The organism is Marinococcus sp. LNSP9103-4 (assembly GCF_056034345.1).
This window is the reverse complement of the sequence record NZ_JBQLIA010000007.1, coordinates 1-57,069: the sequence shown is the minus strand read 5'-3', so window position 1 is coordinate 57,069 and position 57,069 is coordinate 1. Positions and strand designations below refer to the sequence as shown.

The following is a 57,069-nucleotide window of genomic DNA, read 5'->3' as shown; positions in this document are numbered from 1 at the left end:
TTCAAACCATCTCCGAGGCCGGTGCTGAGGCCGTCGGGAAGGGCTGTCCATTCCTGTTTAAATGCTGTAACCACAGCATTTAGGACAAAACCAAGCCACAGACTGTGTATCCAGAGGCGCTTCCATGATTTTATATGGGACGCGGCTTCTGTAAACATGCTCCGGCGTCCAAAATAAAAGCCGATGAGAAATAATCCAAGAATGAAAGGCACAGAAAACGGAAGCTGCAGCAGGACGAATACGACTTCATTACTCAGCCGGTAGGATAAAATATCGCTGTAGGAGCCGTTTCTCATTACAGAAATCCCCGAAGCAACTGACTGCTCGGCGGAGGCTCCGGGATTCATTGAGGCAGTACCCGCGGAGGCTGCAGTTAAAAGAAGCGTCATAAAGAATCCGGAAGCAAGGATAAGCCCGAGAGCCCATGCTAAAACTGCTTTACTGCTTCTATAAATAAACATAAGCAGAAAGAAGCCAGTCACCGCGTATAAATGAAGGATGTCGCCTGACCATAAAAATACGAGGTGAATCATGCCGATAAACAGCAAAAAAAGAAGCCGGCGCTGAAAGATACGGTCAGCGGAAAGGTTTTTTTCTACCAGACGCTTGTGGAACATATAAAATCCGAGCCCGAATAAAAAAGAAAACAGAGGATAAAATTTTCCGATCACAAAAAAGTCCAGCAGCGTATTAATAGTTTGATCGGCTGCTGTGGTCTCCGTGAGGCTGGTATTTACCATGTCTGCGTACTGGCTGAAGCCTAAAGCCTTAAAGGCAGCCATATTTGCCAGTATAATGCCGAGCAGGGCAAAGCCTCTCAGCATGTCGATCGTATGTATACGTTCTTTTAGAGATACCGCCTGGGTCATCTGATTTCCTCCTTCTTAGGAACTGGATCCAGTATACCAAAACTACGTACAGAGAAAGAAAAGGTTGCGGTAATTCTTTAAAGAAAGATTACACGGGAAAAAATGAGGGTAGTAAAGAAGTATGGAAAATATGTTATTTCTCTACAGCTCTGTATAACGTTAAAACATTCATAAATAACTATCAGTCGAAATAAAGAAAGAAAAGGAGAGATACATTGAGAACAATAGAAATTAATATTTTGGAAGATGAAATGCACGGCACGATTGATGAAACGCACAAGTTCATGTTCAGGAAAACGGAAGACCGGTCCAAAAAGACATTCCCTTTTGGTTTATTTAAAGGACATGCAAAGGAAAACTCGAATGCTGCTTACCTTGAGATCTATCAGGAAGAACAGCGGGTGCTTTACTGGGAGCTTGAAGATTTTCAGGATAAGGATTCCCTTGTGTTTACCCGGGAAGGGCTGCTTGAGGAAGGAGAATGGAAGCCAGAGGAACTTACGCTTGAAGGGCTTCGCGTAGAATTTTACGAACCTGAATTATAACGCTTTGTACATAACAGGAATCAGCTTCTAAGACTAATACCTCTACGTCCTTGTTATGGTAATTTTAATATTTTACCACCATATGGGAGGGGTTTGATGCTTAGTTTTTTGATTGGACTGCTGATCGGAGCTGTTTTTTCCGCCGTGATTTTTTTCATAAAAGCCCAGCGTACTGTACGTGTACAAAGCCAGCAGGAAATTGTCCACCGGCTGCTCGCCAGTGAACGCAGGAACCGTTTCGATGTACGGAGTATGAAATGAATACAGAAAAAGGACCGGTGCTTGAAAAAAGTGTCCGGTTTTTTATGTTGGTTTATTTTAATAAAAACGCAGGTTAAACGCAGATTATTGAAATTAAATGATTGAATGAAGCGCATGGGCGGGAAAGAGATAATAGAATATCATTTATCAAGGTGATATTTGTGGGCACAATGGCCGGCCTTCCCGGGGAGGTAGGCCTTTATTTTTCAATTAATACATAGATCTTTTTCCGGGATCTTTGAATATAATCGGTATACATCAAGAGGAGGAGAGGACAATGGCGGAAAACCAATCAAATGAAGATCTCAAAGAACAGCAGAAGCAGTTGGGAAGCTACCTCGGAAAGCTATTACGGGACCACTTTGGGAAGGGGCCTGAATCGGTTTACGTCAGCATTGATCCTCATTGTATCGTAATGCATATCCGCAAATTTCTGTCCCCGATGGAGCAGGTAATCATGGGACAGAGGAATCAGGAAGCCGTGGAAGAGCTCCGTGAGACGATGATGGAGCAGATTCTTCCTGAAGTGAAGCATCACCTGGCGAGAATCGCAGATATAGAAGGCTGGGAGTTTTATTTTGACTGGAATATTGAAAACCGGTCGGGTATGATTACTGCCTTGAACTCGCAGGAATTGAAAGTCAAACAAGAGCAAAAAAGACCGGAATACGAAGAAAATATTAAAAGAAAAGTGAATGACGTCAGTGCTAGAACAGAAAAAATTCCTGATGATATCGCAATGTACCAGATTAATGAACGAACATTAATAGCGGCACGGACAGGTATTTTAATCCTGATCGAAAAGGAGTTAATCAACCTGGGCCATGGAGCAAATCTGAAAACGGCGAAGCGCCACCTGGAAAAACAGCTGCTAAACGAAATACGCTTCGATCGTCTGTTCGGAGCGAAGGTACATGATATTTTCGTAGACTGGGATTTTGATAATGACACAAGCGTTGTCGTATTTGTTACGGATCCTGTGCCGGAAGCGAAATAACTGTATGATATATGTAAGGTCATGCCGGAGGTGCGGCATGACCTTCTTTGTGTCCACTGCAGGATTAACGCACGACGGCTTCACTTTGAATTGTCTGGGCGAGACGTTTAACAGTACCGAGCATCAGCAGGCCGCTGCCTTCTGCGCTCAATGGATAGCCGAGAGGAACAGTGCGGCGGAGCAGCTGGGCATACATCTCCGGCTCGGAAATTCGCCGGCCAAAGCCTGCTTCCGCCCAGTTGGTTACAAGGGCAAGGGCACCGGAAACATGAGGGGCTGCCATAGAAGTGCCGCTCAGCCTGGTGTAGGAGCTCCCCACATACGTAGATAAAATCGAAGCCCCCGGCGCTGTGAGGTCAATTTCATCGTTGGTATTTGTAAACGGGGTCAATTCGTTGGAAAAGTTGACAGCCCCGACCTGAATAACTTCATTATAGGCGCCGGGATAGGCAAACTCTTCAGTATCAACGTCCCCGTCTCCTTCATTTCCAGCGGCGCAGACAACAGCAATATCGGCCGCAACTGCTTCTTTAATGGCCTCATGGAGCTCAGGAACGTCCTGTGGACCGCCGAGAGACATACTGATCACACGCACCCGTTCCCCGTTGCTGCCGCGCCAGGAGACAGCGTAGCGGACGGAGTCGATAATTCCCTGCATGCTCCCGCTTCCTGATCCGTTCAGTGCTTTCAAAATCAGCAGTCTGGCCTTAGGAGCAACTCCGGCTATACCGAAGCCGTTGTCGGCAGCGGCGATAGTGCCGGCCACATGAGTGCCGTGCCCGTTATTGTCTTCAATAATCGCTGGATTCCCCCGGTAGTCGCTGGTGAAATTGCGCCCGCCGATAATTTGCTGCTGCAGATCAGGGTGATCCGTCTGGCAGCCGGTATCAATAACTGCGATAACATTGCCCGCTCCCTGAGACGTTTCCTCCCATTGCGGCGGTGCTTCGATCATTTCCACTCCCCCCGGCACGTAGGATGCGGCAGAGATACCGCTCTCTTTTCGGAACGGAACTAAAGATACATAGCTCATAATAATGCCTCCTCATCAGGATGTATTAGCGTTTCCTGTTATGAAAAGGCATGATCAAAAGAAAAAGTAAACCAAAATAGAATAAATTGAATTTAAGAAATAACATTCGAATATATCAAAAAGGATGTAAGGTTCTCTCCCATAAATACAATCTTAGTGGTTTTTATATGGTTTCATATAACATATAAAAAGAAAATAGGAGTGGGGCAATGAAAGAACCAAAAGATTTACAGGAGTCTATGTTATTAGACAGTGCAGAAAAGGCCTCTATAACTTGGGGAGAAAAATTGAAGGCTCTCGGCCCAGCTGCTATTGTAGCTGCTTGCATTTTAGGACCGGGGACAATTACTACTGTCTCTGTGGCGGGGGCGAGCTATGGTTTTCAAGTAATGTGGATCCTGGTTATAGCTTCTTTAGCAGCTTATTTTTTTCAGCGGCCAGTAGTGAAATTTACGGTGCAAACCCGAATGGCAGCAATGGAGGGTATTCGCGAATATATGGGAAAGGGATGGGCAATAACGCTTTACATAGCACTTCTTTTAGGTGCAATCGCATTTCAGGCGGGGAATTTTACTGGTGCTGCTCTCGCCTTAAATTTTTTTCTTCCCTCCATATCTGTAGTGGCCTGGGTTAGTATATTAGCCTTAATGGCTTTAGCTATTTCTTGGATTGGCGTTTATAAACTGTTAGAAAATATAAATAGAGTTTTCATCGGGCTGATGGTAGGAGCATTTGTATTGACCGTTTTTGTTTCAGGTCCAAGTATCACTGAGATATTTACTACCGGATTTTCATTTCAAATACCGGAGAGTAATTATTGGTTAATTTTAGCTTTAATTGCGACCACTCTGCCCCCAAATACTGCTTTAGGGCTTTCAGCTTTTATCAAGAAAAAATATGAAAATGATTTTAGAACGCCCCGGGCGAAGCAGATGGCTCTTTCTTATTTCGATCTTCGTACAAATGTAGCAATAACTGCAATAGTAGCTATTTCTATATTAATTTGTGCCGGAGGAGTAATATACGGAACAGGTGCTGTAATTGAAGGTGCTGGAGACATGGCTTATCAGTTAACGCCCCTGCTTGGTCAATATGCGGGTGTATTATTTGCAGTTGGACTCTGGGCAGCTGGTTTTTCTTCAGGGTTATTTAATATTTCTGTACAGCCGGCGCTTCTTGGGCAGGCATTGGGTCATTCAGAAGAACCTAAAGCTATTGCAAATCGGCTTATGATGTTAATCGCAGGTGTTACACCGATTTTGATCGTTTATGCTTTTGGAGAGACACCTATCCAACTGATTATGACAGCTCAAGCTTTGAATGGGTTATTGCTTCCAGCTATTGTTGGTTCTATATGGGTTTTGTGTAATAAACGCAGATATTTAGGTGAATTAGCTAATAATAAACCACAAAATATTATTTATGGTTTAGTAATGTTAATGGTTTGCTTTTTAGCTATTCGCGTATTCTTAAATATCTTTGGTGTTATTTAAGTAAATTAGCCTGTATCGCAAAGCGGTGCAGGCTTTAAATTGCCCGAAAAACACTTTTGCGACGCCCGCACCGCATGCACTTATAAATAAATTTGGAATTGATATCCGGGTCCCGGCCAACGGCCTGATATTTATGCAGTTGAATGCGGCAAAGTAAGCTTCTTTCTTTGTTCTTTTTACTGGAAGTGAATAAAAGCAGCAGCGAGCCACTGATAAATATCGGGAGAGCAAAAATATAACCATCTCCGTGCTGCATAAATAAATATCCATAAAGCACGAGGCTGATAATAATCAGCGAAACACCTAGAGAATGCAGTCTTTGAATCATAAATATCACCCCCAAAATTAAAATATATTTAATATGAATTATCTTCCTTTAAAAACAGTATGCAGTAAAAAATCAGGACTGGGCTTCCCCAGTCCTGAAGGATGTTACATTATTACTCTGCTTGAGCCTGATCGATGCATTCCTTTGCCGGCTCTGCTGCAGCAGGAACTTCTACATCTTTGCCGTTTTTATACTTTTGAAGTACAGAAATCAGCTGACCGCGGTTAAAGCCGGAGTCATTTTTGTTTGGATTGCCGTTTGGCACCAGTTCATGCACTTCATCGATAATACATTCTTTTGTGACATTCTCAACGGGAGCTTCCGGTTCTTCAGCGGCCGGTTCCCCGACTTCAAGGCTGATCCGCCCCTCTGTTTCATAATCCACGGCACCTTCTGTTTCCATTAAGAATTCAGCATAGGTGATCATGCTGTTGGTCACAAGTCCGGCATCAGGCTGGATAATTTCCCCTTCGAAATTATAGCCGTCCCCGCCGTCCGCGAGGAAGTTTGGCAGCGCGACCGAGTAGGTTTCCGTGCTTTCGACCGGTTCTCCGTCAATAGTGAGCTCGGCTCCGTTAAATGCACCGTCTTCGGTCGTATAAATGGTATAGTTCAGTCCGGAGGTCTGCAGGTCCACCTGCTCACTGCGGTTGTAGGACTGCTCAATTACATTCTCAAGAGCTTCCCCGGTCATATTCATTTCAACGATATTATTTCCAAATGGTTCAATGGAGTAAATATCTCTTGCAGTAATATCTCCAGGATCGATGCCAGCCCGCAGGCCTCCGTTATTATAAACGGCAACGTCTGTATCTGTTGTGTAGCGCATGGAATCAGTCCAGAAGTTACCAAGCGGAGCGTCTTCCTCATAGCGGCTGTCTCGCGACAGGCCAGTATTTGTTTCCCCAATGACTTCTCCGAGCAGTTCATCTGCTTCTGCTATATAATCATCCGCCTTCGCCTGAACATCTTCATTCACCGCTTCTATGCTTTCAATGTCGTGCAACTGCCCTTCAGTATTTGTTACTTCTCCGGTTTCATCATCAATGGTAAAGGTCATTTCTCCGATAAAGTCGAGGCTGGAGCCTGCCTGGGCAATAGGCGTGCCATTCACAACGGCTGGCTCTTCAAGGACGGTATGCGTATGGCCGCCAATAATGGCGTCAAAAAAGTCCACGTCCTCTGCGAGCTGCTCATCCTCGCTGTAGCCTATGTGGGTGAGGGCAAGAAAAAGGTCTGCATCTTCTCCAAGACCTTCGTATGTCTCTGCCACCCCTGCATAATCATTGTCAAAGCCGAGGCCCTCGATGCCGTCAGGTGCTGTGGCAGGTGGTGCCTGAGTCAGTCCAAGAAGAGCGATATCGATGCCGTTAACGTTAATTTCATCATAGGCTGCGGGTTCTTCAATAGGAATCGAGCTGTCTTCAATGGATGTATTGGCACTGATCCAGGTGAAATCACTGTTTGATTCATTCTGAGCGAAGACTTCCTGGCCGTAATCGAATTCGTGATTGCCGATCGTCATCGTTTCAAGTCCGACATCGTTCATTAAGTCGACCATCGGAGCGCCGTCCTGCAGATCAACTACAGGGTCACCGCTGAAAATGTCTCCGGGGCTGACAAACACGACGTGATCTGATTCTGCTTTTTTCTCATCAATGTAGCCAGCAAGCTTTCCCATATCCTCAATGGATGAATGGATGTCATTGGCATGGATGACTGTGACCTCCGTTTCCCCCTCTGCTGCCCCGGCACTGGCTGCGGGCAGTACGAAAGCAGCGGCAGAAGCGCCGGCGGCAATCCCCCATCGTAAATATGAATTGTTCATGCAATCCCCCCTGATATGTATAAAAGAACTATTTAAAATGTAAGAAAATTTTGATCTTTTGCCAATAAGCAGGAGTTACTGCTTGTAAACAATGAAAAAAAGAGAGAGCATGTACCCAGGGGCTGACAGACTTATACTGCAGCATTTGAAAAAATTCATAACCATGCCCTCTATTTTTTCACATCCAAAGTCGTGATTCTTTTAGATTATCAAGCCGGCTTTTCCGTCGGTCTGCCTCGTTTAGCCATGAATACGTATGTTGCGAGAGCTAACGCACTCATCAAAAAGATGGTGAGTCCCATGGGAACGGCTGTCTCTTCGCCCGCAATGCCAACCATAGGAGCCGTTACGGCGCCGAGTACAAAGGGCAGAAGACCTAAAAGCGCTGAGGCGCTGCCGGCGATATGACTCTGGGTTTCCATCGCAAGGGAAAACGACGAAGTAGCGACAAAGCCGATAGAGGTAACAAAAAACAGAATAGGCAGTACAATGCCCCAGAGCGGGCCTTCAAAAATAACGACCACAAGCAGAGCAAGACCGGCGACAAACGCCATCACAAGTCCGGATTCAAGAAATATTTTTTCAGGAATAACTGAGGCAAAGCGGCCGACCATAAATGTTCCCAGCAGAAGGCCGAGTCCGTTTAACCCAAACAGAATACTAAACACCTGAGGGGACACGCCGTATATATTTTGATAAATAAACGGGGTGCCGGCCACGTAGGCAAAAATACCACCGATCATAAAGCCCTGGGACAGAGCGTATCCCGAAAACTGCCTGTCTTTAAGAAGGGATAGAAAATTGCTGAAGGTAGCTCCGAGATTGCTCGGCACCCGGTCGTCTGCAGGAAGGGTCTCGCCTAAACGGAAAGCCGTAATCAGCAGCAGGATGGTACCTAGTATAGAAAGCGTTAAAAAGATTCCGGGCCAGCTGGTGAAAAGGAGAACCCCGCTCCCGATAGAAGGGGCGAGCAGCGGCACAAGGTTGTTAACGAGCATCAACAGGGCAAACAGCTTCGTGAGTTCGGCCCCGCTGCTGACGTCCCGGACGATTGCCCGGGAAATAACGAGTCCGGCTGACGCAGCAAAGCCCTGTATAAAACGCCCGGCGATCAGGATGAAAATATTCGGCGCAAAAATACAGGCAGCTGACGCAGCAATATAAACGATAAGTGCGACAATCAGCGGCCGGCGCCGGCCATACACGTCACTGAGGGCCCCGGCGACAAGCTGGCCAACGCCGAGCCCGAGCAGACAGGCCGTTAAACTCAGCTGTACGATAGAGGCACTGGTTTCGTAGGAAGCAGTAATATCAGGAAGGGCGGGAAGGTACATATCAATAGTCAAAGGAATCAGTGCTGCAAGTGCTCCGAGCAGGACAACAAAACGGGCCCGTCTGAAGCCGGTTAATTGGTTCATATATGTAAGCCGCCTTTCTAAGCGAAAATATAAATAAATGAAAAAGCTTAAACCTGCTTCAGCTTACCTAAAAAAAGAAGAGATGGAAAGTTTTTTGCCCGTTCTCATAAAAAGAGACCGGTTCTACAAGCATATTTTTTGGGAAAATAAGGCGTATGAAGCCGCTTCTCCGTTATAATAAAGATAGATATTGAGGAGGAAGGCGTCATGAAAACAAAATTAAAACACTACGCTCTGCGGATGACATTTACGGTGAGTGCCGCTATTTTGATTCTGCTGCTTTCGCGTTTTTATCTTCATCTCGACCCTGAGGATGTGAAAGGGTGGATGGAAGGCATCGGTTTTTTAGGCCCCGTGGTGGTGCTTCTGCTATTTGCCGCCCGACCGTATCTGCTTGTTCCTTTACCAGTATTCGCTGTGGCTGTCGGCTTCTTTTTCGGACACTGGCTGGGAGCGCTCCTGATTTTTCTTGGAGCCGTTCTGGGCGCGTCCATTTCTTTTTTTACGAAAAGACGCAAGGCGGGAGATTTAAATTTAGATGATAAAAACATGGAAGAACTTGATAAAATCAAGGAAGAGCTAGAGGAGCACGGCTTCAAATTTTTATTAATGCTCCGGCTCATCCCGGTGCTTCATTATGATTTATTAACGTCCCTCAGCGCCCGTCTGGACGTAGGCTGGCGGCAGTATCTGGGTGCAACCCTGGTCGGTACTATACCAAGGGCTGTCCTGCTTGGCTTTTTTGGCTCGAGTATTCTTTCTTTTGAGCCGATGAAAATGATTATCCTTGGAGTGATTGCGGTAGTGATAGCTGTGCTCGGCTATATACTTAAACGAAGGGTAGAGGACGAATTTGACACCGAAGAACTAAAGGAAGAAACGAAACAGCTGCAGCCGCCGGTATGAATGCATCCGGGCCGCAGCAAGAAGGGGAGAAAAATATGGATCTGCAGCTTGCAGGGAAAACGGTACTTGTACTGGCATCAAGCCGGGGGCTTGGAAAAGCAACGGCTGCCGCATTTGCAAAAGAAGGCGCTGATATCATGATTACGGGCCGCTCGGAGGAGAGCCTGAAAGAGGCGGAAAAAGAGCTTCAGTCTCTAAGCGGGCGCGGCCGGGTTGGCTATTATGTATGCGACATTACGAAAGAGGCACAAATTAAAGCGCTTGTGGAATACATCGTGGAAGCATTCGGTCCGGTCGATGTGCTCGTTAATAACGCCGGCGGTCCTCCTGCGGGCACGTTTGATGACTTTGATGACGATGACTGGCGGAAGGCGTTTGACTTAAACCTGATGAGCTTCGTACGTGCAACACGTGCAGTGCTGCCGTCAATGAAGGAGAGCGGTGGCGGACGGATTGTCAACATTACGTCTTCTTCGATGAAACAGACGCTGGATAATTTAATTTTATCGAATACATTCCGGGCCGGCCTGATGGGTCTTGCCAAAAGTCTTTCCCAGGAGCTCGCCCCGCACGGCATTCTCATTAATTCCCTGGGTCCTGGAAAAATAGCTACAGACCGTGTGGCAGAGATTGATGAAAAAAAAGCCGGACAGATGAATAAGAGCGCGGAGGAGGTGCGCAGGGAGTCGGAAGCATCGATCCCGCTCGGCCGATACGGGCAGCCGGAGGAGTTTGCGGCGCAGGTCGTTTTTTACGGCTCCTTCGCCAATACCTACGTGACCGGCCAGACACTGCTCGTGGACGGCGGGCTGATAAAGGCGCTGTAAAGCTTATACCCTGCGCTGCCGGATAACATTTAAGCCATTTTTCATCAGAAGAAGCCCTAAAGATAAAATGGGAGGAAAGCCAGGGGCGGTGTTCCGGCCTTTACTCAGCCGGGCAAGCTGCTGGTTATACCACGCAAGCTCCATAATCCCGAGGTTATCAATAAACGGCAGGCCGGTTTTGACAGGAGCAATCCGTGGGACAGGAGCTTTTGAAAGAAGCCTGGTTGGATAGTCCGGGCACGCAGCCATTGGCCTTGCCAGACCGATGAAATCGGCTGCTCCTGACTGGAGCGCGCTGTCCATCGCCGGCCGGGTGCGGAAGCCTCCGGTTAAAATTACCGGAACCTCTGTGGTCTGCTTCAGGCTTTCGGCATATTCGAGGAAATAAGCTTCACGCCGAAGCGTAGAGGCAGACGCATTTTTTCCGAATAACTCCGGACGTTCGTAAGTGCCTCCGGAAATTTCAATCATATCCACTCCAAGGTGTTCGAGCTCTTTAATTACATACTGGGACTCCTCCTCCGAGAAGCCGGCTTTCATAAAGTCCGCACTGTTAATTTTTACTCCAACAGGAAACTCAGGTCCCGTGGCCTGGCGGACAGCGTTAAAAATTTTACGCAAAAAGCGGAAACGGTTTTTAATCGAACCTCCCCATTCGTCGGCACGCTGATTATGGCGGGGCGAGAGAAACTGGCTGATCAAGTAGCCATGGGCGGCGTGAATCTGAACGCCGGTAAAGCCGGCACGTTTGGCCAGAGAGGCGGTATGGGCAAACTGCCGGATGATTGTTTCTATCTCTGGATGGGTTAAAGCCCGGGCTTCGGGAAAGAAGCGCTGGATCCCTGATTCAAATGGTAAAGCCGAAGGGGCTACAACTTCACGGGCAACACCTTTTGGCACCTGTTTGCCCGGGTGGTTGATCTGCATCCATAAATGGGTGTCATTATATGTGCCGGCACTGGCCCAGGCGCGGAACAGGCCAAGCTGCTTTTCGCTCTCAAGCACGACGTTTCCCGGCTCCCCAAGCGCCTGCTGATTGATCATCACGTTCCCGGTAAGGAGTAACCCCGCGCCTCCTTTGGCCCAGGTGTGGTACAGCCGGAAAATGTCAGCGCCCGGCAGGTGGGCTCTTGTAGCGAGTCCTTCGCTCATGGCTGATTTAACGAAGCGGTTTTTAAATGTCACATTTTTATTATGTAATGTAAACGGGGAAGCGGCGGTGACGTCCGTCAACATGATCCTCTCCTTACTGCTTCGAATGGGTTGGGAAAAATTAAGCGGAGCGCGCATGTTACGCGCTCCGCTTGTTTTATTACTGGTCGTGGGAAATCACAATTTTGCCGAAAAAGTTTTGGCTCTTCATATGGCGGTAGGCCTCCTGGGCCTGTTCAAATGGATAGACCGTATCAATGACCGGCGTCAGCTGATGGGCAGCGATGGCGCGGTTCATGGATTCAAACATGTCCCGGCTGCCGACACCAATTGTTCTTGTGGAAGCTTTTCCGAACAGATCGTAGTAATCGATTTTGTCCCCGGTTCTTGTGAGCACGCCGATTAAAGCTACTTCTTCGCCAGGGGCGACTGCTTCAATGGATTGATGAAATGAAGCAGGACCAACCACTTCGACGACACGGTTTACCCCGCCGTTGGAAAGCTCTTCTGCACGCTTGCCCCAGTCCGGGGTGTCATTGTAGTTGATGATGTTGTTAGAGCCGAGCTCCTCGAGCTTTTCCTCTTTCCAGCTGCTCGAGGTGGTGGAAATAACGCGAAGTCCCAGAATTTTTGCCAGCTGTACGGCGAACACGGAAACGCCACCGGTGCCAAGCGTCAGAACAGTATCTCCGGGACCGGTTGGAGAAGGACCGTGAAGAGCGTTCCAGGCAGTGACAGCGGCGCATGGAAGCGTGGCTCCCTGCTCGTACGTAAGATGATCAGGCAGGCGCACAAGCTCCTCCGGATTGATGACTTTATAATCCGTCAGCCAGCCGTTACTGTGTGTGCCATACGGCTCCATATAGGAAGGGCGCTTTCCGCCGAACCATTCCCGTGTGAAGTTTCCGGCGACCCGGTCTCCGACGCGGAAGCGGCGCACGTCTTCGCCTGCTTCAACAATTTCCCCGGCGCCGTCCGACAGCTGCACGAGATTTTCCCGCAGCTCGCCCGGATAGTTGCCTTCGATCATCGCGAGGTCACGGTAGTTTAAGGAAGTAGCTTTCACCCGGACAAGCACCTCTCCCCGCTGCACCTGCGGCATGGCTTCTTCTGTCATCTCCAGATTTTCTATGCTTCTCGGCTCCCGAAGCCGAAAAGCCCGGTTTTGTACTGATGCCATTGTATAGCCTCCTTGGATGTTTGGACTCCTTACTGTTCATTCCCCGGGGAACGATTTTTTAAAAGAGACGGGCGTGATTTTATGCAAAAAGTTATACTGAAAGCATGACCGGATATTTTTCTGTAAAAAAACAGAAATTTTATTACGTTTAATAAAAAAGGGGGCCCGGGGTGCGGAAAAACACAGCTATGACCGAAGTAGAAAATGTGATTGTCCACAAGGCAGCAGAGTTCGAGGGATATACTGTTTTATTCTCGATCCACGGCCAGCGCTTTCAATTTTTGATAGCCGACGGAAAGCCGTTATTTCCGTTAAATGTACTTCATACGTTTCCTGAGAAAGATGTATGCAGCCAGTGTGGGAAAAAGGTGCTGCAGGTGCCAGTGGGCCAGCAGGTGTGCAGAGCTCTTCAGCACCGGAAGAAAGAACTGCTCGCCTATATGGAGGAGCATTTCCTGTGGGGACCGGCAGGGCATATTTAAATACAGCAGGAGGATCGGTATGTACAAACTAATAGCCGTAGATATGGATGGGACCATGCTGAATGATCAGCACGCACTGACGCCGGAGGTTATTCAGGCGGTCCGGGAAGCGAAAGCAGCCGGCATCAAAATCGTACTTTGTACCGGTCGGCCGCTCCCGGGTGTTCAGCGTTATGTTGATCAGCTGTCACTTCGGGAGGAGGGGGACTATATTGCTGTATTTAACGGCGCGCTTGTCCAGGAGACATTCGCAAGCCGGGTCGTCAGCCAGCTCGATATGCTGTATGAAGACGTTATGGAGCTTGAGCATCTGAGCCGGGAGCTCCCCATAGCTATGCAGTACTTTAGTGAAAAGCATATTTACACGCCGCAAAAGGATATTGATAAATACACGGTGCTTGACGCTTATCTGAATAGTATACCTTTGCGCGTGCGCACACTTGAAGAGGTCGGGCCGTCTGTGGCTCTGCCGAAGGTGATGTTTGTCGGCGATAAAGAAGACATTGACCAAACAGAGCTTTTACTGCCGGAGAAAATTAAAGCGAGAAATGAAATTATGCGCAGTACGCCGCATTTCCTGGAATTTCTTCATCCAAAAGCAAGTAAGGGCAACGCAGTGATGGATCTGGCAGTCCGGCTCGGTATCGCCCGGGAGGAAGTGATGTGCATCGGGGATAACGGCAACGATTTATCTATGATAGAGGCAGCAGGGTGCGGGGTGGCGATGGGAAATGCCATTCCGGAAATCAAGGCAGCCGCTGATATTATTACGTTGACAAACAATGAAAACGGAGTGGCAGAGGCCATTAACAATGTCCTGCTGCAGTCCCGTTAAGTAAAAAAAGCCTTTATTCCGCGCGGAATAAAGGCTTTGCCTGTATTTCCCGGGAAATCCCGGCTATTCGAATGGATAGCGGAAATTCCACTGCCGCCGGGATTCATCCATGAGTGCCATCACATCAGAGGAGTACTGCAGGATGGAGCCATAGTCCCGGCTGGAGACGGACCGTTCCATTTCCCGGATTTCATAATGCAGGGCTTTTGACGTCTCGCCCTGAGTAACGCGCTCGCTTTCTCCGCTTGTATACTCGATGACTGCTTCGTCGGCCCGGGGAAAGTTGTCGACAGTAATTGAGCCTTTATCACCGGCAATAATCCCTCTTTTGGGGAGCCTGGAGCTGAAGGAAAGCTGGACTGTCGCGATCTGGCCCCGGCTGTTTTTTAAAACGATGCCCGACTGGTCATCGACACCGCTCCCGGCCATTTCGCCAATGGCTGTTACCTCCTGTGGCTGCTCCTGCAGGAAAAAACGGGCAAACGACAGGGCGTAAACGCCGATATCAAGCATCGCGCCCCCGGCAAGGTCCGGGTTAAAGAAGCGGTTGGTGGTGTCATACTCTTTAATAGTGCCAAACGTGACGTTAATAGAGCGCACGCTGCCGATTACCCCGTCTGCGATCATTTGCTGCAGCTTCCGGTGGAGCGGATGATAATACAGCGTCATCGCTTCAAGCAGCACCAGGCCCCGGTCGGAAGCAAGCGCAGCCAGTTCATCGAGCTGCTGCTTGTTAACGGTAATGGCCTTCTCGCAAAACACGTGCTTCCCGTTTTCGAGGCACTGTCTGGCAATCTCATAGTGATTCGTGTGGGGAGTGGCGATATAGACGATATCAAGCGCTTCGTCCTCAAGGAATGTCTCCAGCGAATCAAACGGGTGCCCGGTGTTAAAATCACCTGCAAAGCTTTCAGCTTTATCCATGGTTCGGGAGCAGACGGAATGAATACCGCCATGCTCATCGTTTAATGCTTCTGCAAATTTTCCGGCGATATTGCCGGTGCCGATGATGCCCCAGTTAAAGCTCATATGCGTCACACCTTTTCATTTAGTTGTTTACCCGGCTATTATAACGCAGTCGAAGAATGATAAGGGGATAATTTCCAGTTAAACAGTGCAGAAGAAATTTATTTGGCCTGCTTCCGGCTGATTTTATCGTACGTATCTTCGTGGCAGATAACGAAAAGCTGTGCGTCCTCCGGAATACGTTCGTCGAGCTTATGGTTAATATTTAAATCATCGTGGTCAGATACAAGGGTCGCCCCCTCCTCCAGCAAATCCATATAAGCTTCCCGGTACGTCCCCCAGGAGGGGCGTTTAGGTATTTCATACAAATCCTCTCCGTGTCTCTTGGATAGCAACTGAGACACGATCCTTGAGGTGCCCCGGCTGAAGGCGGAACGAACGGCCAGCTGTGAGATCATTTCTGAGCTGACGATAAATTCATCCACGTCCACATGGGTGAAGTTATGAATATTATTTCGCTCCTTCACCTCTACGATGGTATAAATGTCTTTAAAGTGACGCTGGATATTGGTGGCAATTAATAATGATTTTCCGTCGATGTAGGAAGGGTCGTGGATATATTCCCCGCTGATGGTGATTTCATTGGGGAAAATAAATACTGCCCGGGCTTCACTGATATTTGCCTGCTCGAGTACTTCTTTTTCGGCCGGATTGCCGCGGACGTAAAACAGGCGGTCATGATGATACGGTGTTTCTTCATACTGATCGATAAGTACGATTTCAATATTTTTTTCCGTGTTTAAAATTTCCTGGATCGCGATTTTCGCATGCTTGCTCCAATCAGCAATGACGATATGATTTTTGCCGTTGTAATCCAATTTTCCCCGCTCCTTTCTGCGGTTGTACACATATATAAAATCAATAATCTTGCTGATTACAATAGAAATCAGGCCGATGCCGATCAGGTACAAAAAAATGCCGTACAGCTTTCCGGGCACCGTCTCCGGCACGTAATCCCCGAACCCGACAGTGGTGACAGAAGTCATGACCCACCAGAAGCCGTTGAACGGGCTGCCGAATTCTTCAGGCTCTATGTAATAGATCGCAAAGGAACTTCCCCCAATCACAAGGGCAGTAATCATAAAAATAACCGCTGTATTCACATTAACCAGACGTTCAAACAACTTATTAAAAAACACCCGGGCCGCCTCCTTCCTGCTAAAAGTACTATTACCCCCATTGAAGCTGCTAAAATCTAAAACTTTAAAGTAAAAATTTTAGTAAAATATTTATTTCAGCTTAGCTTTCCGTTATACTGATAAAAAGAATGAAGGAGGCTATTTCATGGATGCAGCGGTATTGAAAGAATTTGAACAACAGTTTTCCTGCCGGGCGGAACGGCTGTTTTTTGCTCCCGGCCGTATCAATGTCATTGGCGAGCATACCGATTATAACGGGGGATTTGTGTTCCCGTGTGCAATTACAAACGGCACATATGCAGCAGCGGCCGGCCGGAGTGACCGAAAGCTGAGGCTGTTGAGCGGCAATTTTTTAGACGATGGAATGATAACGCTCTCATTGGATGAGCTTTCATTACAGGAGAAAGACGGCTGGGCAAACTACCCGAAAGGGGTATTTGCCATTTTGGCAGCGGAGGGCTATCAATGTGAAACCGGCTATGATATTTATTTTTCCGGCAATATCCCAAATGGGGCCGGCCTGTCCTCGTCAGCGTCGATTGAGCTGGTTACAGCCGTACTGCTGAATGAATGGGAAGGCTGGGGGCTCCCCATAAAAACCCTTGTGCAGTACGCCCAGCGGGTGGAAAACGAGTATATCGGCGTTCAGACCGGTATTATGGATCAGTTTGCGATCGGATTTGGCAAAGACGGGCACGCCATGCTGCTTGACTGTGGAACGCTCGAATATGAATACGCTCCGCTTCCGACAGATAAATATACTATTTTGATTATGAACACGAATAAGTCCAGAGAGCTTGCAGATTCAGCGTATAATGAGCGGCGGGCCGAATGTGAAGAAGCATTGGCAGAAATGCAGCAGCACCGGAATATTACGAGCCTTTGTGAGCTATCGGTGGAGGATTGGAACCAGCTCAGCCGGGAGGTCAAAAATGAAACAGTCCGAAAAAGAGCCCGGCACGTTATTTACGAGCACGACCGCACGAAGCAGGCACCAGCCATGCTGAAGGCGGAGAATTATGAAGCGTTTGGCCGGCTGCTCAATGAGTCACACCGCTCGTTAAAGGAGGATTATGAGGTAACCGGCCCCGAGCTCGACACGCTGGCCGAAGCAGCCCAGAAGCAGCCCGGCGTGATTGGCGCCCGGATGACCGGAGCGGGATTTGGCGGCTGTGCGATCGCTTTTGTAGAGCATGGTCAGGCCGGAGAGGCGGAGAAAAGGGTTGCAGCAGCCTATGAAAAAGAGACAGGCTTCAAGCCTTCGTTCTACAAAGCTACCGCCGGCGGGGGAGCCCGGGAGCTGGCACGGGCCGGGCAGAAGTAAGCGAAAGGAGAGGTTCTATGGCCATGGAGGTGGATTCAGCTGTCATGTCGCTCGTCGACTGGGCAGAAGAACATAAATTAATTCATGCAGAGGATAAGGTGTATGCACGTAATCAGCTGCTGCGGGAGCTTCACCTCGAAGCGATTGATGAAAATGCAGCTGGCGGGCCAAAGCCGTTTGAGGAACTGCTCGGGCAGCTCACCTCCTACATGGTGGAGGCAGGGATCGTGGAGGATTTGCTCGACAGGCGGGAGCAGGCCAAAGCAGACATCATGAATATTTTTCTTCCCCGGCCTTCTGACATTCAGCGGACCTTTGAAGAAAAGTACCGCCGGGACCCGGTCGAAGCAACCGATTATTTTTACTGGCTGAGCCGGTCCTCCAACTACATTCAGATGGACCGGGTAGCCAAAAACGTTCATTTCCCGTATGCATCCTCCTATGGGACGGTCGATATTACGATCAATTTGTCCAAGCCGGAAAAAGATCCGCGTGATATTGAAGCGGAAAAGCAGAAGAGTGCGCCGGTGTCGTACCCGAAATGCGTGCTGTGTAAAGAAAATGAAGGATACCCGGGGCGGCTCGGCCATCCGGCCCGGTCGAACCACCGGTTGGTCCGGACAGAGCTTGAAGGGGAGATGTGGTATCTGCAGTATTCCCCGTATATTTATTACCCGGAGCATTCCATTCTTCTCAGCGAATACCACCGGGATATGAAAATTAACCGGGAAACCTTTACCCGCCTGCTTGGATTTGTAGAGCAGTTTCCGCATTATTTCATGGGCTCAAACGCCGATCTTCCGGTAGTGGGCGGATCGATTTTATCCCATGATCACTACCAGGGCGGAAGGTACACCTTTGCTCTGGAAAAGGCAGAGCCGGAAACTGTTTTTGACGTGCCGGATTATCCGGGTTTAACTGTGGAAATTGTTCACTGGCCGATGAGCGTCCTGCGGCTTCGCTCGGAGGAGCAGACAGGCGTGATTGAGGCTGCGGAAGCTGTAAGGAAAACGTGGCAGGATTATAATGATACGGAGCTTGAGATAGAAGCTTACTCCGGTTTAGAACCGCACAATACGGTAACACCGATTGCAAGGAAAAACGGTACGGCCTGGGAAATGGATATAGTGCTGCGCAACAACCGGAAGACCAATCAGCATCCGTACGGCCTGTTTCATCCACACGAGGAAGTGCATCATATCAAAAAAGAAAACATCGGACTGATCGAAGTCATGGGATTGGCTGTTCTTCCGGCAAGACTTCTCGGTGAGCTCGATCAGATCGCTGAGTTTGCTGCAGGACTTGGGGAGACTGTGCCCCGGCAGCACGAGATGTGGGCTGAAGAGCTTCGCGGTAAGCTGGAGGGACGGCCGAAGGCTGAAGTACGGCAGGAGGTCGAACAGGGCGTCGGCAAAAAATTTATGGAGGTGCTGCATCACGCAGGCGTTTTCAAGCAGGATGCCGCCGGACGCCGAGGATTTCTTCAGTTTTTATATGCTCTGCCCTTAGAGCTCAAAGAAAAATAAAAGGAAGCTGATGACATGGCAACGATAAAGGATATCGCAAAAGAAGCCGGCGTGTCGATAGCGACCGTTTCCCGGGTGCTGAATTATGATGACACGCTCTCTGTAGCGGAAAGCACGAAGCAGCGTATTTTCCAGACCGCCGAAGCGCTGAACTACACAAAGCACGCAAAACGCAAACAGGCCGTTCAGTCCCTTACTATCGTTTACTGGTACACCGAACAGGAAGAGCTTGAAGACCTGTATTACCTGTCGATCCGCCTGGGCATTGAAAAGCGCTGCGATGAGCTGGGTATCCGGGCACGGCGCCTGCTGCTTGAAGAATTCCTGGACCAGGAAGCGGCCGAAAGCGAGCCGGTCATTGCTGTAGGCAAATTCAGCCCGGCGCAGGCGGCACGCCTGCAGCATGTGAGCACGCAGCTCGTCTTTGTGGATTCGACTCCGGATGAAGAGACATTCGACTCCGTTATTGCCGATTTTCAGCGTGTGACGGAAAAAGTTCTTTCGTATCTCCGGGAGCTTGGTCATAGCCGTATCGGCTATCTGGGCGGGCGGGAGTCCTACCCGTCAGAAACCGCAATGATTCCGGAGCCAAGGGAAGAGACCTTCCGCCGGCTGATGACCGAAAAAGACCGCCATACGGCGCCCTGGATGCGAACGGGCCGCTTCACGGTTCAGGATGGTTATGATTTAACAAAAAACGAACTGGCCGCTGAGGCCGCAGAAACGAGACCGACAGCTCTGTTTGTGGCCAATGACACGATGGCAGTAGGATGCCTGCGTGCGCTCCATGAAGCGCAGATCAGAGTACCGGAAGACATCAGTGTGGCCAGCGTCAATGACGTCAGCGTGGCGAAATTTGTTTATCCGCCGCTTACGTCCGTGAAGGTTTACACAGAGGTGATGGGGGAGACGGCGGTGGATCTTCTGCTTGAAAGGCTCGATGGACGGAGAACGGTTCCCAAAACGGTGCTTGTGGCCACCGAGCTGCAGAAAAGAGAAAGCTGCGGCCGGTATTTACCATGATTATCCTTCGTTTTGCGAGGAACCGAGCGCTTTCATGAAATAGGCGGTGGGGAGAAGAAGCCCCAGAGCTGCTTCCAACAGAGCAAATACTCTGGCGGTACCGACAGGGACAAAGTCACCGTAGCCGACAGATAAAATAGTGACGCCGCTGAAATACAGACAGTTTAGGAAATTGGATTCAGCGGTAGTGTCGGTAGGATCATTGATCTTAAAGACAGTTTCATAAAAAGAAAGAAAGTAGTACAGCAAAGCAAAGGCAAACGTTAGGCTCAACATGACCACAAACAGCTTGTAAAACATAGCCGGACTGAACTTTGTCTGTTTATATGTTTTGTTTGTGAAAAAATAATACAGATTAATCAGTACAAAAATAACTGTGAGACCGAGCAAAAGACCGGGCAGCATATGGTATCCCCCTTCTATGGAACAAAGCTAAATTTCCGTACCCGTTTTATTTGTTTCAGAAAACATATTTCTATTACATCAAAAGGGGTATAAAATAAAAGTAAGCTTTCCATCAATCAAAAAAGGAGCGTGTACGATGAGTGCGAAAAGAGTATTGATCGTGGCCGGTGATGCCGTGGAAGCGCTGGAGGTGTATTACCCGTATTTTCGGTGCATGGAGGAAGGATTTCATGTGGATCTGGCAGCAGCCAGTGTCAAAAAGCTGCATACGGTAATTCACGACTTTGAGGACTGGGAAACGTATACGGAAAAGCCGGGGTATGGCATCGAAGCGAATATCGCTTTTGAAGACGTAAACGTCTCTGATTACGACGCGCTGATTATCCCGGGAGGAAGGGCACCGGAGCACATCCGGATGAACAAGGACCTTCTTGAAATCGTGAAGCATTTCTTTGAAAAGGATAAGCCAATTGCGATTATGTGCCATGGAAGCCTTGTGCTGACACCAATTGCAGAGGTGGCAAAAGGAAGAAAATTGACCGCTTATCAGGCGTGCAAGCCGGAAGTGGAAAGCATGGGCGCAGAGTATATCAATGAAATGGATTACGTGGACAAAAACCTGGTTTCCGGGCACGCATGGCCGGATCTGCCTGCCATTATGCGGGAGTTTGTGAAACAGGTGAACGATGCCCCGGTAACAACGTAGGACGAAACTCGGGCGGGCCGGCTGGATAAGCCGGCTTTTTTTGATGGCTGTTCATGCTAAAATGGAGCTGAATTACATAGAAGAAAAGAGGACAAGGAAATGATGGAAGCTGTTTTACTGCTGCTCACAGGCATATTTGCCGCTGCCTGCGGTTCGCTGGTCGGACTCGGCGGAGCGTTTATTATTGTACCGATACTTGCACTGTTCTTTCCGATGCCGGCCTCGGATATTGCCGGCACCTCGATGGCAGTTCTTTTGTTTACTGCCATTTCAAGCACTTGGACGTATTCGAAGCAAAAAAGGATTGATTATAAAAGCGGTGTCTATTTTGCGCTTGCCATGATGCCGGGCGCAGTCTTTGGCGCGTGGCTGACTCAGTTTTTTGATACAGATACGTTTTATACTGCGTTTGGCATCTTTTTGTTCTGTATGGCCCTGTTTTTGCTGTTCCGTCCGAAAAACAAACAGCGGAGCGCCGGCAGGCCGACGACAAGCCGGACGTTTACAGACCTTACCGGACATACATATGAATACTCATACAATCGATGGATTGGTCTGTCGATTGCGCTGGCTGTCGGCGTTATTTCAACGTCGTTTGGTGTCGGGGGAGGCTCTGTTATGGTGCCTACCATGGTGATGCTTCTAGCTTTTCCGCCCCATATTGCGACGGCGACCTCGATGTTTTTGATGGTGCTTTCGGCGGCAGTAGGAACGGCGGCGCATGCCTGGTTCGGCCACGTGCAGTGGGAGAGTGTGCTCTGGCTGGCGATTGGGGCTGTAGTCGGCGGCCAGATTGGTTCTGCGCTTGCAGCAAAGCTGCCGGGGGCTATTATTCTGCGCGTGCTGGCCATCAGTCTCATCTTTGTTTCGTTAAGGCTGATTTTCGGAAGCTCATAAAAAAAGATCCCCGCTCGCATCGAGCCGGGATCTTTTTAGCGTTTAGTTGTTTTCCGTTTGGAAATGGGAAACGATGGTATTTAATTCTTTGGACATCATATTCAGTGCTTCCGCGAGAGCGTCGATCTCTTCTACCGCCTGAAGCTGCGTTTCCGAGGCTGAGGCCACGCTTTGGGAGGTACCGGCATTGTGTTCAGAAATTGCCGAGATTTCGTCAAAGGAAGCGGTGATTTCCTGAGAGCTTGCCGCCATTTGCTCCGAAGTGGCTGCCACACTTTCAAGGCGCACGCTGACTTCGTTCGTATAATCCGAAATTTCCTGAAAAGCCGCCTTTGCCTGCTCGGTCATCTGCAGACCATCCTGAACCTCGCCGGTGACCTGCTCCATGGAGACGGCGGAATCCTGGATTTCCGTTTGAATCGTTGAAATAATCGAAGCAATCTGGGAGGAAGAGTCCCGGGACTGCTCGGCGAGCTTTCGTACCTCTTCAGCGACGACAGCAAACCCTTTGCCGTGCTCTCCGGCCCTGGCTGCTTCAATAGCAGCGTTTAAGGCAAGCAGGTTAGTCTGCTCTGAAATGGCAGTGATGACATTTAAAATGTTTTCAATTTCCCGGGAGCGGGCACTCAGCGTCTGGTTTACTTCATTGGAACGTTCGACAGAGGCATGAATGGAGCGCATTTTTTCCAGGGCGTCGCTCACCGTAACGAGGCCGCCGTTCGCTTTTTCTGTCGTCGAGGCCGCATGCTCGGAAATGGAGGTCGTGCTGCCCGCTACCTCCTGGACACCCTTGGAGACTTCCTCCATGGCCCCGGCGCTTTCTTTAATACTTACAGACTGCTGCTCCGAGCCTGAGGCTACCTGCTGCAGGGAGGCATTGACTTCGGTAATGGCCTGGCTGGATTTGCTGGAATTTGACAAAAGCTGTTCTGATGAGTCCTGAAGAAGACGGGAGCTCATATCAAACTGTCCAATCAGCTCCTTCAGCCTCGTGCTCATGCGGTTAAAATGCATGGCAAGCTGGCCGATTTCATCCCGCTGGTTCAGCTCAATATCATCACCGGTTAAATCATCATCGGCTACCTGCTTCACCCGATCGGTAATTAAACGGATCGGCTTTGTAATACGGCCGGCGATCAGAACGGCAGCACCAATAATGAGCAGAGCTGCCACGCCGATAATCGTAAGCACTGTCCACTTGAGGGCGTTTGTGGCTGCGAGGATCTCCTCCATTGGCGTCAGAAAGAAAATTTTATAGCCTGCTTCCTGAACCGGGGCAGCGGATACGAGTAATTGTTCATTGCCGTTTTCTATTGTCGTGGAGGATGCTTCCTCCTGATCCTGGGCAAGCAGCGACTGCCATTCACCGCTGATATCAGCCTGGCCGACCGGCTGGCCGATAAGGTCTTCCTGCGGATGAAGCTGAATGACGTTTTGATTATCCACGAGAATAGGCATAGCGCTGTTTTCCTTTTCGCTGCCTGTATAACGCTCCATTAAAGCATCAAAATTAACAGAGGCAGACATGACGCCGGCAATCTCCCCATTAGAGGCGGTTACCGGTGAAGCCACAACCACAATGCGGTTTCCGGTGGCATTGGAGTTAAGGACGTCGGAGATCGTAGTCTCCCCGTTCATCCCATTCTTAAAGTAGTCCCTGTCGCCGAGATCGAGCTCCCCTATGTTTTCTTCAGTAGTATGCGCCTCTACGATTCCACTTTTACCGGTAAATACGACCGTTTCAAACGTTTCATCGCGGTCAATGATCTGATTCATCAGGCTGAGGCGGGTATCGGTATCACCGCTGCTCATATCCTGCGTTCCTGCAGCGAGTACAATTTCATCAAGCCGTTTGACGAGCCAGCGGTCCATCTCCTCTGCTGCGGCTTCAGAAGTCATGGTCAGTTTTTCTTCTTCTTCAGCCACTACGACACTGCTGCTTTCCTGAAAGACAAAAAAAGCGACAGCCGCAGCCGGAAGCAGGCCGATCACTAAAAACCATACGAGTAATTTTTTTCGAAGATTCGGCTGTAATAATTTTTCCTTCACGTTCATCCACTCCCTCAATATGTAAACAAATACCTTCTCTTACTTCATATCGGGCAAATGGAAAAAAAGTGAAGCTTTTCTGAAAAGCAGTCAAAAGAATATATGCCTTCGGCGTACAGCTGAAGCAGCCGCTATACTACTCCTTCAGCTGCATACGGTCGTTAAAATACGTCTTGTAGCCGAGCTGGGTAAATAAAATAACGCTGAGAGCGACAGCCCCGGTAATACCCAGAAGGATAGCGATCTGGTAGCCGATCGCTGTCACGGGGTTGACGCCGGAAATAATCTGTCCGGTCATCATCCCCGGCAGAAATACAATTCCTGCGCCGACCATATTATTAATCGTTGGGAGAATGGCCGCGTCAAAGGATTGATTTACAATTTTACGGGTGGCCTGGTTTGGTGTTGCTCCGAGCATAAGTGCTGCCTCCACTCGTGAGCGCTGGCTGTGCAGGTGCTCTGTCAGCGTCTGGACCCCAAGAGTAATGCCAGTCATGGAATTGCCGATAATCATGCCTGCAATTGGAATGAAATAGCGGGGGTTAAACCACGGAGCAAATTGAATGACTACGAAGTTGAAATACAGCAGGCTCAGGATGGTGCCGATGCTCATCGATACAGCAATTGCCCGCTTCATTTCCCGGGTTAAGGGGCCGCGGACGCGCTGAAAGATATTCCAGATTGCAAAGCCGAGCATCAAAAGGACAATCAGCGACGTAAGCCAGGGGCTCGGATTTTCAAATAAAAACATAAGCACGTAGCCCATTAACAGCAGCTGAAACGTCATGCGGAGCGAAGAAATGAGTATTTCTTTTTCCCGTGGGATTTTCCTCCAGCGCACAATGGCGAGAAGAAGAACGATAAACACGTAGGCGGCAAGGATCTGCCAGAACGACAGCTCGATAATAGAGGTGCTTTCTGTCATAGTGTCACTCCTCTCCCCGGGCAAATGAATCTGACTGAATAATGTGGTCGGCAAAGTGATCGGCCATCGCCGTCGCATGGCTGATAAAAATAATTCCTTTGGCAGAACGGCGTGCCTCAGCCAGGAATCGCTCCATAACGTTCCATTCCATATCTTCATCGAGCGCTGACGTCGGCTCGTCCAGTAAGTAAACATCGGGACCGGCAAGAAGCAGGCGGGCAAGAGAGAGACGCTGCTGTTCTCCGCCGGACAGATTTTCGGCAGGGTCACTAAGTTTTTTATCAAGCATGCACTGCTGTGCTGCTGCGGTAAGCTCTTCCTCAGAAGCTTCTTCCCTGTCGCTGAACAGTCTTCCGGCCTGAAGGTTTTCAGCAACCGTTTCTCCAAACAGCACCGGCTGCTGGGGAAGCATCATCACCTGCCTGCGCAGTTCTGTGGGCTGCCATTCGGAGAACGCCTTTCCCTGATAGGAAACGGTGCCGCGTGCCGGAGTGATCAGATAATTAAGAAGACGCAGAAGAGTTGATTTTCCGGAGCCGCTCGGACCAGTAACGGCAGTGATGGTATCTGTCGGTATGGTCAGCTTTTTTGTATTAATAATATTTTTGTATTTTACGTCGTTCAATTGAAACATAAAACAGCTCCTTTCATTAGCATCAATTATTACCCGGAAATAACTGATGCGCAAATAAAAAAGCACTCATGAATACTTCCATGAGCGCTTGGGCAGAATGCCTGCTCAGGCAAAATCCAGAATATATACGAGACCGGTATAGGCACTCAGCACGAACATACAGCTGAGAATGAAAACGCTGAACGGCGAGCGTCCGCGATGAAAGCTCTGCACCATCAGGTATAAAAATCCAATGGATAACAGCACGCTTAAAATGGTGATGGGATGCAGCTGCAGCTGAAAGGAAGGATTGTCCGTTATAGAAGCAGGGTAGAGCACGTGAAACAAAAAGGCCGGGTTTTCATAATGCAGACTGCCGCCTGGTTCCTGCTCGGTCATAAAAGCTGTAATCACAAAGATGAGCATGGCGGTCAGGCTTTCTGCCCGAAGCCACTGCCGCGGATTGTAATCCTTGACCTGCTGCAGACGTTTGCGGATAAATATGCCGTTAAAAAGAGCAAAAATGAGAATAACAATATAAAACAAATGCTTCCATATGAGCGCTTCGCCGTATGGAAGAGCCCACGAACCGATAAAAGGGTCTGTCAAAAGCTGTCCCATGATTACGCCGGTAAAGGCGATAATGATGACACACATGACAGCAATCAGCGTGAACCATTCCAGAAAAGAAGCCCACTGTTTATAGGAAACGGCAAACCAGCTGACCATCAAAAGCGTGCCGATCCACAGACTCACGGCAAGCAGATGGAAAAAGTGAAGCGTTCCGCCGATGAGCGGGATTGCGTTGGCAGCGTGACCGGATGCTCCCAGAGCGCCAATCATTCCCATAATAAGAACGAGCCCGACCACAGCAGCAGCACGAGGCATGCCGGTGGAATGAAAGAAAAGAATAAATATCCCGAGCAGAAAAAAGCTCAGCACAAACAGTACTACCCAGCTCTGGCCTACTTCGTACTGGAACAATATACGCTCAAGGGCACCGAAAAAAGGCATGTCCCTGCCCGCAGCTACCGTGCGGGTGAGCTGGGCGATGGGGACGAAGGAAACGACAGGCAGCAGGGCTGCAGCTGCTGCCGGAACGAAAAACGGAATAGAAAGAGCCGGTCGGTGCGTAGAAGGAATAAGCTGAAGCAAAAGCGTACCGGCGAGTACAGCGAAAAACAAATACTGCAGAGCGTTGCCTGCTGCAAGAATCATGTCCGGCGTTTCAGGCGGAAGAGAAACAGTGCAACGATGGCGGCGACGAGACCGAGGCCGATGAGGCCGATGGTTATGCCGAATCCGGAGCCGGCTTCTTCTTCATTAATGGCGCTTTCGGTTTCGCCTTCGGCGTTTTCTTCCGCTCCTTCCGCGTTGTTTTCAGAAGAGGAGTTGTCACCGGAGGTAGCCGCCTCTTCTTCGGATGCTTCTTCTACAGTGAACGAAGAGCTGTCCTCCATAATGTGGCCGTCTTCACTGACAATATCAAAGGAGGCTTCATATTCTCCAGCCTCGAGCGGCTCTTCCATTGTTACATTTAATTGATCCTCGGGTTCGATGGAAATGTCAGCGGTATCTATATCATTTCCTTCTGCGTCCGTGACCGTGACCCCGTTGTAGTCTTCGATAGGGCCGTCAAAATAAAACGTGATGTCTTCCGGTGCCTCTACCGTGGCTCCGTCTTCAGGGTCGGAGCTTTCGAGGTGTGTATGTGCTTCAGCTACTGCGGGCGAAAGCAGGAAGCCTGCAGCTAAGCAGGCGATTAAACGGCGCATAGGTTTTTCCTCCTTTTATATGAACGAGAACGTGATTATAAACTTCTTCTTCCTTTATAACAAAGAATACGTTCGGAAGGGAGGAAAGGATGTGAATAATTTACGAAAATCGTTTTTCAGAAAGGAAAAAAGCAGAGAAGTGTCATTTCTCTGCTTCATCAAATCAGGAAGAGGCGAGGAGCTGGAGAAACCCTTCAGCAGTTTCTGCTTTTAACAGCCTTTGAATTAATTTCGGCTGTTCAATCACCCGGCCGAGCAGCTCATACATCTCCTGAAGGTCTTCGGTGCTGTCTTTTTTAACATTTAACAGGCAGACAAGCTGCACAGGCCGCTCACCCCAGCGGACAGGTTTATCAAGCGTGCAGAAGGCCAAGAAGGTCTCCTCGGTCTTTGGCGTGACCGGATGAGGAATGGCGACAAGGTTGCCGAAGGCAGTTGAGGCCACATGCTCCCGTTCGAGGACAGAATCGAGAAAGCCATCATCGATTAAGCGCCGGGCCGACAGCTCCCGTTCGAAAAACGTGAGTACCTGCCCAGTAGTGGAAAACGGCTGGTGTAAAAAGACGAGGGACTCCCGTAGATACGTACGGATGGCGGGTTCTTTGGCAATGAAGCCCTCGATGGTGCGCATGTCGGCTTCGCTCAGAATCGTATTTACCTGCAGGACAGGGACCGGCAGATCATCGTAAATCGGCACTGAGCTGATAATAACGTCGATATGGTCAAAATCCATATCCCGAAGCCGGTAGTATTCCGTTGTTCCCATAATCTGGAGACGTCTTCCGAACTTTGACTGAAGCCGGTAGTAGAGCAGCTGGGCGCTTCCGCGTCCGGAGGCGCAGACGATCAGGCAGCGGGCAGGCGTCGTTTCCATTTTACTGCGCTCAAGAGCAGCACCGATATGGAGAGCCAGATACCCAATTTCATTTTCATCAATGCGAATATCGTAATGCTCTTCGAGAGTGATACCGGCGACTACCCCGGCTTCAAAGGCGAGCGGGTAGTTGGCCTTAATATCGGCAAGCATCGGATTACGAACGTTCATATTGTAACGGAACCGGCTTATGGCGGGCTGCAGATGAAGCGCAAGGGCGATGATAAGCTCCTGATCGTGCTGGAGCTTCAGATGCAGCTCGTTGTCAATATGAGCGAGCAGAAAAGCGACCATGTCATACGTATCGGTATCCAGGGAGTTTTTAACCGCCTCAGCAGTGCCTTCTTCGTTGTCAAACAGACGGGTGCCGAGCAGATGAAGCGTAATATAGGCAATCTCTTCTGCCGGGAAGGACACCTGCCAGGTCTGGTTGATTTCTTCAACAATGTTTTTGGCTACCTGATATTCACGCTTTTGCGTCAGTTCATCAAATTCTGCGTGATACATCGATACGTAATGCTCGTCCTGGATGCGCTGGTAGGCAATAAGAATATGGTTGAATAAATTGTGAAGCGCAATGTCGGATAAAGAAATGTGCTGCATTTTAATCTGCTCTAAAATAATGCTCCAGATGCTTTTTCTTTCCTCTTCGGAAAGGTGGAGAAAAGGCAGCGACTGATCATGGCGCGGCTGCTCGTTCTGCCGGTCGAAAATATATTCAGCGATGCAAAAACGCATGCGCATCTCGCTTCCCTGAAGATGCAGGCCGTCATTGGCTGTCCGTTCGAGAGCAATATTATATTCCTTTAAAATCTCCCTTACCTTTTTCAGGTCATTCTGTACCGTGGACCGGCTTACAAACATCTCATCGGCAAGCTCATCCAGCTTGATGAAGGAACTGGAAAGAAGCAGCCGCTGAATCAGGTATGCAATCCGCTCTTCGGGCAGGTTGGGGAGAGCCTGGGAATCTGGAGCTGCCGGCTGCAGGTATTCCTTCACATAGGTCCGGAACTTATCGTTGTCGGTTATTTTCAGGTGATATCCTTTTCCTTTAATGGCTTCAATTTCTGCCCCGTGCGCCTGGAGCGTTGTCTGAAGCCCTTTGATGTCCTCACGGACGGTCCGGCTCGATACCTGGTGCAAAGACGCCAGGTAGCTTCCAGTCACCGGGACCCCGCTTGCAACCAATTCTCTTAAAATGCTGCTGCTCCTTGTAGTCATGTCTCTTTAACCCCCTTAAAAGGTAAACACGTATGTAAGCGCTGCAGAAAAATTTCGTGGTCTGCAGTGCGCAATTAGGGATACTATAAAAGTAGCACAAAAGAAGCAGGAAGGAAGTGCAAATCATTTCCGCTTCCTAACGGAAGAACATTCTCTATCTGTGAAAGCGCTATTTTATTATATTGAATATATCAACCGCACATCATTTTATTTTAATTGGAGGAATATCAATGAATATTTTATTAGCATGCTCCGCCGGAATGTCGACCAGTCTTCTTGTTTCAAAAATGAAGGAAGCAGCCGAGGAGCAGGGGGTCCAGGCAGAAATATGGGCAGCAGCCCAGGATAAAGCACCGGAAGAAATCAAAAAGGCGGATGTCCTTTTGATCGGCCCGCAGATGCGTTTTATGAAGAAAAAATTTGGCAAGGTTGCCGACGAGCAGGGGATTCCGCTTGATATTATTGATTCCGTCGCTTACGGACGGGTAGACGGAAAAGCTGTACTTGATCACGCCATGAAGCTGTTAAACGAGCAAAAATAGGGGGGGAGACACATGAATCGTTTTATGGAGGTATTGGAAAACATTCTAATGCCAATCGCAGAAAAGTTAAATAACAACCGTCATCTGACGGCCTTGCGCGACGGGTTTTTGATTGCCCTGCCGTTAATCATTTTTGGCTCCATTTTAGTTGTTCTCGCCAATTTTCCTTTTCTTGACCAGTTGATCGGGGAAGACGCCTATGCAGCCTATCAGGCAGCGCTTGGTCCGGCTTCGGCATCCACGCTAAGTATTATGGGACTTTTTGTTATCATTGGTATAGGGTATAAATTAACAGCCTCTTACGGCGTGGAAGCACTCTACGGCGGGGTTGTTGCTCTGGCTGGTTTTATCATATTAACACCGCAGACCTTCGAAGACGTTGAGGGAGTTATACCTACTTCCACTCTCGGGGCGGAAGGCATGTTCGTCGGTATACTGACCGCGTTTCTCGCAGCCGAGCTGTACCGCTACTTTGTACAGAAAAACCTGACGATCAAAATGCCGGCCGGAGTTCCGGAGGCTGTCTCCAGATCGTTCAGCGCCTTAATCCCAGTGTCATTGACCTTATCAGTATTTCTCGCTATCCGTATTTTGTTCAGTCTTACCCCGTTTGAGTCTGCCCAGAACTTTATTTACACCGTGTTACAGGAACCGTTAACCGCGCTTGGCAGCGGGCTGCCGGCTACGATCATAGCTGTTCTTATGATTCAGGTATTCTGGTTTTTCGGCCTGCACGGACAGATTCTGGTTAACTCCGTGTTCGACCCGATCTGGTACGCGCTGAACGAGCAGAACCTGAGCGCATTCCAGGCTGGAGAAGAGCTTCCAAACGTTGTAACAAAGCAATTTATTGATACATTTATTGTAGGAATGGGCGGCTCCGGCATGACCCTTGCGATTGTGCTCTGGCTGTTCATGCTCGCACGCAGCAAACAGGCAAAACAGCTCGGTAAAATCGGTGGGCCTCCAGGATTCTTTAACGTTAACGAACCGATTATTTTCGGTCTGCCGATCATTATGAACCCACTGGTATTAATTCCGTGGCTGGTGGCTCCGGTCGTGATCGCAGTCATCACATATGTAACGATGTCGATCGGTCTCGTGCCAAAGCCGGCAGGAATTATCGTTCCGTGGACCACCCCGATTTTCTTAAGCGGATTTCTGGCTACTGGGAACGCCTGGCAGGGGGCAGTCCTGCAGCTGTTTAACCTGGCTGTGGTGTTTATCATCTGGTTCCCGTTCCTGCGTATTCTGGACCGTCAGTATTTCCGGAACGAAGTAGAGGCAGAAAAAGAAATGACAAATGCAGACAACAAGCAAAAAAGCGGTTAAATCAGGATAGGAGTGGAGAATATGGAAGCGTTAACAGAAACGGCGTTTCAGATTATATTATACGCCGGCAACGGCAAAGCAAACGCCATGGAAGCGATCCAGGAAGCGAAGGCGGGAAATTTCGACCGTGCAGAAGAACTGATTAAGGAAGCAGGGGAAGAACTTGGAAAAGCACATTCCTATCAGACTAACCTGCTCACGAAAGAAGCAAGCGGCGAAGATTTTTCCGTTAATGTCATGCTGATTCATTCGCAGGATCATTTGATGACCTCCATGACGGTCAGAGATCTGGCGGAGGAGATCGTGGAAGTGTACCGCACTCGTTAACTATGAAAAAGGAGCCTGGCAAAAAGAAAAAGAGGGCCGGGCTCCTGCTTATTATAAAACATATTCAGGCCCAACCATTTTAGGAGGTACCATCTATGGCAGAACAGTTCACGTTTCCAGAAGGATTCTGGTGGGGGGCGGCCACATCCGCCACTCAGATTGAAGGCGCCGCGAAGGAAGGCGGTAAAGGGAAAAATATTTGGGATCAATGGTTTGAAGAAGAGCCGAATCGTTTTTTTAACGGGGTCGGCCCCGGCACCACGTCCGACTTTTACCATCAGTACAAGGACGACATCGCCCGGATGAAGGACATTAATTTTAACTCCTTTCGCCTGTCGATCTCCTGGTCCCGGCTGATACCAGACGGCTCGGGAGAAGTGAATCCGGAAGCCGTTGATTTTTACAACAACGTTATCAACGAAATGATTGCGCAGGACGTGGAGCCATTTGTCTGTTTATATCATTTTGATATGCCGATGGCGATGCAGAAGATTGGCGGCTGGGAAAACAGGGAGACGGCGGAATACTTTGGCCGTTATGCCGGCATCTGCTTTGATCTGTTTGGCGACCGGGTAAAAAAATGGTTCACGCACAATGAGCCGATTGTTCCAGTGGAGGGCGGCTACATGTATGACTTTCACTATCCCAACGTCGTCGACATGAAGCGGGCGGCCCAGGTAGGCTATCATACGCTTCTTTCCCACGTATTTGCGGTGAAGGCTTTTCGCGAAAAGGACCGCGCTGGCGGGGAAATCGGCATCATTTTAAACCTGACGCCCTCGTACCCACGAAGCAGCCATCCGGCAGATCTGAAGGCTTCCCGGATTGCAGATTTATTTTTCAACCGGAGCTTTCTTGATCCAACGGTGCTCGGGAAGTATCCGCAGGAGCTGATTGACCTGCTCGGGGAGCACGGGGTGCTTCCGCACACCGAGAGCGGGGACAAGGAGCTGATTCAGGAAGGGAAAGTCGACCTGCTGGGTGTGAACTACTATCAGCCTCGCCGGGTTAAAGCGAAGGAAAATCTCCCGAACCCAGGTGCTCCGATACTGCCGGAATGGTTTTTCGACCACTACGAAATGCCCGGCCGGAAGATGAACCCGTACCGCGGATGGGAGATTTATCCGAAAGGGGTCTATGACATCATGATGAATCTCCGGGATAACTACGGGAATATTCCGTCGTTCATTTCTGAAAACGGCATGGGGGTACAGGATGAAGCCCGATTTATGGAAGATGGGATGATTCAGGATGATTACCGAATTGAGTTTATTCAGGATCATCTCGAATGGCTGCACCGGGCCATCGAAGAAGGAGCTAACGCCAAAGGCTATCATCTCTGGTCGTTTATCGATAACTGGTCCTGGATGAATGCATATAAAAACCGCTACGGTTATTTTTCCGTCAATATTGATACAAAGGAGCGCATGCCGAAAAAGAGTGCCTACTGGATCACGGCCGTTCACAAAAATAATGGATTTGAAAAATAACATTACGGGGCCGTCTGTCTACACGCAGGCGGCCCGGTCTATATAAATATATGCATAAAAAGGAGTGGGACGATGAAGGAAGGTATTAAGATTGTAACGATCGGCGGGGGCTCGAGCTACACGCCGGAGCTTGTGGAGGGATTTATTAAAAGACACAGCGAACTGCCGGTGAAGGAACTGTGGCTCGTTGATATTCCGGAAGGAAAAGAAAAATTGGAGATCGTAGGAAGGCTCGCCCAGCGCATGACAGCCGAAGCAGGAATTGATATGACAGTACATCTTTCCTACAGCCGGGAGGAGGCGCTTCCGGGAGCTGATTTTGTCACCACCCAGTTCCGGGTCGGCATGCTTGAAGCACGGGCGAAGGATGAGCGGATACCGCTTTCCTATGGCGTGATTGGCCAGGAGACAAACGGGCCGGGGGGTCTGTTTAAAGGACTGCGGACGATTCCGGTTATTATTGACATTGTGCACGACATCGAGCGGCTTTGCCCGGACGCGTGGCTCGTCAACTTTACGAATCCAGCCGGCATGGTAACAGAAGCGGTGCTGCGCTATACAAACCATGAACGCATTGTTGGCCTCTGCAATGTGCCGGTGGGAATGCAGATGGGGGTGGCCGAAGCGCTTGGAGTAGATGGCAGCCGCATACAGATTGATTTTGCCGGGCTGAACCATATGGTGTACGGGCTGAATATTTACCTTGATGGCGAAGATATAAAGCAGCAGGCGCTCGAAGCAGTGGCAGACCCGGCGAATGCCTCCACAATGAAAAATATCGCAGCGCTTGGCTGGGAGCCCGAATTTATACGGGCTCTGCAGGTGCTCCCCTGCCCTTATCACCGGTATTATTATAAAACAGAAGAAATGCTGGCTGAAGAACAGGAGGCTGCCAAAGAAACCGGCACCCGGGCCGAAGTTGTCCAGGGAGTGGAGGAGGAGCTTTTCACCCTCTATGCCGATGAAACGCTCCGGACGAAGCCCGAGCAGCTTGAGCAGCGCGGCGGGGCATATTACAGCGAAGCGGCCTGCAGCCTGATTAATTCGATATATAATGACACCCGGGACATTCAGCCGGTTAATACGAAAAATCGCGGTGCGATTGCAGGGATTCCAGCGGAGTCGGCGGTGGAAATCAGCTCCGTCATTACGAAGGACGGTCCGAGGCCGATTGCTGCCGGAGAGCTGCCGGTGGCAGTCCGGGGGCTCGTGCAGCAGATCAAGTCGTTTGAACGGGTCGCTGCTGAAGCGGCGGTAACAGGAAACTACCAGACGGCTCTTCTGGCGATGACGATTAATCCACTCGTTCCGTCCGATACGAAAGCAAAACAAATTCTTGATGACATGCTCGAAGCCCATAGAGAGCATTTGCCGCAGTTCTTCCAAACAGAAAAGGCTTGAAATGATTAAGGTCTCCTAATGCAGGAGGCCTTTTTTATCAGAAAAAATTTCCACATTTTGAAGATAAATCACAAAAAGAACAAACGTTCGTGTATACTAAAGCGAAAGGGGGCGTTACGGATGAAAGAAAACAAATTAACCCCGGGGTCGAATATGCGCTGGGAATCCAGCCGGATGATTCTGCCGGAGCACCGGGAAATGTGGCTGCGTCATCAAAAAGAGGACCGGATGAAGTTCAGGCCGCTCTGGGATGAGCAGCAGCTTGAGGAATTTTCCCATTGCCTTCAGGAAGCTCTGACGGCTGGGACAGAAGTGACGCTTCACGTATTTGATCCTTATGCAGAAATAAAAATGACCGGAAAAATTCTGCATCTGGATGCGCTGAACAAAGCAATCAAGATAGAGGCAGGTGGGGACGTCCGGCATGTGAGCGTGGAGGATATTATGGATCTGGAAACGTAACCGCACGTTTTTGAAATACGCGTAAGGGAAAGGAAGACAAGAAAAGAACTCAAAAGGGAGAGGATGAAATGAAGGATAAAAAATTCAGCAGAATTTCTTTAACGTCTTCTCTGGGAGGTCTCGGACTGATTGCTGTATCGATTATTGTTTCAGCGGTATTTTCCCTTCCCGACAACAGTCCCTTTGTACCGTTATTCGGTTCGCTGCTGACGATCGGCATTCTGCTGCTTGCGCTCAGTGCATTTATGAGCATGATTGCTTTTTCGCGCCGTGAGCCGGGATGGATGAAGCTGAGCGGCTGGATTGTTATGGCGGTGCTTCTGCTCTGGTTTATGGTCAGTCCGGCACTTACCGGGGTGGTATAAGCCTTCGGAAAAACGCTGGTTGCGCGCAGTACTGGTTCATGGTGTAATGTAGAAAAAGATGCAGAGGACGGATGTTTTATGAGTACACCAGATTTTCGGGCCCGCTCGCCGTGGGCCTCATTAACGGATGTAGACAAAGTACACGTTTCCCCGGTTTCGCCAGGGTCGATCCAGACCTCTTTAACAGTGCCTGGGAGTAAAAGCTTTACGAATCGGGCACTGATCATGGCCGCGCTGGCAGAAGGCACGTCCACCCTTTCAGGCATTTTAAAAAGCGATGATTCGTACTGGTGTCTTGGTGCGCTCCGGGCGCTTGGCGTGAAGTCCGAAGTGGAGGGCGATACGGTTACGATTCATGGATGCGGAGGCCGGTGGCCGGAGGAGGACGCAGAGCTTTACATAGGCGCTGCCGGTACTACGGCCCGTTTCCTCCCGGGCCCGCTTGCAGCAGCGGGGAGCGGGGTTTACAAGGTGGAAGCGAGCAAACGAATGAGTGAACGTCCGGTGGAGCCGTTAATGGAAGCCCTGGAAACGCTCGGGGCCGACGTTCATTACATAGATAAAAAGGGGTTTTATCCGCTTGAAATTCATGCGGGCGGGCTCCCTGGGAAAGAAGTGACCATTTCCGGCAAATTATCGAGCCAGTTTATCAGCGGCCTGCTGCTCACGGGTGCCTATACAGAGGAAGGCCTGCGTATCCGGATTCCGGATTACATTGTGCAGCACGCCTATGTACACATTACGCTTGATTTAATGAATCAGTTCGGGGTACCGGTCACGTACAACGAGGATTTAACCGATATGCAGGTGCCGGCAAAAAGCTTTCAGGGCCGGAGCATGGCGCTTGAAGCAGATGCGTCGACGGCCAGTTACTTTATGGCCCTTGCGGCACTAACGGCCGGAACGGTCCGCATTAATAATTTAACAATGGACACCAACCAGCCGGATATAGGAATGGTGGATGTGTTTGAAAAAATGGGCTGCCGTGTGGAAAAAGGTGACACCTACATTGAAGTCACAGGTCCCGAACAGCTTTCGGGAGGATTTGAGCTCAGTATGAAGGAAATGTCCGATCAGACGCTGACCGTTGCTGCCCTGGCCCCGTTTGCCGATGCACCGATTACGATCCGGGACGTAGAGCATATTCGTCATCACGAATCAGACCGCATTCACGCAGCGTGTACAGAACTTCAGAAAATGGGCATCCGGGTGGATGAATACTCGGACGGGCTGAAAGTATATCCGGGGACGCCGATCGGCGTGTCGCTTCACTCATACGATGATCACCGGGTGGCTATGGCCCTTTCGCTGATTGGAGCAAAGGTGCCCGGAATTCATATTGAAGACCCGGGGTGCGTGTCGAAAACGTGTCCGACCTTCTACGATTTGTTTGAAGCAGCCGGTGTACCGGTGAAATTTTCATAAAAAAGAAGCCCTCTCCATTTTTAGGAGGGGGCTTTTGTGCAGAAATTATGATGCGGCAAGCTCCCGGCATGCTTTTTCACAGCGGTAGCAGGCATCTGCGCAATCTTTGCAGTGCTGATGGTCATGCTTGGCACATTCATCTCCGCATGCTTTGCAGGCCTCTGCACACAGCTGAGCGGTCTCTTTCATCAATGGACTGTTGGACTGTATTGCTTTAGCTGTCAGAGCACAAATGTCTGCGCATTCACGGTCGAGACGTATACATTCGGCCATCATTTTCACGTCGTCTTCCTGGAGGCAGTCGTTAAAGCACTGATTGCACTGCTTCATACATTCGATGCATGCTTCGAGGCATTCCTTCTGTGTAGCGTTCATATTTATCACCCTTTCTAATATTAGATACTGGTATAGGGGTTCCCGGAAGGGGTATTTATTCAAACGTAAAATATGGGGAAGCCTGCCTGCTTCCCCTGCTGCTTTGCATCATTATTTATAGGGGTGCTGCTGGTAAAAGAAATTCGGCGTGTGCATGATATTGCGGTAGGAGCTGTGGAAAATATGAGTAGCGGCCGGCGATACCGGCGAGATTAGCCACGTCCAGTCTCCGGTTACTTCCCGGCCTGCTTTTTGTTCCTGCTGCTCAAACCGTCTGAACTGCGAGGCGGCCGTGTGATGATCCACCATGCTGACGCCTGCTTTTTTATATGAATGAAGCACGGCGCGGTTCAGCTCCACAAGCGCCCGGTCCTTCCATAAACTTCCCGCGTACGTCCGGTCGATGCCGAGTACGTCTGCAACCCGTGGCAGCATATCGTAGCGGTCCCCGTCTGCGAGGTTACGGGCACCGATTTCCGTTTCCATGTACCAGCCGTTAAACGGCGCGGCCGTATACGTGATGCCGCCGATCTCCATTTTCATGTCCGAAACAATTGGGACAGCGTACCATTTTAAACCGAGAGTAGAGAAAGCATCGCTATCCGGATGGCTAATCGGAACCTCGAGTACTTCTTCGGCCCTCAATGGAAACCACCGGGGAGTGCCTTCGTTTACCTGAACAACCAGAGGAAGAAGATCAAACGATGTTTCTTCGCCTTTCCATCCCAATGATTCACAGTATTTTGTAAAGGGTACAGACTGCGGGTCGCCAATGATTGTCCCGTCCCGCTCGTAGCCGGCGTAGCGGATCAGCTGGTAGTTCCATATGCGCATCCGCTCCTGCCCGTTTTTGACCGAAGGAAACACGGAGATAGTCGGAATGATTTTCCCACCATTTTCTGCGTAACGGATATGGCGGCGGAGCGCTTCGGCTGCCTGCTCTTCGGTGCGCACGTACCGGCAGTCGAGAACCTGGAGGCTCTTCCAGAAAAACCGGCCGATACAGCGGTTGCTGTTTCGCCAGGAGACCTTCGCTCCGAAGGACAGCTCCTCAAACGTGTGCTCGTAATGCCCGGAAGCTTCAATTTCCTGCTCTACATTTTCCCAGCGGGCCTGAAAAATTTCTGATGACTGATCTGTTTCCCGGTAATATTGCTCTAGAAATGTGTATGCGTCCTGTTTTAATGCTTGTATATTAGTCATTATTTGTCTGCACCTCAGCTTTTGCCTTTTTTCCAGTATAAAGGTATTAGCTGCTATTATCGAAAAATCAATCCTGCAAAAGCCATTTCCCGGGAAATAAATAGATGCAGCAGTAGATAAACGCACAAGTTGACACGGTCTTTAAGGAAGCGAATACTGGAAACGAAAGATTAAAGGAAGTGAGTTGATAGCAATGAAAGCAGTAATTACTACAGAAACCGGCGGACCGGAGGTGCTGCAGATTCAGGATCGTGAGGCTCCAAAACCGGAGATGGATGAAGTGCTGATCAGGGTAAAAGCAGCAGCCGTGAACCGGACCGACATTTTAAACCGGGAGGGCAAGGCCGGATATATCAAAAACCCGGTACTCGGAATTGAAGTGGCAGGTGTGGTGGAAGAAGCAGGTACTGAGAACCCATTTTCCCCAGGCGACCGGGTGATGGGGCTTGTGAATGGCGGCGGCTACGCAGAATATGCCGTCATGCGGGCCGACCGGGTGATGCGGATACCCGAGGCGTTCACGTATGCCCAGGCAGCAGCCGTGCCGGAGGTATTCTTAACGGCGTATCAGACGCTTTACTGGATCGGGCACCTGAACCAGCATGAATCCGTTCTGGTCCATGCCGGGGGGAGCGGGGTAGGCACGGCAGCCATTCAGCTCGCAAGCCAGCTTTCGTCGGCCCGTGTACTTACTACCGCCGGATCAGCAGAAAAACTGGAATTTATTCAAAAGCTCGGCGCAGAAGTACGCATCAACTATAAAGAGCAGAATTTTGAGGAAGAGGTGCTTGCGGCTACCGGTGATAAAGGTGTAAATGTGATTTTGGATTTTGTCGGGGCCTCCTACTGGGAACAGAACCTGAAAAGCATTCAAACCGATGGACGCTGGGTTTTAATTGGCGTGCTTGGCGGGGCGAACGTGCCGAATGTGAACCTGATGAAGCTGCTGATGAAGCGCGTGCAACTGACCGGGACGCTGCTTACGCCGAGGAGCGACGAGTATAAAGCCGAGCTGAGCAGGGATTTTGTGAAGCACGCAATGCCGTATCTTGAAGACGGCTCCATCCGTCCTATCGTGGACACGGTATTTTCATTTGAACAGATTGCAGATGCGCACCGCCACATGCAGGACAATAAAAACATCGGAAAAATCATATTGGAATGGTAAAAACGAGCCTGGGTTCAGGCTCTTTTTTATGGCTCTTTATTTCCACTGGAGCTCTGCCCCGCCGGTCCGGGTCACGTTCCGCCGCGAAGCGAGATCTTCGACGAGCTGCAGAAGCGCGTAGTCCTTCTGTTTTGCTTCAATCATGCCATCAATGGGCTCGCCGATCTGCTTTAAGGCCTGAAGAAAAGGAAGATTGAACTCCGGATCCACGTAGTCGGCATGGCTGCGGAAAGCCTCGGGTGATTTCGGCGAGGAAAGATGGATTTTTGGCCGGCTGCCGGTGTGTGCCCACGTATCGATAAACCGGGGCAGCAGCTCCTCCAAATGTTCCTCCTCAAAATGGTTGGCCTCGAAGTGATGATAATCAAACATCATTGGAATTTTTTCCTGTTCACAGACAGCGAGCACGTCGCCTGCTGTGTACGTCTTATCATCATTTTCCAGAGTCATTCGTGCCTTGATTTTTTCGGGCAGCTGCTGAAGGTTTTTGTGAAACCGTGCTACCGCCGCTTTTTTATCCCCGTAGGCTCCCCCGACATGCAGGTTGATCCATGCCCATTGTTCGAGTCCCATGGCTTCAAGCATATGGTAATGGTACTCCATGTCCTGCACGGCATTGGCGGTGACATTCGGCTTCTCGCTTGTAAATAACGTAAACTGGTTCGGATGAAAGCTCGGGCGGATATTGTGCTCCCGCACGAGTCTGCCGATTTCCTTGTATAAATCCGCAAAAGGCGTTATATAATCCCAGGCGGCCTCGTCATGAGTGGCAAGCGGCGCAAGCGAGGAAGAAAAACGGTACAAAGGAATGTCGTGGGCGATATTGTAATGAAGCATGCGGATCGTGTGCTCCAGGTTCAAACGGGTGACCTCGTGCAGCTTATCCTCGCGGCTGCTCCGGTCCATTTTCCGCCAGCTCGTCAGTGTCATTGTTTTGCCCGGAGAAGCGTTCCAGAGAGCAAGAGCCTGGGATACGTATCCGAGTCGTAAAGTCATCATACATACTGCCTCCAATTTCAGATCTTTGTTACACATACCCAAAAAGCTGCGAACGTAGTCTTCAAGGGAATTGGCAAAGAAAATAAACCGTGACTTAATTGAACGAAAGTTGTAAAATAGTTTAAACGATAATAATAAAAAAGTTCAATTTAAGGGGGTGCAAATGTGAATGAACTGGTGAAATTAGAGGGTGTATCAAAATATTTTGGAAAGCATGCGGCGCTTGAGTATGTGGATTTGATGATCCGTCCGGGAGAAACGGTAGGGTTTCTCGGTCCGAATGGCTCCGGGAAGTCTACTACGATCCGAGTGATGCTTGGTCTGCTGAAAAAAAGCGGCGGTGAAGTGAAGCTGTTTGGCAAAGATGCGTGGGCTGAGGCTGTAGATATTCATAAACGGGTGGCTTATGTACCGGGTGATGTGAACGTCTGGCCGAATTTAACCGGCGGCCAGGTGATTGATGTTCTTGGGAAGCTGCACGGTGATTTTAATGAAGAGAAACGCCAGCAGTTGATTGAACGCTTTCAGCTCGATCCGCGGAAAAAAAGCAAAACGTATTCGAAGGGGAACCGGCAGAAGCTGGCACTCATTACGGCCTTCGCCTCGGAGGCGGATCTGTATATTTTTGACGAACCGACTTCGGGTCTGGATCCGTTAATGGCTTCTATCTTCCGGGAATGCGTGCGGGAGCTGCAGCAGGAAGGAAAGGCGGTACTTCTTTCGAGCCACATACTGGCAGAGGTGGAGGAGCTGTGTGACCGGGTGAGCATCATCAAAGAAGGAAAAATTATTGAATCCGGAACGCTTGAGGAGCTTCGGCATTTAACCCGTATTTCCATTACGGCAGAAACGAAGCAGACGGTCGCTTCTTTAGCGGAACGAAGCGACGTCCACCAGTGGAAGGCAGACGAATCGAAGGTGCACTTTTATGTGGATGCAAAAGGACTGGCGCCGGTCATGCAGGAGCTTGCAGCAGCGGAGGTAGTTTCACTGGAATCCAGGCCTCCGACGCTCGAAGAAATTTTTCTTCGCCATTATGAATCGAAGGCAGGGGAAGCAGGATGAACATGTCCATGTTCACAGGAACGGGCAGGCTGTTTTGGGTAATGCTCCGGAAAGAAAAAGTGCGGCTGCCCATTTGGGTCGTTTCGATTTCGGTGCTGTTTCTGCTCAGTATTCTCAGCTTTCCGGAAACGTATCCGACGCAGGAAGACCGCCAGGGCCGTGCCCTGCTGCTGGAAAGTCCGGCACTCCGGGCAATGGCGGGTCCTGGGTACGGGCTCGAGAACTATACGTTCGGCGCGATGATTACGAATGAGATGTTTTTATACGTGGCGGTCGCTGCTGCGTTTATGAGTATCTTTATGATCGTCCGCAATACAAGGGCCGAAGAGGAAAGCGGACTATCGGAGCTTGTGAAAGCAGGAGTTGTCGGCCGGGTTAGTATATCCACGGGTGCTTTTTTGCTGATGGTACTCGCGAATCTTTTCATCGCCGTCATTATCATTGTCGGCATGCCTTATACGATAGAAGGGCTCAGCTGGGCAGGGGCTTTGGGCTTTGGACTCGGGGTTGCCGGTGTCGGAATTATATTTGGCGCCATCAGCCTGTTGATGGCTCAGGTGAGCGAAAGCGCCGGAGCGGCATCCGGCATCAGCTCTGCACTGCTTGGCCTGGCGTTTTTATTCCGGGCCGTCGGCGATGTGGCTGCTGTGGATGTATGGCGGTGGCTGTCTCCGATTGGATGGGGTCAGGCAATGCGCGCCTTTGTGGATGAGCGCTGGTGGCCGCTCGGTCTGTTTGCCGGGGGTATTATACTACTTGCAGTGGCAGCCATTTATGTAGACTACCGCCGGGACGACGGGGCCGGGGTGCTGAGGGTTCAGGGCGGGAAAGCCCGGGCTGGCAGCAGTTTGACTCACCTGCTTGGGCTGCAGAGCTTTTTGTTTCGCTGGGTTTTTCTGAGCTGGGCAGCGGGCGCGGCCCTGTACGGTGTGGCGATGGGGGCCATAAGTGAAGAAGCTGCTGACTTTTTTGCGGATAATCCAATCGGTGAAGATTTTCTCGTACAGGCCGAAGGAGCCACGCTTGCAGAATCGTTATTTGCCACGTATATGGCCTTTCTCGCCATGCTGGCGGCTGGCTATGCGCTGCAGGTGATGACCAAAATGATCCGGGAGGAAAAGAGCGGCCGGGGAGAGATTTTGCTGGTTCAGTCTGTACCGCGTCCGCGGTGGATGCTTGATTATCTCCTGATTTCCTGCGTGGGGAGCTTCATGCTGCTTGTGATCAGCGGCATCGGCGCCGGGGCGCTTTACGGCTACTACACGGACAGCTCAGAGGGGGCATGGAAGGTGTTTTTCTCTGCCATCGCACAGACGCCGGCTGTCTGGGTATTTATTGGGCTGGCTGCTTTATTAATGGGCCTGTGGCCCAGGGCGCTGTCACTCGTCTGGCTTGTGTATACAGCATTTACACTGATCGGGCTTATTGGGCCGCTGCTTCAGTTGCCGGACTGGGTAAGTGATATTTCACCATATGCGCAGATCCCGGGCGTGCCTGCAGAGGAATGGACAGGCTGGTCGACAGTCATTCTTCTGGCCGTATTTGCTGTTTTCGCCGCAGTCGGAATGTATACGATCAGAAAAAGAGACTTAATCCTTTAAAGTAAGGATAGAAATGGGGAAGCAGCAGTGGCGCACAATAAAAAACGGCGAACAACAAGAAAAAAGAAAGATCTGGTCGACACCGCGCACCGCCTGTTTCTGCAGGAAGGGATAAAAGCGGTCACCATCGAGCAGCTGTGCGCGGAAGCAAGCGCGAGCAAGGCCACATTTTATAAATACTTTACAGACAAAGAAGGCATTTTAAGCGAAATGCTCGACGGCGTGATGCAGGAGTCCAAAGACAAAATGGAAGAACTGATCGGGCAAAGCAGAAAGCATGGGATGACCGAAGAGATGCTTTTGAAGATATTTGATATGAAGGAATACGAATCATTTTTTCAATCAAGCTTTCTCACGGAATTAATGCAGGATTATCCGCATGTACTGGCCGATTACAGCAGCCGTGGCGAAAAGATAGTCATGCCGGTGTTCCGGGAGCTGGTGGAGCTGGCAAAAGAGCAGGGGATTCTCCGGGAAAATATTAATATTGATTTTTTCATGTCGTATGCCATCTCGCTCCGGCAGATGGTGGCCTTCCGGATTCAGCAGGGGGAGGACGTCCCGGGGAGCATGACGCTTGAAGAATACCAGACGCATTTTTATGATTTGTTTTTGTACGGTATCGTTAAAAGATAAGCAGAAGAGCTGCCGGTTGCCGGCGGCTTTTTTTGCGGTAGCTGGAATTTCCACTGGTAGGAGCATTACTTTTTCTGCTACAGTAAAAGTTAAAATAACCAGTTGTTTCAGAAATGATTGGATATGTATCACAAGGGGGCAGAAACGGTGAACATAGGAGAAACGCTGCAGCGACCGGTTTGGAAGGATGCGAGACTGCTTGCCGGAAAAGACGGGGACATCCGGGAGATCCGGCAGGTGAACATGATGGATGCGCCGGATATTGTTGATTATCTGCAGGAGGATGATTTGCTGATAACGACTGGCTATCATTATAAAGATCGTCCTGAGGAATTGAGTATACTCATCGAGCGGATGGACGCTGTAGGATGCGCCGGCATTGGGCTGAAAATCGAGCGTTTTCTCCAGGAGCTGCCGGAGAGCGTCATCGAAAAAGCAGACGAGCTGCAGTTTCCTATTATTGCCCTCCCGGAAGATATCGGTCTTGGAGCAATGGTCAATGATATGCTCAACGACATGCTTTCGGTACGGACAAGAGAGCTGCGCGAAGCGTTAAACATCCACCAGCGGCTGACCGATCATGTAATGCATGGAAAAGGCCTGACAGCACTCCTTGAAGAAGTATGCGAATACATCGGATTTCCGGTTCTGCTGCTGGATGCCTACGACCGTCCGATCTATGCAGGCAAAGGAATGGAAACAGCGCAGGGAGTAATTGAAGCGCACCGCAGGGCAAAACGGGATTTATTTTTAATCGGAAGTACATACAGCAGCTTCTGCGTGTGGGAAACAGCGCAGACGTACACACTGTTTCCAGTACGGACGCATGAAACACGCAGCGGATGTCTTGTGATCGGCGGAGAAATTCCGATTTATGATAACGGACTTGTGCTGATTATCGACCAGGCTGTGAATGTTATCGGGTTCGAACGAATGAAACAGAGTGCCATCGCTCAATATGAACGGAGAGCCCGTGACGAATTTTTTCAAAATTACATTAACGGAGGCTATTCGTCCGATGAAGAAGCGCGAAACCGGGCGGAGGAAATGGGACTGCCAAACAACCGTAATTACGGCTGTGCCGTCGGTATGCTTGACCCCGAGCCCCGGCTTCCGGTCACCTATACCCAGCAGCAGCGGGAAATGGACCACATGTATGAATACATTGAAGGGGAATTGGGCAAATGGCACTCCCCGGCCTGGTTTTTCAAAAAAGAGCGGCAGTGTATTATTTTGTGGGAGGAGGAGCAGCTGCATGCAGACACTGATGAAGCTTCAGTGGAAGCACTGCGGCAGCTGCAGGAGGGGATTCAACTGTTTTTTGACCGCTCGATATCCTTTGGCATCGGAAATGCGGCGAGGACGTTTCTTGATATCCCGGCGTCCTACAAAGAGGCGGAAAACACCTTGTACAACAGCCAGCTTACCGGGGAGCGCGGTTTTATACGCTCCTACTATACAAAGGACATCGCCCAGCTTCTCCGGCTGCTGCCCACCGAAGAGCTGGCCTCGTTCAGCCACTCGGTCCTGCAGGAATTAACGGAGGGGAGCCAGGAGGACCAGGGGCTTGTGCAGACGTTATCTGTCTACCTGGAGTCACACTGCCATGTGGCTGATACGGCCAAACGGCTTTACATTCACCGCAATACGGTGCTCTACCGCCTGGAAAAATGTGAGGAGCGCTTAGGGGTTTCCCTGAAAAATCCCGAAACGACGATGCGTCTGCGCCTGGCACTGCGGGTGCAGAACGTCCTTTCCTCGGAATAATGTAAGATAATCTGCACAAAGCCATTCATTTCCTTAGCGATTATAGATACATTGACTAAAATATTTTGATAATTTTATATAGAACGTCTAATGAAACGAGTCCGGGCCTCCTATAAGATGGATATTAAGGTAACAATAAAAGGAGGAACACCTAATCATGGCTAACGGAACCAACGGGCTTCGGACTTTTTCATTGGGACTTCAGCATGTACTTGCAATGTACGCCGGAGCGATACTCGTTCCGCTTATCGTAGGACGCGCACTGGAGCTTTCAGCAGAACAGCTGGCATACTTAGTGGCAATTGACCTGCTTTCCTGCGGCGTGGCAACCCTGCTGCAGCTGTGGAGAGGAAAACATATCGGCATCGGACTGCCTGTCATGCTCGGCGTATCATTTGTAGCAGTGACCCCGATGATCAGTATTGGCACCAATTACGGCATAACAGCTATTTACGGATCGATTCTTGTGGCTGGACTGTTTGTCGTTATCTTCGCCAGATTTTTTGGAAAATTACAAAAGGTGTTCCCGCCGATCGTGCGCGGCACTGTCGTAACGATTATCGGGCTTTCGCTTATTCCTACCGGTATCAGAAACATGGCGGGCGGAGAAGGAAGCGAAAACTTCGGCTCCCTTTTTAATCTGCTTTTATCAGTCAGCGTACTCGCCGTGATCATTCTTTTATTCCGGATGTTTACAGGGTTTATGAGATCACTTGCTGTCTTAATCGGTATTGCCGGCGGCACGATAGCCGCGGCAGTGATGGGACAGGTCTCCTTTGGAGAAGTGATGGAAGCCTCGTGGTTCCATTTTCCTCAGCCGCTGTACTTCGGGGTGCCGACATTTGAAATTGGACCGATTATCACGATGATTATTGTGTGCAGTGTGATTGTCGTTGAAACGACCGGTGCCTACTACGCAGTCGCCCGTATTACGGAGCGTGAGCTAAACGAGGATGACCTGGTCCGGGGCTACCGTTCCGAAGGGCTTGCAGTCATTATCGGCGGCTTGTTCAACGCTTTTCCCTACAGTACATTTGCCCAGAATGTAGGTCTGCTGGAGCTTTCAAAGGTAAAAACGAGAAACGTTATTTTCTCTGCGGCTATGACACTGATCGTCCTGGGGCTGATTCCAAAAGTTGCCGCCCTTGTAGTCATCATTCCAACGCCGGTGCTTGGCGGGGCGACCGTCGTCATGTTTGGAATGGTTGTCGTTGCAGGCCTGCAGATGCTCCGTGAGGTCGATTTTAATGATCAGTCGAACCAGCTGGTGGTTGCCTGCTCCGTGTCGCTTGCACTGGGCGCCACAGTAGTGCCCGAGCTGTTTTCAAGCCTTCCGGAAGGGCTTGCCATCATCTTCGGGGATGGCATTATCACTGGTAGTTTAGCCGCAATTTTCATCAATCTCCTATTTAATATACGGTGGAAGGGGGAACATGTATATAATGAAGAAAAACAAAGTAAAGCTTGAAGGAGGAGTAGTGTATGCTGACCATTGAACAAGTAAACCAATTATCCCGCAGGGAATTTATCGACACTTTCGGAGGGGTGTATGAAAATTCTCCGTGGGTGGCAGAGGCAGTTGAACCGGTGAGACCAATGGAATCTGTTGAAGACCTGCATCAGCGGATGGCAGGTGTAGTTATGACATCCGGGGAAGAGAACCGGCGCGCATTGATCCAGGCGCATCCTTCTCTCGGAGAAAAGAAACCGATGAGCGGGGCATCCACTGCCGAGCAGGAAAGCGCTGGCTTAACGGAAATGGAAGAGGAGCAGCAGGAAGAGCTGCGGATATGGAACGAGCGTTACCAGGACAAGTTTGGCATGCCGTTTATTATGGCTGTGAGAGGAAAGACGGCAGAGGATATTTTACAGGCAGTACAAACACGTATGGACCATACCCAGGAGGAGGAAGAACGCCAGGCTCTCCGGGAAATTCACCGCATAGCTTTTCTGCGGCTTGAGGCCATCATTGAAGAGGAGCAGACGGAAACGGTGACTGCATCAAACGAAAGTGTGGACAACACGGGGAGCAGTGCCCCGGCCGAAGAGCATGAAGCTTCTGCAGCACTTGCGGCAGAGCCGGCCCGCATGTCGCAGACAGTGACAAGAACAGGCAGTAAAAAGCGGAGAACGATGAGCTACGGTAAAGGTGATGTATTCGCCTACCGGACGTTTTCGATTCCGTTTACAGATATCACGCCCATACCGGAATCTCCGTATGAAGGCACAAATAATACAATTTTCGGTTTGAATGTCTCCGTTAATATTACCGGGGAAGCCTTTCTTCCAAGCTTTACTGAAGGCGACAACAGTATGGTGGTGGCGACGGACTCCATGAAAAACTTTATTCAGCGTCACCTTGGCAGCTATGAAGGCGCAACGGTGGAAGGGTTCCTCGCTTATGTCGGGGAAGCGTTTCTCGAAAAATATGATCATGTTGAAACCGCGGAAGTATACGCTGACCATCTTCCTTTTGAAAAAGTAAATGTAGACGATACGGGATACAAAAGTGGTGTAGTGTTTAAAAAATCTCATAACGAAAAACCTGCAGCGATGGTTAAAGTAGGCCGGACCTCGTTCGGGGCTCCGGAAATTATTGAGCAGGAGAGCTACGTAAAGGACGTCCAGCTCGTGAAAGTAGTGGACAATTCATTTGTCGGATTTATCCGGGATGAATACACGACGCTGCCGGAGGACTCCAACCGCCCGCTGTTTATTTATTTAAATATCGGCTGGACATATGAAACGCCGCAGACTGCCTTCGGACAGAACGGGGAAGGCTACGTAGCTGCTGAGCAGGTGAAGGACATTGCAGCTGCTGTTTTCCATGAAACACAGACGGCCTCGATTCAGCAGCTGATCTATTATATCGGCCGCCGGGTGCTTGAGCGGTTCCCGCAGCTCCAGGAGGTCTCGTTCGAGTCGCAGAACCATACGTGGGATACTGTGGTCGAAGATATTCCGGGAAGCGACGGCAAAGTATACACAGAGCCGCGCCGTCCGTACGGATTCCAGCGCTTTGCGGTACACCGCGAAGATCTGGATCATGAAGGGGAAGTATAAATGGGACTCACAACACATGTGCTTGATCTGGCTTCCGGCCGTCCAGGCGAAGGTATAGCTTTAACGCTGTACCGTCTGGATGGCAGCCGGAAAATTAAAGAAGCAGAACGGATCACCAATGCAGATGGGCGGGTGGATGAACCGCTGCTGCAGGCAGATGATATTCAAACAGCTGCGTACGAGGTGGAATTTCAAACAGGGGAATATCTCCGGGAGAAGGGATGGACAAAGGAGGAGCCGCATTTTCTGGAAACGGTGGCTCTCCGCGTCACGCTTTCGGCGGAAGAAACATCCTATCACCTCCCGCTGCTGTTGTCCCCTTATGGCTATCAAACGTACCGGGGAAGCTGACTAAAAGCCAGGCAAAGGAGGGACCGTATGGCTGTTCATTCTTCAAACATAATTCAGGATCAAATTGATCAGCTGCTGGAGTGGCTAGCCGGCTTTGGAAAAACAGAAGACGGCGGTGTGACGAGGCTTTTATACGATGAATCGTGGCAGCAGGCCCAGGAAGCAGTAAAGATGAAAATGGGGGCAATGGGTCTTGAAGCCCGGTATGATGCCGTCGGGAATGTATTCGGACGCCTTGAAGGCACAGAAAAAACAGATAAGGTCGTTATGACCGGCTCCCACATTGATTCCGTCGTAAACGGCGGCATATATGACGGCGCGTACGGCGTGGCTGCTGCAATGCTTGCCGTAGAAAGGCTGAAGCAGACTTACGGGCGGCCGAAGCAGAGCATTGAAATCGTATCGTTCTGTGAGGAGGAAGGAAGTCGTTTTCCGGTCACGTTCTGGGGCTCGGGCCATATTACCGGAAGGCTGTCTGAAGGTGAAACAGAGACCCTGAAGGATACAGACGGTATCTCTATTGGCCAGGCGATGCGGGCATGTGAATTTGAAGCTGCGGCATCGCTTCCGCTCAGGCGTGAAGACATTGACTCCTTCATTGAGCTTCATGTGGAGCAGGGAGGCACATTGAAAAAGACGAATGCTTCTGTTGGAGTGGTGTCAGATATTGTCGGACAGCGCAGATATCACATTACGGTGGAGGGAGAAAGCAATCACGCCGGAACCACTCCCATGCCGGAACGCAAGGATGCGGTGGTATTAGCCAGTGAACTGATTACAAATATCACCGCGATGGCGAGGCGGAAGGACGAAAGCATGGTGGCTACAGTGGGCAAAATGGAAATTGCGCCAAACGTACCGAACGTCATCGCGTCTAAGGTCGTTTTCAGCCTGGATGTCCGTCATCACAGCAAAGCACTGCTCGAAGAATTCGAGCAGGAGCTCGAAAATCTGTACGCTGCGCAGGCTGAACAGTGCGACATGAGCGTTTCTTCAAATTGCTGGATGGAAGTAGAGCCGGTGCCAATGAGCAGAGACGTATATGAAACGATGCACAAAGCTGCTGAAAGTTTGCATATTTCATCGCAGCTGATGATCAGCGGAGCCGGGCACGACGCCCAGGTCATGGGCAGCTATTATCCGACTGCACTGTTGTTTGTGCCAAGCGAAGCCGGTGTGAGCCATTCCCCGAAGGAATATACCAAATCCAGCGATTTGGAGCAGGGAGTAAAAGTGCTTGAAGAAACACTGTTTCGTTTAGCGTATTAGAAAGGAGAGTAAATATGGGCTATCACCAGGAAATCCAGCCGCCGCTCCGCACGATCATGACACCGGGTCCGGTGGAGGCGGATCCCCGGGTGCTCCGTGCCATGAGCACGCCGGTAGTCGGACAGTTTGATCCAGCCTTTACGAGTATTATGAATGAAACGATGGAGCTTCTTCGCCGCATCTTTCAAACTGAAAATGAATGGGCCTTTCCGGTGGACGGTACTTCCCGTTCGGGTATTGAAGCGGTGCTTGCGAGTGCGATTCACCCGGGGGACCGGGTACTCGTGCCGATTTACGGTCGGTTTGGGTATCTTTTAACTGAGATCGCCGAACGGTACGGCGCAGATATCCACACGCTCGAAAAGGAATGGGGGGCGGTCTTTTCCCCAGAAGAAGTCATCGAGGAAATGGACCGTGTAAAGCCGGATATTGTTGCGATGGTGCACGGCGAAACGTCGACCGGCTGCATTCAGCCGCTTAAAGAAATCGGACACGCCTGCCGGGCACGCGGGATCTACATTGTAGTGGATGCGGTGGCTACAATTGGCGGTGTCCCGGTCAAAACAGATGAATGGTGTCTGGATGCGGTCATCGGCGGGACGCAGAAATGCTTCAGCGTTCCGTCCGGAATGGCTCCGCTTACGTACAATGAACGCCTCGAGCGCCGCTTTCAGGCGCGGAAAAAAGTGGAACGGGGGATTGCGACAGAGGCAGATAAGCAGCCGGAGGCACCGATGATCCGGAGTAATTACTTTGATCTCAGCCAGCTGCAGGACTACTGGGGCCCGCGGCGCCTGAATCATCATACCGAAGCGACGTCGATGGTTTATGCGCTTCATGAAGGCTCGAGACTGATCGTCAACGAAGGGCTCGAATCCCGCTTTGCCCGGCACCGCTATCACGAAGAAGCGCTGACAGCTGGTTTAAAGGCAATGGGCCTGTCGCTGTTTGTTGAAGGCGAACAGAAGCTGCCGGTCGTCACCTGCATTAATGTCCCGGAGGGCATTGACGCAGATGAGGTCCGCAAAATGCTGCTTGAACAGTTCGGGATTGAAATCGCGTCGTCCTTCGGACCACTGCACGGCAAAATCTGGCGCATTGGCTCCATGGGCTACAGCTGCCGGAAGGAAAACGTGCTGGCTGTGCTCGGAGCGCTCGAATCAGTGCTTTTATACGCCGGGGCCCAGGTGAATCCCGGTACTGCCCAGCAGGCAGCCCTGTCCTTTTATATGCAGGAAAAAGATACAAAAGCTACGGCTGAAGTATAGGAGGACACATAAAAATGTATGATCTGCTGATTAAAAATGGAACCGTTGTCCGCCCAGCCGGTACAGAAGTAACTACGGTGGCAGTCTCAGACGGAAAAATAGCAGCCTTTGGCGTTTCTGATGAAACCAAAGCGCAAAGCGCAGTAGACGCTGATGGAATGCTCGTCATGCCGGGAGCGGTAGATGTTCACGTTCATTTCAGTGAGCCCGGCCGGGACTGGGAAGGCTTTGAAACAGGCTCCCGGATGCTTGCAGCGGGCGGCATCACTACATATATGGATATGCCGTTAAACGGTATTCCTTCTACGATCACCACGGAAAATGCCGAAGAAAAAGCAGCGCTTGGCCGGCAGAAATCCGTCCTGGACTTTGGGCTTTGGGGTGGCCTCGTGCCCGGGGGAGTAGGACATATTCCGGCTATGGCGGCGCGGGGCATACGTGTGTTCAAAGCCTTTATGTCGCCGAGCGGCAATCCGGAATTTGAACGGGCGGATGATGAAACGCTGTTCCGGGGGATGCAGGCAATTGCCGGGCACGGAGGAATGCTCGGTCTTCATGCAGAAAGCGCACCGGTAGTGAGTACGCTCAGCCGGCAGCTTGAGGAGCAGGGGCGCACGGAAGCGGATGATTATTTGGCTTCCAGGCCGGTGGAAGCAGAGCTCGAAGCGGTGCAGCGCGCCCTCGTTTTTGCGAAGCAGACAGGCTGTCCGCTGCACTTCGTACATATCAGCTCTGCTGAGGCGATCCAGGTGATTCAGCGCGCAAAAGCAGCCGGACAGGATGTTACGCTCGAAACCTGCGCCCATTATCTGATGTTTGACCACGAAGCACTGCGAATGCGCGGAGCTGAAGCAAAATGCGCGCCGCCATTACGGGAGGCCCCGGTACAGCAGGAGCTTGTATCCAGATGGAAGCAGGGGGATATAGATATGGTGACCTCCGATCATTCACCGTGTCCGGAAGAGTTGAAAGGAGGCGGGCTGTGGCAGGCGTGGGGAGGTATTTCGGGCGGTCCATACACGCTGTTGAGTGTACTCGAGCTCACAGCGAAGCACGGCCTGCCGTGGGAAAAAGCAGCAGCTTGGACTGCAGAGCATCCGGCGTACCGTTTTGGGCTGCATCAAAAGGGGAGCCTGGAAGAAGGGAAGGATGCAGACATCGTGCTGATCGACATCCACGAAGAAACGACAGTGACGCGCGGAACGATGCACATGCGTCATAAGCACAGTTTGTTTGAAGGGCATCGTTTTCCACACCGGATTCATTCAGTCTGGCAGAGGGGCACAGAAATTTATAACGGAAAAACTGATACATTTACAAACAGACAAGGAAGGTGGCTGCAGGAATAATGATCCGGCAGCCACTTTTTTCAGCGCAGAAGGCGGTTAATGAATTTACGTGCTGTACGGTTGGCAGAGCGGCGCGCGAGGCGTTTACCCAGAGATCCGTTTTTGGCTGCCTTTACATCACCAGTCACCCGGTTCGCCTTTAAAATCGTACGTGCGATCTTTTGAAAAGCCATATGGACACTCCTTTCCGTGAACTTCTTGTTGTATAGTATATATCCTTATTTGCACAAAAATAAGCCTCCAAATGAATTTCATTTGAAGGCCTGAAGGCGGAAATAATTTATTTCAGCAGCCATTCGTGATCCGGATCATTATGGAACTTCCACTGGCGTACCGGCCCGGCCATGACATTTAAATAATAAGCCTGGTAGCCTGCAGGAGCTGCCACCGGATGGTAGCCTTTAGGTACCATCACGACATCGTTGCTGTTTACGACCATCGTTTCATCAAGATCTCTCGGATCGTCGTAAACGCGGTGAATCAGAAATCCGCCTTTCTCCGGATCCACTTTATGAAAGTACGTTTCTTCAAGATAGGACTCGTGCGGAAGATTTTCGGTATCGTGCTTGTGCGGCGGATAGCTCGACCAGTTTCCTTCCGGTGTATACACCTCCACTACGAGCACGCTCTCGGCTTCTTCAGAATCCGGGAGGATATTATGCACTCTCCGGGACATGGAGCCGGAGCCGCGGTCTTCTGTTCCTACCTCATCCGGACCGATCAGGCGGGCGTTGTACTTTCCGGTTGCCGGTGCCTTACAGACGGCGAGTTCAATATCTGTAGTAGCCTTGACCTCGAAGCGGTCTTTGGCCGGAACGTATACTGAATACGGCGGAATTTTTTCGAAAACACTCATGCGCTTGCCGAGGTTTTCAAAGGATTCATTGCTGGTCTGTATGTCTGCTTTGCCGCTTAACAGCACGAGACATGCTTCGTTATCCTCGGTGTCAGCCTGAATGCTTTCGCCCTCCTGCACACGGTACACCTGGAAGCCGACATAACTCCATCCGGCGCTCTCCGGGGTAACATCGTGAATTTTTTGTGCGTTGGTGTCTGGTTTTACAACTAAGTTTGGCATACATAAACATCCTTTCTAAGAGGTTTCAATTGTTTCGGATTCCACATCAGCAACATATACGGTTTTCTTCTCTTTCCATGCTTTTGCTGCAGCCAGTGCAGCCGTCTGGGCGGCAATGCCGTCATCACCGGTGCAGACAGCCGGGGTGTTGGACTGCACGGATTCAGCGAACATTGCAATTTCGCGCTGAAACGCTGTTTGATAACGTTCGAGGAAGAAATGCACCGGCTTTTCCGATTTAATAAAATCGTCCTGCCACCACTCCACCTGATGGATTGGCTGGTTCGGCACTGTGGCTGCCCCGTTGGAGCCAAACAGCTCGAGGCGCTGATCGTAGCCGTAGACCGCCCGCCGGCTGTTTTCAATCACACCGACCGCCCCGCTTTCGAATGTTAAAGAAATAACAGCCGTGTCAATGTCGTCGTAATCGTTGAACCGCTTATCGGTCAGCGCACCGCCGTGCACAGAAATCGCTGTGATATTTTCTCCCATAATATAGCGGGCCATATCAAAGTCGTGAATGGTCATGTCCACGAACAGTCCTCCGGATTTCGCCACGTATTCCATGGGAGGCGGGGAAGGATCGCGTGAGACGATCTGAAGCATCTCGGGGGTGCCGATCTGGCCATTAATCCGCATCTTCCGCACCTGCTGAAAGGAAGGATCAAAGCGGCGGTTGAAGCCGAGTTGAAAAACAAGGCCCGCTTCTTTAGCCGACTTGACGACCCGGCGGGATTCTTCAATATCAAAGCTGATTGGCTTTTCACAGAAAATATGTTTCTTGTTTTGAATGGCCTTATCAATGAGAGAGATATGCTCCGAGGTGGCAGCGCAGATGAAGACGGCATCAATTTCGGGATCGTGAAGAATATCTTCAGCGTTAGACGTAACATACTGCGGAGAAAAGGCCTGCTCGATTGTTTCAAGAGCAGAGGTGTTTATATCTGCGACAGCCCGGAGAGCAGTGGCCGGAAGATAATGAAGGTTTTCTATATGCAGCCGGCCGATGCGCCCGGCGCCGATAACACCTATATTAACCATATGCAGAACCTCCATAAAATGTATTTTGAAGAAAGCGCTTAACTTTAATGTGAATTATACATTAATGAATCGCTTACATCAATCAAAGAATGAGATTTTTCAGAAAACATGCAGCAGCGTTCACCTTTAATATAGAAATTAAAGAAAAATCAAAAAAATACTTTACATCTGAATGCGCTTTCTTTAGAATCAAACGTATAGAAGAGGAAAGCGCTTAACCATAAATCGATTAAAATAACGAAGGGTGGTTATGTTTTAATGGAATTTCCAAAAAACCGTTCAAGGGATCTGGTTGGCATGGGCCGGCTGACGATTGATATGAACGCGAATGAAATCAACCGTCCGATGGAAGAAACGCGGACGTTTACGAAATATGTGGGAGGCTCCCCGGCAAATATTACGATTGGGGCATCGAGACTCGGTCTCAGCACCGGCTTTATCGGCAAGATAGCAGATGATCAGATGGGTAATTTTATCCGCGGCTACTTTGAAGAAAATAATATTAATACGGAAAATATAAAAACAGACGATACGGGGGCGGTGACTGGTCTTGCCTTTACGGAAATTATCAGTCCGGAAGACTGCAGTATACTTCTGTACAGAGACAACGTAGCGGACTTGAAAATCAGTCCGCTCGAAATTTCCGAGGAATACATTAAAAATACATCCGCGGTAATGTTTTCGGGCACGGCGCTTGCTGCGAGCCCTTCCCGGGAAGCGGTCTTTCTGGCGGCAGAGTATGCGCATAAACACGGGACGAAGGTGCTCTTTGATATTGACTTTCGTCCGGCGACGTGGAAATCAAAGGAAGAAACCGCCACGTACTACAACCTGCTGGCTGAAAAAAGCCATCTGATTATTGGAACAAGAGACGAATTCAATATGATGGAAAACATGGAGTCAGAAATGGATGGAAGCGATGATAAGACTGCTGCAAAGTGGTTTAATCACTCGGCGGAGATTGTGCTGATTAAGCACGGAGCCGAAGGCTCGTTTGCCTACACAAAGGACGGGGACTATTTCACCGGGAAAACCTTTGAAACTGAAGTGCTGAAAACATTCGGGGCAGGAGACGCCTACGCTTCCTCCTTTGTTTACGGTCTGATGCAGGGGTGGGAAGTCGACCGGGCAATGGATTTTGGCGGTGCGTCTGCAGCCATTGTCATTTCCCGGCACAGCTGCTCCGAAGCGATGCCGAATGCGGAAGAAGTACAGGAATTCATTGATGAAAGTGTGAGAAAAGGTACCATAAAGTCCTAAGAGGACAGAATGCTCAGGTATAATCATGTGAAAGTACTTCAAAAAGCAATTCTATAATTTGTTTATATAGAAAGGACGATGAAGAATATGCAGGAACAAGCAATAACCACACTGAAAAATTTTATCGGCGGCGAATGGGTGGAGTCCCGGTCGGCGACCGACAAGGTGTACAATCCGGCCACCAGTGAGGTGATCGCCCACGTGCCGCTCTCCTCGAAGGAGGAAGTGGACGAAGCCGTGAAGGCGTCCAAAGCCGCCTACCGGGCCTGGTCGAAAAAGCCGGTCCCGCAGCGGGCCCGTATCCTGTTTGCCTACCAGCAGCAGCTCATCGAACACTGGGACGAGCTTGCCGAGATCATTACGCTCGAAAACGGCAAAAACCTGAAGGAAGCCAAGGGCGAAGTGCAGCGCGGCATTGAGTGCGTGGAATTCGCCGCCGGGGCGCCGACGCTGATGATGGGCGACCAGCTGCCGGACATTGCCACCAACATTGAGTCGGGCATGTACCGCTATCCGATCGGCGTGGTCGGCGGGATCACCCCGTTCAACTTCCCGATGATGGTGCCGTGCTGGAT

Annotated in this window: 56 protein-coding genes (1 of these 56 only partly in view); 34 read left to right on the top strand and 22 right to left on the bottom strand. The window is 50.1% G+C overall.

Annotated elements, in window-relative coordinates; all coding sequences use genetic code 11:
- Window positions 1-869 carry the 5' portion of a DUF418 domain-containing protein gene (locus tag ACTRXG_RS06960; RefSeq protein ID WP_474284432.1) on the bottom strand. 331 nt of this gene lie to the left of the window's left edge, so only the first 869 of its 1,200 coding nucleotides appear in the window; its start codon is at window positions 867-869; its stop codon lies beyond the left edge, outside the window.
- A 215-nt stretch (window positions 870-1,084) separates the two neighbouring features.
- Here ACTRXG_RS06960 and ACTRXG_RS06955 point away from each other — a divergent pair, with 215 nt between their 5' ends.
- The 3 genes from ACTRXG_RS06955 (at window position 1,085) to ACTRXG_RS06945 (ending at window position 2,672) form a co-directional block, all read left to right on the top strand.
- A complete protein-coding gene (locus ACTRXG_RS06955; protein WP_474284431.1) occupies window positions 1,085-1,414 on the top strand; it encodes a hypothetical protein in 330 nt (109 codons plus the stop codon).
- A gap of 96 nt (window positions 1,415-1,510) precedes the next feature.
- Window positions 1,511-1,675, top strand: a complete 165-nt coding sequence (locus tag ACTRXG_RS06950) for a hypothetical protein (protein WP_474284430.1) — start codon at window positions 1,511-1,513, stop codon at window positions 1,673-1,675.
- Window positions 1,676-1,952: 277 nt separating this feature from the next.
- On the top strand, window positions 1,953-2,672 hold the full coding sequence (locus ACTRXG_RS06945) for a Na-translocating system protein MpsC family protein (protein ID WP_474284429.1): 720 nt from the start codon (window positions 1,953-1,955) through the stop codon (window positions 2,670-2,672).
- 64 nt (window positions 2,673-2,736) lie between these two features.
- Here ACTRXG_RS06945 and ACTRXG_RS06940 read toward each other — a convergent pair whose 3' ends face one another.
- Window positions 2,737-3,705: a S8 family peptidase gene (locus ACTRXG_RS06940; protein WP_474284428.1), complete on the bottom strand. Its 969-nt coding sequence runs from the start codon at window positions 3,703-3,705 to the stop codon at window positions 2,737-2,739.
- Window positions 3,706-3,914: 209 nt separating this feature from the next.
- On the opposite strand from ACTRXG_RS06940, the gene ACTRXG_RS06935 reads away from it, so the two are divergent.
- The gene (locus ACTRXG_RS06935; RefSeq protein WP_474284427.1) at window positions 3,915-5,198 is read left to right on the top strand and encodes an Nramp family divalent metal transporter; all 1,284 of its coding nucleotides are present in this window, start codon (window positions 3,915-3,917) and stop codon (window positions 5,196-5,198) included.
- 34 nt (window positions 5,199-5,232) lie between these two features.
- On the opposite strand, the gene ACTRXG_RS06930 is transcribed toward ACTRXG_RS06935, so the two are convergent.
- The 3 genes from ACTRXG_RS06930 to ACTRXG_RS06920 form a co-directional block, all read right to left on the bottom strand.
- Window positions 5,233-5,526 (bottom strand): hypothetical protein, encoded by a 294-nt coding sequence (locus ACTRXG_RS06930; RefSeq protein ID WP_474284426.1) that lies wholly within the window; start codon window positions 5,524-5,526, stop codon window positions 5,233-5,235.
- A gap of 112 nt (window positions 5,527-5,638) precedes the next feature.
- Window positions 5,639-7,354, bottom strand: coding sequence for a bifunctional metallophosphatase/5'-nucleotidase (locus ACTRXG_RS06925; RefSeq protein WP_474284425.1), 1,716 nt, complete (start codon window positions 7,352-7,354; stop codon window positions 5,639-5,641).
- Between the two features lie 209 nt (window positions 7,355-7,563).
- Complete coding sequence (locus tag ACTRXG_RS06920) at window positions 7,564-8,772, bottom strand: multidrug effflux MFS transporter (protein ID WP_474284424.1); 1,209 nt, start codon at window positions 8,770-8,772, stop codon at window positions 7,564-7,566.
- Window positions 8,773-8,979: 207 nt separating this feature from the next.
- Between ACTRXG_RS06920 and ACTRXG_RS06915 the strand changes: the two genes are divergently transcribed.
- Window positions 8,980-9,678, top strand: coding sequence for a TVP38/TMEM64 family protein (locus ACTRXG_RS06915; protein WP_474284423.1), 699 nt, complete (start codon window positions 8,980-8,982; stop codon window positions 9,676-9,678).
- Between the two features lie 35 nt (window positions 9,679-9,713).
- On the top strand, window positions 9,714-10,505 hold the full coding sequence (locus tag ACTRXG_RS06910; protein WP_474284422.1) for an SDR family oxidoreductase: 792 nt from the start codon (window positions 9,714-9,716) through the stop codon (window positions 10,503-10,505).
- Window positions 10,506-10,508: 3 nt separating this feature from the next.
- Here the strand turns inward: ACTRXG_RS06910 and ACTRXG_RS06905 are convergent, their stop codons facing one another.
- Both ACTRXG_RS06905 and ACTRXG_RS06900 read right to left on the bottom strand, forming a co-directional pair.
- On the bottom strand, window positions 10,509-11,741 hold the full coding sequence (locus tag ACTRXG_RS06905; RefSeq protein WP_474284421.1) for an NADH:flavin oxidoreductase/NADH oxidase family protein: 1,233 nt from the start codon (window positions 11,739-11,741) through the stop codon (window positions 10,509-10,511).
- A 76-nt stretch (window positions 11,742-11,817) separates the two neighbouring features.
- On the bottom strand, window positions 11,818-12,837 hold the full coding sequence (locus tag ACTRXG_RS06900) for a zinc-dependent alcohol dehydrogenase family protein (RefSeq protein ID WP_462865808.1): 1,020 nt from the start codon (window positions 12,835-12,837) through the stop codon (window positions 11,818-11,820).
- Between the two features lie 170 nt (window positions 12,838-13,007).
- On the opposite strand from ACTRXG_RS06900, the gene ACTRXG_RS06895 reads away from it, so the two are divergent.
- Both ACTRXG_RS06895 and yidA read left to right on the top strand, forming a co-directional pair.
- A complete protein-coding gene (locus ACTRXG_RS06895; RefSeq protein WP_474284420.1) occupies window positions 13,008-13,319 on the top strand; it encodes a hypothetical protein in 312 nt (103 codons plus the stop codon).
- Window positions 13,320-13,338: 19 nt separating this feature from the next.
- Window positions 13,339-14,154, top strand: a complete 816-nt coding sequence (yidA, locus tag ACTRXG_RS06890; RefSeq protein ID WP_474284419.1) for a sugar-phosphatase — start codon at window positions 13,339-13,341, stop codon at window positions 14,152-14,154.
- 63 nt (window positions 14,155-14,217) lie between these two features.
- Here yidA and ACTRXG_RS06885 read toward each other — a convergent pair whose 3' ends face one another.
- Entirely contained in the window at window positions 14,218-15,183 is a 966-nt protein-coding gene (locus ACTRXG_RS06885; RefSeq protein WP_474284418.1) for a Gfo/Idh/MocA family protein, read from the bottom strand.
- 98 nt (window positions 15,184-15,281) lie between these two features.
- On the bottom strand, window positions 15,282-16,319 hold the full coding sequence (locus ACTRXG_RS06880) for a potassium channel family protein (RefSeq protein WP_474284417.1): 1,038 nt from the start codon (window positions 16,317-16,319) through the stop codon (window positions 15,282-15,284).
- A gap of 145 nt (window positions 16,320-16,464) precedes the next feature.
- Between ACTRXG_RS06880 and ACTRXG_RS06875 the strand changes: the two genes are divergently transcribed.
- The 3 genes from ACTRXG_RS06875 to ACTRXG_RS06865 are packed head-to-tail and all read left to right on the top strand — an operon-like array spanning window position 16,465 to window position 20,192.
- Entirely contained in the window at window positions 16,465-17,643 is a 1,179-nt protein-coding gene (locus ACTRXG_RS06875; protein ID WP_474284416.1) for a galactokinase, read from the top strand.
- Between the two features lie 17 nt (window positions 17,644-17,660).
- Complete coding sequence (locus tag ACTRXG_RS06870) at window positions 17,661-19,169, top strand: UDP-glucose--hexose-1-phosphate uridylyltransferase (RefSeq protein ID WP_474284415.1); 1,509 nt, start codon at window positions 17,661-17,663, stop codon at window positions 19,167-19,169.
- 15 nt (window positions 19,170-19,184) lie between these two features.
- Entirely contained in the window at window positions 19,185-20,192 is a 1,008-nt protein-coding gene (locus ACTRXG_RS06865) for a LacI family DNA-binding transcriptional regulator (protein WP_474284414.1), read from the top strand.
- Here ACTRXG_RS06865 and ACTRXG_RS06860 read toward each other — a convergent pair whose 3' ends face one another.
- Complete coding sequence (locus ACTRXG_RS06860) at window positions 20,193-20,597, bottom strand: ion channel (RefSeq protein ID WP_474284413.1); 405 nt, start codon at window positions 20,595-20,597, stop codon at window positions 20,193-20,195.
- Window positions 20,598-20,733: 136 nt separating this feature from the next.
- Here ACTRXG_RS06860 and ACTRXG_RS06855 point away from each other — a divergent pair, with 136 nt between their 5' ends.
- Window positions 20,734-21,303 (top strand): DJ-1/PfpI family protein, encoded by a 570-nt coding sequence (locus tag ACTRXG_RS06855; RefSeq protein ID WP_322525474.1) that lies wholly within the window; start codon window positions 20,734-20,736, stop codon window positions 21,301-21,303.
- 99 nt (window positions 21,304-21,402) lie between these two features.
- The gene (locus ACTRXG_RS06850) at window positions 21,403-22,200 is read left to right on the top strand and encodes a sulfite exporter TauE/SafE family protein (RefSeq protein WP_474277865.1); all 798 of its coding nucleotides are present in this window, start codon (window positions 21,403-21,405) and stop codon (window positions 22,198-22,200) included.
- Between the two features lie 42 nt (window positions 22,201-22,242).
- Here ACTRXG_RS06850 and ACTRXG_RS06845 read toward each other — a convergent pair whose 3' ends face one another.
- The 6 genes from ACTRXG_RS06845 to ACTRXG_RS06820 all read right to left on the bottom strand — a co-directional run bounded on the left by ACTRXG_RS06845 (window position 22,243) and on the right by ACTRXG_RS06820 (window position 29,657).
- Window positions 22,243-24,249, bottom strand: coding sequence for a methyl-accepting chemotaxis protein (locus tag ACTRXG_RS06845; protein WP_474284412.1), 2,007 nt, complete (start codon window positions 24,247-24,249; stop codon window positions 22,243-22,245).
- A gap of 136 nt (window positions 24,250-24,385) precedes the next feature.
- Window positions 24,386-25,174: an ABC transporter permease gene (locus tag ACTRXG_RS06840; protein WP_474284411.1), complete on the bottom strand. Its 789-nt coding sequence runs from the start codon at window positions 25,172-25,174 to the stop codon at window positions 24,386-24,388.
- A 4-nt stretch (window positions 25,175-25,178) separates the two neighbouring features.
- Window positions 25,179-25,808, bottom strand: a complete 630-nt coding sequence (locus ACTRXG_RS06835; protein ID WP_474284410.1) for an ABC transporter ATP-binding protein — start codon at window positions 25,806-25,808, stop codon at window positions 25,179-25,181.
- Window positions 25,809-25,913: 105 nt separating this feature from the next.
- Window positions 25,914-27,005 (bottom strand): copper resistance D family protein, encoded by a 1,092-nt coding sequence (locus ACTRXG_RS06830; protein ID WP_474284409.1) that lies wholly within the window; start codon window positions 27,003-27,005, stop codon window positions 25,914-25,916.
- On the bottom strand, window positions 27,002-27,562 hold the full coding sequence (locus tag ACTRXG_RS06825) for a copper resistance CopC family protein (protein ID WP_474284408.1): 561 nt from the start codon (window positions 27,560-27,562) through the stop codon (window positions 27,002-27,004). The genes ACTRXG_RS06830 and ACTRXG_RS06825 overlap by 4 nt, the downstream gene beginning before the upstream one ends.
- A 163-nt stretch (window positions 27,563-27,725) precedes the next feature.
- Window positions 27,726-29,657 carry a BglG family transcription antiterminator gene (locus ACTRXG_RS06820; protein WP_474284407.1) on the bottom strand — a complete coding sequence of 644 codons (1,932 nt, stop codon included), beginning with the start codon at window positions 29,655-29,657 and terminating at the stop codon, window positions 27,726-27,728.
- Between the two features lie 230 nt (window positions 29,658-29,887).
- Here ACTRXG_RS06820 and ACTRXG_RS06815 point away from each other — a divergent pair, with 230 nt between their 5' ends.
- From ACTRXG_RS06815 to aroA, 8 genes are all read left to right on the top strand, one after another.
- Window positions 29,888-30,199: a PTS sugar transporter subunit IIB gene (locus tag ACTRXG_RS06815; protein ID WP_322525480.1), complete on the top strand. Its 312-nt coding sequence runs from the start codon at window positions 29,888-29,890 to the stop codon at window positions 30,197-30,199.
- Window positions 30,200-30,211: 12 nt separating this feature from the next.
- On the top strand, window positions 30,212-31,531 hold the full coding sequence (gene celB / locus ACTRXG_RS06810) for a PTS cellobiose transporter subunit IIC (protein WP_474284405.1): 1,320 nt from the start codon (window positions 30,212-30,214) through the stop codon (window positions 31,529-31,531).
- 21 nt (window positions 31,532-31,552) lie between these two features.
- Complete coding sequence (locus tag ACTRXG_RS06805) at window positions 31,553-31,858, top strand: PTS lactose/cellobiose transporter subunit IIA (protein ID WP_079474600.1); 306 nt, start codon at window positions 31,553-31,555, stop codon at window positions 31,856-31,858.
- Between the two features lie 95 nt (window positions 31,859-31,953).
- Window positions 31,954-33,348 carry a glycoside hydrolase family 1 protein gene (locus ACTRXG_RS06800; RefSeq protein ID WP_474277880.1) on the top strand — a complete coding sequence of 465 codons (1,395 nt, stop codon included), beginning with the start codon at window positions 31,954-31,956 and terminating at the stop codon, window positions 33,346-33,348.
- A 72-nt stretch (window positions 33,349-33,420) separates the two neighbouring features.
- Complete coding sequence (locus ACTRXG_RS06795) at window positions 33,421-34,749, top strand: 6-phospho-beta-glucosidase (protein ID WP_474277882.1); 1,329 nt, start codon at window positions 33,421-33,423, stop codon at window positions 34,747-34,749.
- Between the two features lie 120 nt (window positions 34,750-34,869).
- Window positions 34,870-35,211 (top strand): YolD-like family protein, encoded by a 342-nt coding sequence (locus ACTRXG_RS06790; RefSeq protein WP_474284404.1) that lies wholly within the window; start codon window positions 34,870-34,872, stop codon window positions 35,209-35,211.
- 68 nt (window positions 35,212-35,279) lie between these two features.
- A complete protein-coding gene (locus ACTRXG_RS06785; protein WP_474261362.1) occupies window positions 35,280-35,576 on the top strand; it encodes a hypothetical protein in 297 nt (98 codons plus the stop codon).
- 78 nt (window positions 35,577-35,654) lie between these two features.
- The gene (aroA, locus tag ACTRXG_RS06780) at window positions 35,655-37,001 is read left to right on the top strand and encodes a 3-phosphoshikimate 1-carboxyvinyltransferase (RefSeq protein ID WP_474261363.1); all 1,347 of its coding nucleotides are present in this window, start codon (window positions 35,655-35,657) and stop codon (window positions 36,999-37,001) included.
- A 45-nt stretch (window positions 37,002-37,046) separates the two neighbouring features.
- Here the strand turns inward: aroA and ACTRXG_RS06775 are convergent, their stop codons facing one another.
- Window positions 37,047-37,376, bottom strand: coding sequence for a four-helix bundle copper-binding protein (locus ACTRXG_RS06775; RefSeq protein ID WP_474261364.1), 330 nt, complete (start codon window positions 37,374-37,376; stop codon window positions 37,047-37,049).
- Window positions 37,377-37,487: 111 nt separating this feature from the next.
- Window positions 37,488-38,579 (bottom strand): nitric oxide synthase oxygenase, encoded by a 1,092-nt coding sequence (locus tag ACTRXG_RS06770; protein ID WP_474284403.1) that lies wholly within the window; start codon window positions 38,577-38,579, stop codon window positions 37,488-37,490.
- A 193-nt stretch (window positions 38,580-38,772) separates the two neighbouring features.
- Here ACTRXG_RS06770 and ACTRXG_RS06765 point away from each other — a divergent pair, with 193 nt between their 5' ends.
- Window positions 38,773-39,747, top strand: a complete 975-nt coding sequence (locus ACTRXG_RS06765) for an NAD(P)H-quinone oxidoreductase (protein ID WP_474284402.1) — start codon at window positions 38,773-38,775, stop codon at window positions 39,745-39,747.
- A 36-nt stretch (window positions 39,748-39,783) separates the two neighbouring features.
- Here the strand turns inward: ACTRXG_RS06765 and uvsE are convergent, their stop codons facing one another.
- Window positions 39,784-40,743: a UV DNA damage repair endonuclease UvsE gene (gene uvsE, locus ACTRXG_RS06760; RefSeq protein WP_474284483.1), complete on the bottom strand. Its 960-nt coding sequence runs from the start codon at window positions 40,741-40,743 to the stop codon at window positions 39,784-39,786.
- Window positions 40,744-40,911: 168 nt separating this feature from the next.
- Between uvsE and ACTRXG_RS06755 the strand changes: the two genes are divergently transcribed.
- From ACTRXG_RS06755 to allB, 10 genes are all read left to right on the top strand, one after another.
- Entirely contained in the window at window positions 40,912-41,811 is a 900-nt protein-coding gene (locus ACTRXG_RS06755) for an ABC transporter ATP-binding protein (protein WP_474284401.1), read from the top strand.
- Window positions 41,808-43,412, top strand: coding sequence for an ABC transporter permease (locus ACTRXG_RS06750; protein ID WP_474284400.1), 1,605 nt, complete (start codon window positions 41,808-41,810; stop codon window positions 43,410-43,412). Before ACTRXG_RS06755 ends, ACTRXG_RS06750 begins: the two co-directional genes overlap by 4 nt.
- Before the next feature lie 27 nt (window positions 43,413-43,439).
- Window positions 43,440-44,048, top strand: a complete 609-nt coding sequence (locus ACTRXG_RS06745; protein WP_474261369.1) for a TetR/AcrR family transcriptional regulator — start codon at window positions 43,440-43,442, stop codon at window positions 44,046-44,048.
- Between the two features lie 147 nt (window positions 44,049-44,195).
- Entirely contained in the window at window positions 44,196-45,815 is a 1,620-nt protein-coding gene (locus ACTRXG_RS06740) for a PucR family transcriptional regulator (protein ID WP_474284399.1), read from the top strand.
- A gap of 157 nt (window positions 45,816-45,972) precedes the next feature.
- Window positions 45,973-47,283, top strand: a complete 1,311-nt coding sequence (locus tag ACTRXG_RS06735) for a nucleobase:cation symporter-2 family protein (RefSeq protein WP_474277898.1) — start codon at window positions 45,973-45,975, stop codon at window positions 47,281-47,283.
- Window positions 47,284-47,297: 14 nt separating this feature from the next.
- Window positions 47,298-48,878 carry a factor-independent urate hydroxylase gene (pucL, locus tag ACTRXG_RS06730; protein WP_474284398.1) on the top strand — a complete coding sequence of 527 codons (1,581 nt, stop codon included), beginning with the start codon at window positions 47,298-47,300 and terminating at the stop codon, window positions 48,876-48,878.
- The gene (uraH, locus tag ACTRXG_RS06725) at window positions 48,879-49,229 is read left to right on the top strand and encodes a hydroxyisourate hydrolase (RefSeq protein ID WP_474277902.1); all 351 of its coding nucleotides are present in this window, start codon (window positions 48,879-48,881) and stop codon (window positions 49,227-49,229) included.
- 27 nt (window positions 49,230-49,256) lie between these two features.
- Window positions 49,257-50,498, top strand: coding sequence for an allantoate deiminase (allC, locus tag ACTRXG_RS06720; RefSeq protein WP_474284397.1), 1,242 nt, complete (start codon window positions 49,257-49,259; stop codon window positions 50,496-50,498).
- Window positions 50,499-50,512: 14 nt separating this feature from the next.
- Window positions 50,513-51,766, top strand: coding sequence for a pyridoxal-phosphate-dependent aminotransferase family protein (locus tag ACTRXG_RS06715; protein WP_474284396.1), 1,254 nt, complete (start codon window positions 50,513-50,515; stop codon window positions 51,764-51,766).
- Between the two features lie 14 nt (window positions 51,767-51,780).
- The gene (gene allB, locus ACTRXG_RS06710; protein WP_474284395.1) at window positions 51,781-53,115 is read left to right on the top strand and encodes an allantoinase AllB; all 1,335 of its coding nucleotides are present in this window, start codon (window positions 51,781-51,783) and stop codon (window positions 53,113-53,115) included.
- A gap of 20 nt (window positions 53,116-53,135) precedes the next feature.
- Here allB and ACTRXG_RS06705 read toward each other — a convergent pair whose 3' ends face one another.
- From ACTRXG_RS06705 to iolG, 3 genes are all read right to left on the bottom strand, one after another.
- Window positions 53,136-53,288: a hypothetical protein gene (locus ACTRXG_RS06705; RefSeq protein WP_474261377.1), complete on the bottom strand. Its 153-nt coding sequence runs from the start codon at window positions 53,286-53,288 to the stop codon at window positions 53,136-53,138.
- A gap of 107 nt (window positions 53,289-53,395) precedes the next feature.
- The gene (gene iolB / locus ACTRXG_RS06700) at window positions 53,396-54,193 is read right to left on the bottom strand and encodes a 5-deoxy-glucuronate isomerase (RefSeq protein WP_474284394.1); all 798 of its coding nucleotides are present in this window, start codon (window positions 54,191-54,193) and stop codon (window positions 53,396-53,398) included.
- 15 nt (window positions 54,194-54,208) lie between these two features.
- Window positions 54,209-55,234: an inositol 2-dehydrogenase gene (iolG, locus tag ACTRXG_RS06695; RefSeq protein WP_474284393.1), complete on the bottom strand. Its 1,026-nt coding sequence runs from the start codon at window positions 55,232-55,234 to the stop codon at window positions 54,209-54,211.
- A gap of 258 nt (window positions 55,235-55,492) precedes the next feature.
- Here iolG and iolC point away from each other — a divergent pair, with 258 nt between their 5' ends.
- Window positions 55,493-56,494 carry a 5-dehydro-2-deoxygluconokinase gene (iolC, locus tag ACTRXG_RS06690; protein WP_474261381.1) on the top strand — a complete coding sequence of 334 codons (1,002 nt, stop codon included), beginning with the start codon at window positions 55,493-55,495 and terminating at the stop codon, window positions 56,492-56,494.
- 87 nt (window positions 56,495-56,581) lie between these two features.
- Window positions 56,582-57,069: aldehyde dehydrogenase family protein (locus tag ACTRXG_RS06685; RefSeq protein WP_474284392.1), on the top strand; the 488-nt coding region annotated here is incomplete at its 3' end.

Bases quoted from the DNA above. Each gene is read 5' to 3' on its own strand.
- ACTRXG_RS06950 (WP_474284430.1), top strand. From the start codon at position 1,511: ATGCTTAGTTTTTTGATTGGACTGCTGATCGGAGCTGTTTTTTCCGCC.
- ACTRXG_RS06945 (WP_474284429.1), top strand. From the start codon at position 1,953: ATGGCGGAAAACCAATCAAATGAAGATCTCAAAGAACAGCAGAAGCAG.
- ACTRXG_RS06940 (WP_474284428.1), bottom strand. From the start codon at position 3,705: ATGAGCTATGTATCTTTAGTTCCGTTCCGAAAAGAGAGCGGTATCTCT.
- ACTRXG_RS06935 (WP_474284427.1), top strand. From the start codon at position 3,915: ATGAAAGAACCAAAAGATTTACAGGAGTCTATGTTATTAGACAGTGCA.
- ACTRXG_RS06930 (WP_474284426.1), bottom strand. From the start codon at position 5,526: ATGATTCAAAGACTGCATTCTCTAGGTGTTTCGCTGATTATTATCAGC.
- ACTRXG_RS06925 (WP_474284425.1), bottom strand. From the start codon at position 7,354: ATGAACAATTCATATTTACGATGGGGGATTGCCGCCGGCGCTTCTGCC.
- ACTRXG_RS06920 (WP_474284424.1), bottom strand. From the start codon at position 8,772: ATGAACCAATTAACCGGCTTCAGACGGGCCCGTTTTGTTGTCCTGCTC.
- ACTRXG_RS06915 (WP_474284423.1), top strand. From the start codon at position 8,980: ATGAAAACAAAATTAAAACACTACGCTCTGCGGATGACATTTACGGTG.
- ACTRXG_RS06910 (WP_474284422.1), top strand. From the start codon at position 9,714: ATGGATCTGCAGCTTGCAGGGAAAACGGTACTTGTACTGGCATCAAGC.
- ACTRXG_RS06905 (WP_474284421.1), bottom strand. From the start codon at position 11,741: ATGTTGACGGACGTCACCGCCGCTTCCCCGTTTACATTACATAATAAA.
- ACTRXG_RS06900 (WP_462865808.1), bottom strand. From the start codon at position 12,837: ATGGCATCAGTACAAAACCGGGCTTTTCGGCTTCGGGAGCCGAGAAGC.
- yidA (WP_474284419.1), top strand. From the start codon at position 13,339: ATGTACAAACTAATAGCCGTAGATATGGATGGGACCATGCTGAATGAT.
- ACTRXG_RS06885 (WP_474284418.1), bottom strand. From the start codon at position 15,183: ATGAGCTTTAACTGGGGCATCATCGGCACCGGCAATATCGCCGGAAAA.
- ACTRXG_RS06875 (WP_474284416.1), top strand. From the start codon at position 16,465: ATGGATGCAGCGGTATTGAAAGAATTTGAACAACAGTTTTCCTGCCGG.
- ACTRXG_RS06870 (WP_474284415.1), top strand. From the start codon at position 17,661: ATGGCCATGGAGGTGGATTCAGCTGTCATGTCGCTCGTCGACTGGGCA.
- ACTRXG_RS06865 (WP_474284414.1), top strand. From the start codon at position 19,185: ATGGCAACGATAAAGGATATCGCAAAAGAAGCCGGCGTGTCGATAGCG.
- ACTRXG_RS06860 (WP_474284413.1), bottom strand. From the start codon at position 20,597: ATGCTGCCCGGTCTTTTGCTCGGTCTCACAGTTATTTTTGTACTGATT.
- ACTRXG_RS06855 (WP_322525474.1), top strand. From the start codon at position 20,734: ATGAGTGCGAAAAGAGTATTGATCGTGGCCGGTGATGCCGTGGAAGCG.
- ACTRXG_RS06850 (WP_474277865.1), top strand. From the start codon at position 21,403: ATGATGGAAGCTGTTTTACTGCTGCTCACAGGCATATTTGCCGCTGCC.
- ACTRXG_RS06840 (WP_474284411.1), bottom strand. From the start codon at position 25,174: ATGACAGAAAGCACCTCTATTATCGAGCTGTCGTTCTGGCAGATCCTT.
- ACTRXG_RS06835 (WP_474284410.1), bottom strand. From the start codon at position 25,808: ATGTTTCAATTGAACGACGTAAAATACAAAAATATTATTAATACAAAA.
- ACTRXG_RS06830 (WP_474284409.1), bottom strand. From the start codon at position 27,005: ATGATTCTTGCAGCAGGCAACGCTCTGCAGTATTTGTTTTTCGCTGTA.
- ACTRXG_RS06825 (WP_474284408.1), bottom strand. From the start codon at position 27,562: ATGCGCCGTTTAATCGCCTGCTTAGCTGCAGGCTTCCTGCTTTCGCCC.
- ACTRXG_RS06820 (WP_474284407.1), bottom strand. From the start codon at position 29,657: ATGACTACAAGGAGCAGCAGCATTTTAAGAGAATTGGTTGCAAGCGGG.
- ACTRXG_RS06815 (WP_322525480.1), top strand. From the start codon at position 29,888: ATGAATATTTTATTAGCATGCTCCGCCGGAATGTCGACCAGTCTTCTT.
- celB (WP_474284405.1), top strand. From the start codon at position 30,212: ATGAATCGTTTTATGGAGGTATTGGAAAACATTCTAATGCCAATCGCA.
- ACTRXG_RS06805 (WP_079474600.1), top strand. From the start codon at position 31,553: ATGGAAGCGTTAACAGAAACGGCGTTTCAGATTATATTATACGCCGGC.
- ACTRXG_RS06800 (WP_474277880.1), top strand. From the start codon at position 31,954: ATGGCAGAACAGTTCACGTTTCCAGAAGGATTCTGGTGGGGGGCGGCC.
- ACTRXG_RS06795 (WP_474277882.1), top strand. From the start codon at position 33,421: ATGAAGGAAGGTATTAAGATTGTAACGATCGGCGGGGGCTCGAGCTAC.
- ACTRXG_RS06790 (WP_474284404.1), top strand. From the start codon at position 34,870: ATGAAAGAAAACAAATTAACCCCGGGGTCGAATATGCGCTGGGAATCC.
- ACTRXG_RS06785 (WP_474261362.1), top strand. From the start codon at position 35,280: ATGAAGGATAAAAAATTCAGCAGAATTTCTTTAACGTCTTCTCTGGGA.
- aroA (WP_474261363.1), top strand. From the start codon at position 35,655: ATGAGTACACCAGATTTTCGGGCCCGCTCGCCGTGGGCCTCATTAACG.
- ACTRXG_RS06775 (WP_474261364.1), bottom strand. From the start codon at position 37,376: ATGAACGCTACACAGAAGGAATGCCTCGAAGCATGCATCGAATGTATG.
- ACTRXG_RS06770 (WP_474284403.1), bottom strand. From the start codon at position 38,579: ATGACTAATATACAAGCATTAAAACAGGACGCATACACATTTCTAGAG.
- ACTRXG_RS06765 (WP_474284402.1), top strand. From the start codon at position 38,773: ATGAAAGCAGTAATTACTACAGAAACCGGCGGACCGGAGGTGCTGCAG.
- uvsE (WP_474284483.1), bottom strand. From the start codon at position 40,743: ATGACTTTACGACTCGGATACGTATCCCAGGCTCTTGCTCTCTGGAAC.
- ACTRXG_RS06750 (WP_474284400.1), top strand. From the start codon at position 41,808: ATGAACATGTCCATGTTCACAGGAACGGGCAGGCTGTTTTGGGTAATG.
- ACTRXG_RS06735 (WP_474277898.1), top strand. From the start codon at position 45,973: ATGGCTAACGGAACCAACGGGCTTCGGACTTTTTCATTGGGACTTCAG.
- pucL (WP_474284398.1), top strand. From the start codon at position 47,298: ATGCTGACCATTGAACAAGTAAACCAATTATCCCGCAGGGAATTTATC.
- uraH (WP_474277902.1), top strand. From the start codon at position 48,879: ATGGGACTCACAACACATGTGCTTGATCTGGCTTCCGGCCGTCCAGGC.
- allC (WP_474284397.1), top strand. From the start codon at position 49,257: ATGGCTGTTCATTCTTCAAACATAATTCAGGATCAAATTGATCAGCTG.
- ACTRXG_RS06715 (WP_474284396.1), top strand. From the start codon at position 50,513: ATGGGCTATCACCAGGAAATCCAGCCGCCGCTCCGCACGATCATGACA.
- allB (WP_474284395.1), top strand. From the start codon at position 51,781: ATGTATGATCTGCTGATTAAAAATGGAACCGTTGTCCGCCCAGCCGGT.
- ACTRXG_RS06705 (WP_474261377.1), bottom strand. From the start codon at position 53,288: ATGGCTTTTCAAAAGATCGCACGTACGATTTTAAAGGCGAACCGGGTG.
- iolB (WP_474284394.1), bottom strand. From the start codon at position 54,193: ATGCCAAACTTAGTTGTAAAACCAGACACCAACGCACAAAAAATTCAC.
- iolG (WP_474284393.1), bottom strand. From the start codon at position 55,234: ATGGTTAATATAGGTGTTATCGGCGCCGGGCGCATCGGCCGGCTGCAT.
- iolC (WP_474261381.1), top strand. From the start codon at position 55,493: ATGGAATTTCCAAAAAACCGTTCAAGGGATCTGGTTGGCATGGGCCGG.